The sequence below is a fragment of the Chlorobium sp. genome (genome assembly GCF_021740465.1).
In the GTDB taxonomy this organism is placed as follows: Bacteria; Bacteroidota; Chlorobiia; order Chlorobiales; family Chlorobiaceae; genus Chlorobium.
Genome location: NZ_JAIOZR010000008.1, coordinates 1 through 56,841, shown reverse-complemented (window position 1 = coordinate 56,841; position 56,841 = coordinate 1). Strand labels below are relative to the sequence as shown.

The following is a 56,841-nucleotide window of genomic DNA, read 5'->3' as shown; positions in this document are numbered from 1 at the left end:
CCGCTCTCGACCTCTCTCCGGAAATGCTCGTCATTGCCCGCAGGAAATATCCCGACATCACCTTCCATGAGGGTTATGCCGAAAAACTCCCGTTCGAAACGGCAAGCTTCGATGTAGTCAGCGCCGGTTTCGGCGTGAGAAATTTCGAAAATCTCGAACAGGGCATGCGAGAGTTCCACCGGGTGCTCAAACCCGGCGGTCATGCGTTCATCATCGAACCGATGATTCCCCGTAATAACCTTGTAAAGAAGCTCTACCTGATTTATTTCAAGAAAGTGCTTCCGAAAATTGCGGCACTGTTCAGTAAATCGACCTTTGCCTACGACTATCTCCCCCACTCTGTCGAACAGTTTCCGCAGACTGAAGCCTTCACGGCTGTCCTGAAAAAAAACGGGTTCCGAAGCGCGGAATATTTCCCAATGACTTTCGAAACCTCTATCCTCTACATAGCCTCCAAATAAGCCTCAGGCTGCCTTCCGGTCAGCATCACAGAGACCAGCGTTCACGAATGAACGGAATGCGCTTGAGCAGCGGTATCGAAAACAGATAAACCGCTATGCCGGCGCTGTCTGCGACGATATCGGCAAACGAGCAGCTTCGATAGGGAAAAAATGACTGGACGAGCTCGATGGCAATGCCGTACCCAAGAAGAAACACGATCTTGAATGCATTGAACGACGTTTTTGGAAAGGCGAAATCCACAAGCAGGGAAAGCAGATAAAATGCCAGAAAATGCAGCACCTTATCGGAAAACGCCGCAGTATTGACGGACGACGACGGCAGAACAGCGAGCCTGCTTATCAGTACGATACAGATAACAAGCAGCAGCCGCCCTTCGATAGTCAGAAACCTCTTGATGTTTTTCACAAAGGGGAAATATTTTCGGTTCGGTCGGATGACCGCAATTCGACTCTGTATTTCGAAAAATTCTTGCAGGCGTGAGCCTCTTTCAGGCGATCCGCATGGATTTTCCGGACGAGATCAACAACCAGCTCCGGTTCCGTCGCGTGAAAAATCATGTGCATCTCCTTTCTGCTGAAAAGCCCTCTCTCGAGCACCTCGGTTTCCAGCCAGACCAGCAGGTTTGTCCAGATTTCGCCGTAAAGGATTATGGGCGTATCGCAGATATGCTCGACCTGCACAAGCTGCCATGCGTAAAACAGTTCCAGAAGGGTGCCGATCCCTCCCGGGGCGACGACAACCGCATCGGATAGCTGCATGAAGGTATCGAGACGGCTGCTGAAAATCGGAAATTCCTGCTTGATGTCGAGGAAGGGGTTCGGATCCTGTTCCCTTGGCAGCTTGATGTTCAGACCTATAGAACGGGTTTCCGACTGTGCGGCTTTCGAGCCGGAATTGGCGGCCTGCATGAGGCCGGGTCCGCCGCCCGTGACGATGTCGAAACCGGCTGCGGCAAGGCCCCGGGCGATACGGAACACATCCTGATAGTCCCGGTCGCCCTCCCTGATTCTCGCCGATCCAAAAATAGCCACCCTGTAATGGGGATTCATAACGGCAATTGTCTAAAGCATTGAAGCAAATTCCTCCTCACTGACAACCCTCACGCCAAGTTTAAGCGCTTTTTCGAGCTTGCTGCCGGCATCCTTTCCCGTCACAACAAGAGTGGTGTTCCGGCTAACCGAATTGACAACCTTTCCTCCCCGCGCCATCACGAGTCCCGAGGCCTTGCTTCGGCCGTACCTCTCGAGCTCTCCGGTAAAGACAACCGTCATTCCCTCGAAATTCCGGTTTACCAGCTCTTGAGGTTCGGCAGCCCTGAACGGAAGACCGGCCTCCTGCAACTTCCTGACAAGAACCTGCGTCGAGGGCTTGAGGAAATAGTCGATAATGCTGCGGGCGACAACAGGGCCGATATCCGGTACCGAGGAAAGCTCCTCTTCATCGGCCTCCCGGAGCAATCCGAGCCGGGGATATGCCCTTGCAAGTTCCCGAGCGGTAGCCTGGCCGACATGGCGGATACCGAGTGCGTAAAGCAGCCGTTCATAACTGCGGCTGCGACTTTCATCGAGCGCACGCATGAGGTTCAGGGCCGATTTTGTGCCCATGCGTTCCAGCCCTTCGAGCTGCGATACCTGCAGAGTGTAGAGATCACCCGGATCCCTGACGAGCCCCCTGCCGACCAGCTGATCGACCAGTGCAACGCCGAGCGACTGGATATCCATGGCGTTGCGCGAAGCGAAATGCAGAACCCTTCCCCGTATCTGCGCTGGACACTCCTCTTCGTTCGGACAGTACCAGCTCACCTCGCCTTCCAGCTTCACCAGGAGCGTATCGCAGGAAGGGCAACGTTCCGGGACGACAATTGATTCGGTGAACAACGAACGCTCCTCCAGGGCGACCCGGATGATCTTTGGAATCACCTCTCCGGACTTTTCAATGACTACCTGGTCATGAACACGTACGCCAAGCCGATCGATTTCATCGAAATTGTGCAGGGTGGAGCGGGATACCGTTGACCCGGCAAGCTTGACCGGCTTCAGTTCCGCAACCGGCGTGATGGTGCCGAGCCTGCCTACCTGAAAGAGTACCCCGAGCAGCTCGGTTTTCGCCTGCTGGGCAGGGTATTTGTAGGCGATTGCCCAGCGGGGACTTTTTGATGTAGCCCCGAGCCTGTCCCACAGAGTTACATCGTCAAGTTTCAACACCACACCGTCGGTTTCGTAGGGTAGCGTATGGCGCTTTTTTTCCCAGTCGCCTATAAAGCGTTCGATATCTCTGAGTTCACTGCAGAACAGGTAATGGCCGCCGGTATAAAAGCCCAGCTTTTCAAGCAGCCTGAGCCGGTCGAGATGCCGGATATTTTCATTGGCAATGCCTTTGAGAAAATAGGCCACAAAGGTCATCCGGCGACGGGCTACCTCGGCGGAGTCCTGCAGCTTCAGGGTGCCGGCTGTGGCATTGCGGGGATTGGCAAACCGATCCTCATCGGGTCGCCCCTCGTTCAGGTTTTCGAAATCCTCTCGGCGCATGAACACCTCTCCGCGAACCTCGATCTCCCGGTCATCGCCTTGAAGCTGACGGGAAAAAGAGGCATCGAGGCGGAGCGGAATGGTTGGAATGGTTCTCAGATTGACGGTAATATCGTCTCCCCTGACGCCATCGCCCCTCGTCGCACCCTGAACCAGCAGGCCGTCACGGTAGATCAGGCTGACGGCAACACCGTCGAACTTCAGTTCGGCCACCATCTCCTGCTTCTGGATACCCTCCTCGTACAGCAGCTTTTTGACCCGATCGTAAAAATCGGCCACATCTCCGAGAGAGTAGGTGTTGGACAGACTGAGCATCGGCTCACGGTGGAGAACCGTCGGAAACTCTCTGGTTATCTGCCCTCCGACTCGCTGGGAGGGACTATTGGGTGTCAACAGATCAGGAAACTCGCGTTCCAGCTCAATGAGCCGCTCAAGCAGCTTGTCGAAGTCGTAATCGGATATTTCGGGCGTTGCCCGCACATAATACAGATAGTTATGGCGCTCAATCTCCGTACGAAGCCTCCCGATCTCGACGGCGGCCTTGTCTCTCTCCATTCCTTCTTTCATTTCGTCGATGAAAACGCCCAGCCGGCAAGGTTTTTCAGAAAACCGAGCGATCCCTGTATACCGAGCTTCTCCCATGTGGCGTATATGATTTTCGGGTATCGCAAGGCTACCTTCAGCATGACCGTTAACAGCTCTTCGAGTTTCAACTCGTCACGGAACATGGCCTCACGGTAGCGCTCTGGAAGCTGGTCGAGCACAATCATGACCTCGTTCATCATGTCGTTGACAAAATTCGGTTCGTCGGTCTTCGCATTGAAGCACATGTACTTCATGAGATTGGCCATCGAAGCCACATTCGGCTCGTAGGCGCTGACGGAGGCCAGATGTTCTTTTGAGAGGAGATCATCACACAGCGCCTGCTCAAGCCCGTCGGTAAGCCGCTGCAGGTTCCGCACCATCGAACCGAAGCCGCAGAAGGTCAGGGGAGAGGCAAGCGAGGCTGCATCGCCGAACAGTACGATACGGTCGTCGGCAATAACCCTGGTACGGCTGATGCCGTCATGAAAGTAGGCAGGAATGATGCCGTAGACCGGGCGGTGGATCACGAAATTCCTGCCTGGCTGCTTGTACTCGGGCAGTCTCCTGAAATAGGTCTCGAAAAGACCGAGCAGCGTTTTGTCATTTTCCGAATCGACCTCGTCGTAAAAAAACAGATAGGTTATATACCGTTCACCTTCAGCCGGAAACCCCTCCCAGATAAGCTGGCGCCCCGCACCGCCGAGGGTTTCCGCCGGACCGGTACTTGCCAGAATCTCTCCGGTATCGAAGTCGGCATTGTCAAAACCGCTGGCGATAGTGCCCACGGTGGGGCAGACATGCGTCTGGGGACGACCGTCGTTGAGCTGGCGGGCAATGGGCGAAAGAATGCCCATGACATCGACAAGCACTTTTGCCCGGTAGTAAAACCTTGCGCCTCCACGGTCTTCGACTTCGACGACAATATGATCGGAAAACCGGTAACAGGCAGAAAAACTCATGCCGTCAAGCACACTGTTCCCCTGCCCGGAAAGCACCCGTGCTTTGGCCATACCGAGTAACCGGTCGGCATCCACGGCACAGTCGAGCACGTGCTGCATGGAGAGCCGTGTCTGACTCCCGTCAGGTTTGTAGAACTCCACCCACCCTGATGTATAGCGGCGTACAATTACCGAATCGAGCTCGGCCGTGGTGTACACTCCCTTGCCGGCAAGCCGCAGCAGTTCATCACGTGAAATATTCCAGTCCCTCGTAGACTGGGCTGGAAAATGACGATCGAACACCAGCACCTTCCGATTATGCTGCTTAACCATGACCGCGGCATGCAGGAAGCTCAGGGTGCCCCCCGCGTAGATCAGATCAAACTCCCCGCTTACAGCCGCTCCCTCCGGAAGCTCCGAGCCGGGCATGACGACACGGGGAAACGTTCCCGAAGGAGCCTGCCAGTACCGGTCAAGCTCCATGATACGCTGCAGATGACGCTCCCCATCGGAGAAAGAGCTGAAAGCCTCGTAAACGAGCGGACAGGAGTAACGTATCTGTTGGAGGGCTGAGGAAGGCATAGAGAGAAGGGTATTTTGGTTACAGCCTCATTATACGGAAAGTGCCGCGTTCTTCAGCAAGCTATCGCTCTCGATCATGCCGTCAACGAGATGGATTCTCCGCCCGGCGCGGTTGGCAAGCTCATCGTCGTGCGTAACGACAATCACCGTCTGGTTCAGTTCCCGGTTGAGGCGATCGAAGAGTTCATAGACGTTGCGCGCGGATTTCGAATCGAGGTTACCGGTCGGCTCGTCGCCAAGCAATACCTTCGGCTCATTGGCAAGGGCCCGCGCAATGGCAACACGCTGCTGCTGACCGCCTGAAAGCTGACTGGGTTTATTGGTGTACTTGTTCTCCAGACCCACGGTATCAAGCAGCATCATGGCCCGCGCCCGGATCTCCTTTTTGGTGAACCGTCCGTTGATCATCATCGGCATGCTCACATTCTCCACGGCGTTGAACTCGGGCAGGAGAAAATGAAACTGATAGATGAACCCTATTTTCTCGTTCCGTATGCGGGTCATCGCGGTTTCTTCCTTTTCGGTGATCTCCTCTCCATCCAGCCAGACCTTTCCGAAACTGGGTTTGTCGAGCCCTCCCATGATGTAGAGCAGCGTGGACTTGCCGGATCCCGAAGGCCCCGTAATGGCAACGAATTCCCCTGCCGTGATTTGCATTGAAAGGTTCGGGATGATGGTCTGGCGCACATCGCGCGACAGTTCCAGCTCCCTGCGGATGCCCTCGAGCCTGAGAATTTCCGTAGACATCAGATTTACAGCTCTTTAAACGGTTACAAGCCCGGCCATCGTATCCGCAGATTACGGTCGAGAGTTATCGCAAGGATAACATAAGGAGAAACCGGACGAATGACAGTATAATAAAAAAGCCGCAAGCTTCCATTAACGATCAAATCTCCTGAAGGAGATTCAGCCTTCAGTTCCCTCGCCGAACCATTTCTCCCTGAACCACAAGGAGACATTCACAAGGCCGATAAGCGCCGGAACCTCCACGAGCGGCCCGATCACGGCAGCGAACGCCTCTCCGGAATCGATGCCGAACACCGCCACGGCAACCGCTATGGCAAGCTCGAAGTTGTTGCTTGCCGCCGTGAAGGAGAGCGTGGCTGTTTTCGAGTAATCCGCACCCACCTTGCGGCCCATGTAAAACGAGACGAGGAACATGATGACGAAGTAGCAGAGAAGCGGTATGGCGATGCGAACGACATCCATTGGAATTTTCACGATATACTCGCCTTTGAGCGAGAACATCACCACAATGGTAAAGAGCAGCGCAACCAGCGTAAGCGGACTGATCCGCGGCACAAAAACGGTTTCGTACCACTCCCTGCCTTTGAGGCGGAGCATGAAGAACCGGGTAAGAAAACCCGCTATGAAGGGTACGCCGAGATAGATGAAGACCGACGAGGCGATTTCGGCGATGGTGATATCGACCCTGAAGGACGAGAGGCCGAGCCAGCCGGGCAGCACCGTGAGGAAGACCCACGCGTAGACGGAGAAGAAAAGCACCTGAAAGACCGAGTTGAAGGCAACGAGACCTGCAGCGTACTCCGTATCGCCTTTTGCCAGCTCGTTCCAGACGATCACCATGGCGATGCAGCGCGCAAGGCCGATCATGATGAGGCCGGCCATATAATGCGGCATATCGGAAAGAAAAAGCACGGCAAGCACGAACATGAGCACCGGTCCGATCACCCAGTTCTGCAGGAGCGAAAGTCCGAGCACTCTCGTGTTGCGGAAAACGTCGCCCAGCTCCTCGTACTTCACCTTGGCCAGGGGAGGATACATCATGACGATAAGCCCTATGGCGATGGGAATATTGGTGGTACCCGACTGAAACGTGTTCCAGAACGCTGCCGTACCTGGAACGAGGTAGCCGGAAAGCACGCCGATACCCATGGCGAGGAATATCCAGAGCGTGAGATAGCGGTCGAGAAAGGAGAGTTGTCTGGTTGACATGCCCATGGTGCTACCCTCCCGTCTTCATTGTGTTGTAGAAACTTCTGAACCCTTCGCGGATTTCGTCGCGGACCCGGCGGAAGACAGCAAGCCGCTCTTCGCGGCTCCCTTCGGCTTCAGCAGGATCGTCGAACCCGATGTGCACCCGGTGCTTCACCTCTCCGGTAAAGAGCGGGCAGCTCTCCTTTGCCCCATCGCAGACCGTCACCACCCAGTCGAACGGCCTTGAAGTGAATTCATCGACGCTTTTCGGACGGTAGCCGCCGATGTCGATCCACTCTTCGCGCATCACCGCAACGGCAAGCGGATGCACCGCTTCGGCAGGTTTCGTACCTGCCGAAAAGACTTCGAGTTCAGGATCGAACGAGCGCAGAAACCCCTCGGCCATCTGGCTCCGACAGGAGTTTCCGGTACAGAGAATGAGCACGGACTGTTTCATGGTTGTTGTTAAATTATGGTCATAAGGTTGGAAAGACTACGTTGAAGACAAACCCCACCAGCATGATCCCGGCAGCCACCACACCGGCGAATACCGCGATGAGCCGGGGCTTGAGCACCTTGCGCAATATGATCATCTCGGGAGCGGAGAGCGCGATCACGCTCATCATGAAAGCCATGACCGTACCGAGCGCAGCGCCCTTGCCGAGCAGTGCCTGCACCACGGGCAGGATGCCGGCAGCGTTCGAGTACATCGGCACACCGAGCAGCACCGCTGCAGGTACCGACCACCATGCCTCTCTACCCATGATCGAAGCCATGAAGTTCTCCGGAACGTAGCCGTGAATGCCCGCGCCGAGACCGACGCCAAGCACGATGTAAAGCCACACCTTGCCCACAATCTCGCGCACGTGCGTCACTCCATTTTGCAGGCGACTTTTCCAGCTCATGGCTTCGCCCGTTTCATCGGCACCGCAGCTGCAGTTCTGCTGCATCTGTTGCACCCACTCTTCGAGCCAGCGCTCCATACCGAGCCGGCCGATAGTCATGCCGGCGACTATCGCCACGAGCAGCCCCATAGCCATGTAAAGCAGGGCGACTTTCCAGCCGAACATGCCGAAAAGCAGCGCAAGCGCCACCTCGTTGACCATGGGAGCCGAAATCAGGAAAGAGAAGGTGACGCCGAGCGGCACGCCGGCCTGCAGGAACCCGATGAAAAGCGGCACGGCCGAACATGAGCAGAACGGGGTCACGATACCGAGCGAGGCGGCCAGCACGTTGCCGACGCCGAGACGCCTTCCCGACAGGATGGCCCGCGTCCGCTCCGCAGAGACGAAGGTGTGTATGACTCCCATCACGAACACAACAGCGGTAAGCAGGAGGAGCACCTTCGGCACCTCGTAGATGAAGAAGTGCAGCGCCTCGCCGAAACGGGTCGCGCGGCTCATACCCGCCGACTCCAGCAGGAAATCCGCAACCGGTTCAAGATTTCCGTAGAGCAGCACCCAGGCAGCTGCCGCCGCGACAGTCATGGCGGCGGCCTTAAGGCTGGAGGAGGTCTGTTCGGGCTGATTCATTTTCATTCACTTGATGGAGTTACTCAGCAGCAGCTTCCGCCACCCGCACTTCCCCGGTCACCGCAGCAGCATCCTCCCGTTTTGCGCTTCAGCTCCCCTCTCATGGGAAACCCTTTCTCCGCCCAGCGGACAATGCCGTACTGCATGTTCGCAACCTTTTCATACCCGTGGTTCATGAGAAAATATGTCGCCATGAGGCTGCGCTCTCCAACATTGCAGGCTACAACCACCTCACGATCGACAGGGATATCCCCGAACCGCTCTTCAAACTCGCTGTAGGGAATCAGCATGACTTCGGGAACATCGAACGATGCTTCCGCAACTTCATCGGCTTCACGCACATCGACAAGCAATGCGCCTTTTTCGATCATTCCAAGGGCTGTCGTCGGACAGACTTCAACTGCGTTATTCATGGGTTATATTTTTTATCTCGTTAACATCTCTTTCAGTTCATCGCTCTCAGGCACCCGCCCCTTGCAGCACACCTCCTCATCGACCACAAGCGCCGGCGTAGAAAGCACGTTGTAGGCCATGATCTTCCGGATATCCTCAACCTTCTCCACCGATGCATCGATGCCTTCGCGGGCAATAACGGCTTTGACCGCATCGGCAAGCTGGTTGCACTTCGCACACCCCGTACCAAGAATTTTCACCTGCTTCATCTTTCTGTTATCTTATTGTTTATCGCAAATAAACGATCCTTAAAAACAAAAAAAAGCTTAACCTGTCCATACTGCGCTTCCTGACGAGGGTTCCCCTGCCGGCATCCATCAGCAGTCGCATCCTGCGGTAGAGTGCCCCTCGGAAAAAAAACCTTCAAACAACGCCTGCGCAATCTTCCAGTTCTCCCTGTTGATGCAGTACTTCACCTTGGGGGGATCGATCTCCCCCTGAATAAGACCCGCTTCGAGCAGCGCTTTCAGATGCTGGGAAATGGTTGACTGGGCCATCGGAATCACTTCCGTCAACTCACCGGTGAAACAGCAGGCTTCTCCGGCAAGCAGCCTGAGAATTTTTACCCGTACCGGATGGCTGAGCGCCTTGGCTATACCGGCAACAGCCTCCTCCTGATTGCTGTACGTGACTGGCGATAACGTTCTCTGCATCGATCCCCTTGTTAGTTCATCGTAAATATACCATAAATAAATCCGAATGGCAAGTTTTTTTACTGCTGTGCTGCATTTTCGATGAGAACAGGCGTTAAAATTCCTGATTTTCGGCGTTCTCCCCAGCCCCGACAGGTCGGAAACAATATATCGGCAGAGCTGGAATATCGGCATAAATATCGATTTGGCGCTTGTGACGACGGGTTGACACCCGGTGTGACCGTTATGTCGCCCCTATTGGGCTTTGAAGAGGGGGAAGGGGGGGGCTCATCTACCGACATGGCACCCCTACGGGGTTTGAAGAGAAGATGCTATGGCGCTGCCCAGCCCCGTAGGGGCGGCATGTCGGTAGAATCGGAACATCCTCCAGACATGGGGATGGTTGTTTTTTTCCCAGCCCCGTAGGGGCGGCATGTCGGTAGATCCGGAACATCCTCCAGACATGGGGGGATGGTTGTTTTTTCCCCAGCCCCGTAGGGGCGGCAGGTCGGTAGATCCGGAACATCCTCCAGACATGGGGATGGTTGTTTTTTCCCCAGCCCCGTAGGGGCGGCAGGTCGGTAAAATCGGAACATCCTCCAGACATGGGGAGGGTTGTTTTTTCCCCAGCCCCGGAGGGGCGGCATGTCGGTAGATCCGGAACATCCTCCAGACTTGGGGGGAGGGTTGTTTTTTCCCCAGCCCCGTAGGGGCGGCAGGTCGGTAAAATCGGAACATCCTCCAGACATGGGGATGGTTGTTTTTTTCCCCAGCCCCGTAGGGGCGGCATGTCGGTAGAATCGGAACATCCTCCCGTCATGGGGGGTTTTGTTTTTCCCTCCAGCCCCGTAGGGGCGGCATGTCGGTAGAATCGGAACATCCTCCCGTCATGGGGGGTTTTGTTTTTCCCTCCAGCCCCGTAGGGGCGGCAGGTCGGTAAAATCGGAACATCCTCCAGACATGGGGAGGGTTGTTTTTTCCCCAGCCCCGTAGGGGCGGCATGTCGGTAGATCCGGAACACCCTCCAGACATGGGGAGGGTTGTTTTTCCCTCCAGCCCCGTAGGGGCGGCATGTCGGTAGAATCGGAACAGCCTCCAGACATGGGGAGGATTGTTTTTTCCCCAGCCCCGTAGGGGCGGCATGTCGGTAGAATCGGAACAGCCTCCAGACATGGGGATGGTTGTTTTTTCCCCAGCCCCGTAGGGGCGGCATGTCGGTAGAATCGGAACAGCCTCCAGACATGGGGATGGTTGTTTTTTCCCCAGCCCCGTAGGGGCGGCATGTCGGTAGATCCGGAACATCCTCCAGACATGGGGTTTGCGCTTGTGACGCCGGGCTTGAATTGTGGGACGGAGATCGGCTGACGATATCGCCCCCCTGCGGAATTCCAAGAGCGACGTCATGCTGCGATCAGCCTGACGAAGGGGCAGCTTGCAGTTACGTTGTAAAATACTCCTTCATCGAGCGGAACACCTCCTTCCGGGCAAGCAGGCCGCTCACCATGCCGAGTACGGTAGCCGCTCCGGCAGCGAAAAAGAGAGGGCGTGCGGAAATGTTGTTGGTATAATAAATAGCGGGGATACCCTGTTCCTTGGCAAAACTGTCGAGCGAGGTGGTGCCGATCACCAGGTCGGGCCTGTACCGCATGACTGCGTCCATGTCCTCTTCAAGATATTTCCGGTACCGGATTTCGGTTCCAAGCATGGAGAGCACCTTGTGGTCCTCCTCCCCGAGAGGCATGCGGGCAATCGAGGTCGAGGCATAGGGCACGTCAAGTCCGGCTTCGAGCAACAGCCTGACTACAGGCAGTTCGTTGCCTTCGTAACCGGCAACGATGACGCTGCCCTGCAGATTGCCGAAACGCATCATGACGTCACGGGCTTTCAGGCGCTCCTCTTCCGCCACGGAGGCGACAAGCCCGCTGTCGAGCTCGAGCGCTTCGCCTACACGCTCTATCCACTGCGCCGTTCCGTTCGCCCCGATAGGATTGCCTTTAACGATTACTGCACCGTTTTCCTCAAAAAACCGGGCGGTACGCTCATAAAAAGGGTGCAGCACCGCACAGGCTGACGCTCTTCCGGCCTCCATATAGTCTTCAAGCGACGTACCCGGCAGGGCGATAACCGACTCGACACCGATTTTCTGCAGCACACTCCCGATAGTCATGGCATCGACAGGAAAGATTTCGCCGAGAATCACCAGAGATTTTTTCTTTTTTTCGCCGTCCGGCGCAGCGAAGCGTCTGAGCAGCGTCGCAACGGTAACATCTTTTGCCTCGGGGTGAGTACGCAGCTGAAAAGCCGGAAGACGTACCAGCAGAACATCGGCATTTCCTGCTTTACGGGGCAGCAGTTCTTCCGCTATCCCCGCTGTTTCGGCAACACAGGTACTGACAACAGGAATGAATTTGACTGCCGGGTCGAGGGCAATTTCGGCGATCGTCCTTCGAACGTCGTCGATCATGGTGCCGCCGGAAATCTGAACGTTCATCAATTCAGGCGTAACAATCGACTTGCGGGCAGCATAGAAGTGCGAAACGAACGTCAGCCCGTAGGCACAGCCCTGGTCGGCAACAAGACAAACCTGAACGCCGTCGATTCTCATCAGTACCCGCAAACCTCCGAATGCAGGACACATCGACTGGGGATGCAGTTTGTTACAACCCTTCTTCTCCATGCGATACTACCCTCCTCTTTGCTTGTTGTATATAGACTTTCCTCTCCCTGCCGAGGCCGATGGAATCCATCCATGCAGCAGCGGTTTCGGAACTTCTGAATCTGCCGGCAGCAAGCCGGTAATACTGACGCCCGCCGCCGGTAACCGGCCAGATAAAAACCAGGGTTCCGGGAACGCTTACCCGGCTAAGCTCCTGCAGGGCAGTCTGTTTCTGTTGAAAGGTTGCCAGAACGACTGCATACTCACCTTCTTCAAGAAGTACTCCCTCCTGCGCCGATGTTCCGTTATCGATCTTCACCTCCCCGCTCTCGGCTGAACCTGCCGTGTCGGAAACGGAAAGAGAGACGGAAGGGCGCTCCGCGGCAACCGGCAACTTCTCCGGATTATGCCGTAAAAAAACAAAAAGCAACGCGATTGCCGTCAGAACGATACCGGCTGCCACCATAACCGGAAGCAGCAGCTTCCGCTTGAGCGGCTCGGAATGGTGCGGTAAAGAGAGGGGAATCGCTCCCAGGTTGTGGTATTCACTGTTTATAAGCTCTTCAAGCTGCACGTCTGCCTCAAACCTCCAGCTCCCCTTTTCTGAATGCAGAGTGCCGAAACCGGAAAAAACAATCTCTCCCCGCTCTTTCATCCTGCTTTTAAAAAACACCGGTAAAGCGGCTGCAAGACGTGCGCACTCAGGACGGTCGAGATGCATGCGCGCAGAGATCAACTTCATGAAAACCGGAGCAGCCACGGAACCTTTTTCGAAAACCACCCGGTTTTCGGGAGGATGATACCGCAGCCCCTCTTTTCCTGAGCGCCGTTCAGCCGGAGAGTGCCTGATGGTGAACACGCCAAGACCGGAAACCGAAACCGAACGGTTTTCGAGCAGTTCTGCACACATGACGCCCGAAAGCGCCGGAAAATACCGCTCCGCCGACGCATCACGTTCTGCGCCGTCAGGCAGGGAAATATCTTTTCCGGTACGAAGTGTCATAATTGCATGGTCAGAGCGTTGCCCTTCGATAGCTTTCGGGTTTCAATATAATATATCCTCTGCAAATCATACCCGGCCATCGGCGTCCCGAATCGGGTGTACAATGAAGCCCGCCTGTTTTTCCCCGGTTTTTTGTTATCTATGGTGAAGATGCCTTTCCAACATTGTCCGCATCATCCTGATGAGCCAAGCCACACTTTCGGTCAGTGAACTGACACTTCAGATCAAAAACGAGCTTGAAAGCCTCTTCCCTCTGGTGAGGGTAAAAGGTGAGATCTCCAATTACAAGCGGCACAGCTCCGGTCACAGCTACATGACCCTCAAGGATGAACAGGCACAGATCGCAGCGGTGATCTGGAAGAACACCGGGAGCCGGATCGGTATCGAACTGCAGGACGGCATGGAGGTTCTGGCTGAAGGACGACTGGAGGTTTATCCCCCATCAGGACGGTATCAGCTCATCTGCACCGCCATCCATGCGGCTGGACAGGGGCTGCTGCAACAGGCCTTTGCCCTGCTGCTCCAGAAACTCGCAAAAGCCGGTTATTTCAACCCGGAAAGAAAAAAAAAGCTGCCGCGAGTACCTGAGTCCATCGGAATCATCACCTCTCCCACCGGCGCGGTAATCGAGGATATGGGCAAGGTGATCGAACGCCGTTTTCCCGCTGCACGCATTCTGCTCTACCCCGTCAAGGTGCAGGGCGCCGATGCCGCAAGGGATGTAGTGCGGGGAATCGAGTATTTCAACAATCCGGCAAATCCCCTGCACCATACGGATGTGCTGATTGTCGCCCGCGGAGGCGGGTCCATGGAGGATCTGCAGGCGTTCAACGAAGAGCGGGTTGCCGAGGCGATCTACCGTTCATCGATACCCGTCATCAGCGCCGTCGGCCATGAAACCGATCTCACCATAGCCGACATGGTTGCCGATCTCCGGGCTGGAACTCCCTCGATGGCCGCCGAACTGGCCGTCCCCGACAGAATGGATCTCCTGAAAACCATCGACAACCTTCAATTGCGCCGGAACACCCTCGTGCAGGCGAAACTGGACGGTGCCGAAATGGAAATCGACTCGCTGCGGCAGAGTTATGCGTTCAACCGCCCGCTTATACAGCTGCAGCAGCTATCGGAAAAGCTTGAAAGCATTCCTGAACTGCTTGCCCAATCCGTCAGAAGAAAATGGCTGCAGAAAGCCGTGGAGTTCGCCGGAGCAAATCAGCATCTGGCGTTGCTTGACTACCGCAAAACGCTTGAGCGGGGTTATGCGCTGGTAAAAAAAGAGGGGCGCTTCATTACCGGATCAGGGGAGCTCGAGTGCTCCGACCGGGCTGAAATCCTCTTTCACGACGGCAGTGTAACGGCTACGGTCAGCGGGAAACCGATTCCCTGAGCATCCGGCGCACCAGTTCGAGATCTTCCCGGGTATTGACGCCGGGATGATCGACGGTGGTCGTGACGCACCGGATCCTGAAGCCGTTTTCAAGCAGCCTGAGCTGTTCGAGCGATTCGGCCAGTTCAAGCATGGAGGGGGAAAGGGATGCGAAGCGCTGCAGAACATCGGCGCTGAACGCATAGAGCCCTATGTGGCGGTAGAACTGGGTTGCAGCATACACATCCCGCTGAAAGGGCACCGGACTCCTTGAAAAATAAAGCGCGTTGCCGTTCCTGTCGAGAACGGCCTTGACAACATTGGGGTCTTCAATCTGCCGGCAATCGTCCGAAAGCATCGGAAAAACCAGCGTGGAACAATCGGGTGGATTGGCGCCGAGAAAAGGCTCCAGGCAAAGATCGATATTGCAGGGGTCTATCAGCGGCTCATCTCCCTGAAGGTTCAGAAACACTTCGGCATCGATGCTCCTTGCAGCTTCGGCTATACGCTCGGTTCCGCAACGCGCATCCGGAGAGGTCATCATCACTTCGGCACCATATGCTTCCAGTGCTCCGGCAATCTCCCGGCTGTCGGTAGCAACAACAATCCTGTCGGCATATTTCGACTGAACGGCCTGCCGCCAGGTACGCACGATCAGCGGCTCGCCCTCAAGATCGGCAAGCATTTTATTCGGCAACCGGCTTGAATCAAGCCTTGCCGGAATCAGGATAACTGCTTTCATGGGCGTTGGGGGGTATCGAGAATAAGGGTTACCGGGCCATTGTTGACAAGAGCCACCTGCATGGCTTCGCCGTACCATCCTGTCCTGACCGGCCTGCCAAGCTGCAACCCGCTCAGGCGGACAACCGATTCATAGAGCGGCCGGGCGGCATCAAAGTCTGCGGAACCGGAAAACCCCGGACGGTTCCCCCTGCTCGCATCTCCGTAAAGGGTAAACTGCGATACCAGAAGCATCTCTCCCCCGGTATCGAGTACCGAGCGGTTCATTCTGCCTGCATCGTCGTCAAAAATCCTCAGATGCACCAGCTTCCTGCTCATCCATTCAGCATCGGCATCAGTGTCACCGGGAGCCACACCGAGCAGCACGAGAAGACCACTGCCAATTTCCGATCGTCGCTGGCTGCCGGCTGTGACCGAAGCCGAAAGCACCCGCTGTACAACCGCCCTCATTTTACGGAAACCTCCCGAAGAAGAATCCGGGAGACCTCTTCAAAAGAGATACCATCAACCCGGACGGTTTTGTTGCGGGAACTCATGCCGACAACAATGCTGAGCCGGGAGGGAGCCACATCGAACAGCTTCGCAAACAGCGCACAGCACTCACGGTTTGCGGCATCATCGACCGGAGCCGCCTTCAGGGTGACTTTCAGCCGCCCGTCATACTCTCCGCAAAGGCGGCTTTTCGACGAGCGGGGCTGCGCCTTTACCTGAAAAAGCACCCCGCCGTTTCTCTCCCGAAGTTCCACTTTCCTGAACCCTACCCGAGCACTTTTGGAACCTTGAAAAAGCGGTCCTGCCGGTCAGGAGCGTTCTGCAGGGCAAGCTCGGTGGAAATGGATCCTCCTTCGGTATCATCCCTGAGCACATTGGCCTGGTCGTGAATGCTGCTGAGCGGTTCGACGCCCTCCGTATCTATTTCGTTGAGTTTTTCCACGTAGTGCAGAATACTGTTGAGTTCCGTGGTCATCGTCGCCATTTCATCATCACTGAAGCGTAGTCTGGCAAGACCGGCTATATAGGCGACATCGTCTCTGGTAACAGACATTGATTTGGTATAGTTATATCATTATAAAATCAGAGCCTGCAGATCCCTGCCATCTGCTCGTCAAGCCTTATTTTCGGGCGTTTCTCCATGGGAATGAATTCGCGTTCATCTTCTCCGAGATAGATCTGACGCGGACGGGCAATCTTCTGCTCGCCGTCCTTGACATGCTCGATCCACTGGGCCAGCCATCCGGGAATTCTCCCGATTGCGAACAGCACCGGGAACATATCCATGGGAAATCCCATAGCCTGATAAATAAGGCCTGAGTAAAAATCAACGTTCGGATAGAGTTTCCTGCTGACAAAATAATCATCCTCGAGGGCGATTCGTTCAAGTTCGAGAGCGATATCGAGCATCGGATTGCGGCCGGTCTCCTCGAACACCTCGAAAGCGATATCCTTGATGATCTTCGCTCTCGGATCGTAATTTTTATAGACCCGGTGGCCGAAACCCATCAGACGACCTTCGCCACCTTTAACCGATTTGATGAATTCCGGAACCTTATCGACCGAACCGATTTTCATGAGCATCCGGATAACGGCTTCGTTGGCACCGCCATGCAGGGGCCCGTAAAGTGCCGCACACCCTGCGGCTATTGCCGAAAAAGGATCGACACCCGAACTGGCTACGGCTCTCAGGGAACTGGTCGAACAGTTCTGCTCGTGATCGGCATGCAGAATAAACAAAACATCGAGAGCTCTTTCAAGCACCGGATTCGGCTTGTATCGAAGTTCCGTCATCTTGAACATCATCGAGAGAAAGTTTCCTGCATAAGTGAGCTCATTATCAGGCATTACATAGGGAAAACCCATACTGTGCCGGAAACTCATGGCCGCAAGCGTCGGAATCTTGCCGATAAGCCGGCGGACCTGCAGTTTCCGGGAATCCTCGCTCTGGATATCCTTTGCATCCCGGTAGAAGGTTGAAAGCGCACCGACCGTGCCGACAAGTATCCCCATCGGATGGGCATCGTAGCGGAAGCCGTCCATGAACTTCACGATATTGTTGTGGGTCATGGTATGATGACGGATATTGAAGGTCCATACCGCCAGACGGTCTTTATCCGGCAGTTCACCCTTGATGAGAAGATATGCCGTTTCAAGAAAGGAGCTCTTCTCGGCAAGCTGCTCGATAGGATAGCCGCGATAGCGGAGAATTCCTTTGTCGCCGTCAATGTAGGTGATCCTGCTTTTACAGGATGCTGTGTTCAGATACCCCGGATCATAGCCAAGCAACCCGAAATCATCTTCGGAAACCTTTACGTTACGAAGTTCCATGGTATTGACCGCACCATGTTCGATCGGTACCTCATAAGATTTTCCTGTCCGGTTATCTACAATTGTCAGAGAATTCCGTGGATCTGTAACCGTCATAACTGTTATGAGTTAAGAATTGAAGAAAATCCCGGTGGAAACACACTGAGAGAACGGCTGCCGGTTACCCGAAAATGCCGTCAGACATATAGAGGTGAATTTACAAAACTCAGGGCTTATATATGCACTCCCCTGATGAACAATCATGACAGGAAACATGAGGTCGACAAACGACATAATGACGTAAAATACCACAGAAACACTTGCATCGGTCTGGGCGGGAGGGCTCTTTAAGCGGTTAATATAAAAAGATAAAAAAGGAAAAAACTTTTTGGATAAAACCCTTGCGTTATCTACTTTTACAACTCGCTGCAAGGAGCTGTAGCTCAGTTTGGTTAGAGCGCCTGCCTGTCACGCAGGAGGTCGCGGGTTCGAGCCCCGTCAGCTCCGCAAAAAAGCCCTGTATTCCAGGGCTTTTTTCATTTCCGCAAATTGACGATTCGCATAAAAACCGCTCAGACCGTTATCCGGGCACCAGCTCGACACGGCGATTTTTGGCTCTTCCGGCTTCGGTCGTATTCGGGGCTACAGGAGCAAGATAGGCAACTCCGTTTGCCGTCAGACGCCCGGCAGCAATACCGTACTCCTTCTGCAGCGCTCCTACCACAGCATCCGCCCGACGTTTCGAGAGCGCAATGTTGAACGCATAACCTCCGATATTGTCGGTATGGCCCACGACATGCAGTTTCAGAGCCGGCTGTTTTTTCATCAGTTTGGCTATCTCGCCGAGAGCGGGTTTCGAAGAGGGCTTGATCTCCGAGCGGTTGGTATCGAAATAGATGCCGTACAGCGACACCCTGCCGGTCGATACTATGGCCTGCGACATCTCGTCGGCAGTGACCGTTACCATCTTCTGCTGCATGGGCCGGGTTTCGATGATATCGAGCGCCGCGTAAGCACCGCGCCTGGCCTTGTAGACCCGGTCGTCCTTCCCCCACTCGACAACCGTCAGATACACATAGACATCCCCTTCGGGGCGTTTCTTTTTAGCGCTCGCAACACAGATGGCGCTTTTCTCGGCGGCATAAAAAACATAGTTGCTTCTGTTGGTCGTAAGATCAATGCTCCCGAAAGGAGCAAGATAGTTGGTCCATTTCGTAGCTGCAGGATCTTTTCTGGAATCGTAGAGAATGACGAAGCCTTTTGAACGCAGTTCATCAAGATAATTCCGGTACACTTCGAGCGAGCCGGTATCGCCTGCAGCCTCATACCATATCCTCGTAAGGCGGCCTTCAGGCTTCAGTGGCGGTTTGGCAAACTCCCTTCGTTTCGATTCCAGATTGTAACGGACAAAGGTCGAGGTCTGCAGCTCATATTCATCGAAACTCTTCGCCTGATAACCGATTATTTCCGATCCGGCAAACCGCTTCAGAAGCGGACTGTCCCTGGAACCCGGAATATCGGCCGCCGAAAGCGAATCGGTTGAACAGAAAAAGGCAATAAGGAAAAAAAGCTTCAGGATATTCATGTTCCTTCCGAAAAGTCGTCCATTCAGAATGTGTCTCATGATTCGTTTTTTTTGCGTTTATCCCTTACATAAATAGCTTTTGAAGGGCCTTCCCCGATCAGGCGTTCGTTGACTTCGAAGAGCGAAGTGGCCCTGATCAGCTCGCCAAGCTTGCTGTAACCGTAATTCCGGGGATCGAACTCGGGAAGCTGTTTGGCAATGGTTGCGCCAAGTGTTGCCAGATGAGCCCAGCCGCTTTCATCTGAAGAGGATTCGACGGCGTTTCTCAGCAGCCTGACCAGCTGGCTGTCCATTTTCAGCTCTGTGGCGGTCTTTTTGACGATAACCTCGTTTTCGTTGATCTTTGCCCGGAGAAGTTCGGTGTAGATGAATTTATCGCATGCCGAAACAAAAGGCGACGGCGTCTTTTTTTCGCCGAAACCGTAAACGGTAAGGCCGGACTCTCTGATACGCGACGCCAGCTTCGTGAAATCGCTGTCGCTGGAAACAATGCAGAACCCGTCGAATTTACCGGTGTAGAGCAGATCCATGGCATCGATGATCATGGCGCTGTCTGTTGCATTTTTGCCTTTTGTATAACCGAACTGCTGTATCGGCTGTATCGAGTGCTGGAGCAGCAGCGCCTTCCAGCTTTTCAGGGCTGTGGATGTCCAGTCTCCGTAAATCCGCCGGACGCTGGCCGTACCGTACTGGGCAATCTCTGAAAGAATGCCTTCGATGATCGACGGCTGGGTGTTATCGGCATCGATAAGCACCGCGAGACGTCCTGATTTTTCACATGCCATGAGTAATGTAGGGAACGTGTTATGATAAAACCTTGAAACCCTGCTCCTCGATAACCGCAATCATGGCCACCGGACTGATCATTGCAGGGTCATAGTCGACCGCAACGATACCGTCGGCAAATGACACCCTGACTGCTTCAACACCTTCGAGCTCCTGAATCGCCTCTTTTACGAGTATTTCACATCCGGAGCAGCGCATCCCGGAAACCCTGAACTCTTTTTTCATGATCGAAATCCGCAATTGTTTATATATGAACTGATTGGGTGTCAACTGCCGTTGTAGGAGGGATTGGCACATGACTCCAGCAGTAATTATATTTAATTTTCTTATGATTCATATGCTAAAACATTTCAGGAGAGCCGTAAAACCTCTTTTCGGACTGCTTCTGCTTGCTGGTGTGGCAATCGCTTCATCATGTTCCGGTCAGGCTTCGAAAGAAATAAACGATCTTCAGCAAGAGGCCTGGAAAAATTCCGGCGACGCCAATGCATGGTTCCGTCTCGGCAATGCCTACGCCCGAAGTGAACAGTACCCGAAAGCGGAAGAAGCGTACCGCGAGGCGCTCTCGATCGATCCCGGCCTTGAGGAGGTTCTCCAGGCGCTTGGAGCATCAAGCTTCAATCAGGGAAACTACAGTGATGCTCTTTCCTATTTCACGAAATATCATGCCCTTTCTCCGGACGACTCCCTGAGAAATTACGACCTCGGCAATGTCTTTCTGCAGCTGCATGATTACGACAAAGCCATTACCGCATATCAGCGGGCTATTGCCAACAGCGCCTCGTTCGACCTGGCTTACTACAATCTTGGAGTCTGCTATACCCGCACCGGAAACATGGCTGAAGCCAAAGAAATTTATGAGTGGCTTGTAAAGAAAAACAATTATCTTGCCGTCTCACTGAAAAACCATTTCAACAGGGCCGATTCCTCAGGGCATTAGGTTTTTCATACGAAGAGCCGATCTTCAGGCTTTACGTGAATCATGACGGGCAGGTTTGACCGGAAACCGTTGGTTTGCCCGGTTTTTCAGGAAAAGGTGCAAGAGCGTTGTACAGAGCGTATCATAATGGCAATAAATGCTTATGAGTGAACAGCAGAACATTATCATACCCGATCAAGAAACCCTGCCGATAGACAAGGCTGTAGCCACGCTCCGGAAGGCCATATACACCTGCACCGAGTCCATCGAAGGTCTCTCTGCAGGCCTTTATACGTTCAGTCAGCCGATTCCGGGAGCCGATCCCCTTCGATGGCTCGTCAGGCAGAACCTGTTTCCAAGGGTTTTCTGGATGAACCGGGAGAAAAATTTCACCCTTGCCGGCATCGGATCGGCAGACCGTATCGAGCTTGATGCGCCAGGCTCCAACCGTGACAGCTTCGAGCGTCTCGTCAGCACCCTTGCCGCAAAGGGCCCGTCGGTACGCTCGGCCCGTTATCTTGGAGGCTTCCGGTTCAACAACCGGGAAAAACAGGACGAAACCTGGGACGGGTTCCCCTCGTTTTGTTTCGTGCTTCCGCTGGTTCAGCTCACTGTGGAGGACAACGCTTTTCAGCTGACCTGCCATCTCAGGATTGAAAACAAAGAGAGCGTTTCCGAAAAACGCTCACAGCTGCTCGACGCACTCGACCTTCTGGATACAGGGGAAAACAGTGCAGAAGAACAGCTTCCGGAAATGACGGGAGTCACCTGCATCCCCGACAGGGAACTGTGGACCGATTGCTGCAGGCAGGCGCTGGCGCTGTTTGAATCGGGCACAATGGACAAGATCATGCTTGCGCGCAGAACCCTTCTCGAGTTCAGCTCGGGCTTTTCTCCGTTGCTTTATCTGCTCCACTATCCCTACCCGAAAAACCCGACCTACCGGTTCTATTTCGAACCCGAAAAAAACCGCGCGTTCATAAGCTTCACTCCGGAACGCCTCTATCGCAGGGATGGACAGGTGATTCTCACCGAAGCCCTTGCCGGAACATGCATGAAAGAGAGCCTCAACGGCAGCGATCTGCGTGCATCGGAAATGTTGCTCAACTCTGAAAAGGATATCAGGGAACACGGCTTCGTCAAGGATACCATCTACCGGGAACTGCAGCCGATTTCAAGTTCCATCGAGATGGAGGAGAAACTCCGGGTGCTGCAGCTGAACCGCCTGGCGCATCTATATACCCGCTGCACGGCAACCCTCAAGCCTGAATACTGCAGCGACAGCATGGTTCTCTCGCTGCTGCATCCGACACCTGCGGTCGGAGGGGTACCCAGGGAAGAGGCCATGCAGCATATCATGAATCTGGAGCCTTTCTGCCGGGGCTGGTACGCAGCACCGGCAGGATGGATCAGCCGGGATAGCGCCGAGTTCTGTGTCGGCATCCGCTCGGCGCTGGTCAATGCCGGGAACACAAACCTCTATTCGGGAGCCGGCCTGGTTAAAGGCTCCAACCCGGACCTTGAATGGGAAGAGGTTGAACAGAAGATAGGCGACATTATGGCTATAACCAGTCACAGCGCATGAACAACCGGGAAATCACCTCGCTATGGAGCCAGGTCATCATTGAAGAACTTGTCCGGCTCGGCGCCGGATTTTTCTGTATTTCTCCCGGTTCCCGCTCAACGCCCCTTACCGTTGCGGCAGCACGGCATCCCGAAGCTGCATGGAAAATATTTCCCGACGAACGCTCAGCAGGCTTCTTCGCACTCGGCCACGCCCGAGCAACCGGCAAGCCGGCCGTGCTTGTCTGCACCTCGGGAACTGCCCCGGCCAATTACTATCCGGCGGTAGTCGAGGCTTCCATGGACGGCCAGCCGATGCTGATTCTTTCAGCCGACAGGCCTTTCGAACTGCTTGAAACCGGTGCGAACCAGACCATTCAGCAATTCGGAATGTTCGGAACATACAGCAGATGGAACTTTCGGCTTCCTGAACCCTCATCCGACATTCCGCTCCGTTCGGTTATCACTTCGATCGACCATGCCCTTTCGGTTGCAACAGGCTCGATGCCTGGGCCGGTTCATCTGAACGTCCCGTTCAGAGAGCCTTTTGAACCGGTCATGCCCGAACTTCATGATCCCTGGCTCGCCCCGGTTGCAGAATGGATCGACGGCTCCGGCCCGCTCTCGCGTTCAGTGCAGCCTGAACGGGTTCCCGATCCCGGAATCATTCCCCTCCTCCGGAACATTCTTGCCGCTTCAAGGCAACCTTTTTTCATTGCAGGAAGACTCCAGAGCGATACCGATGCTCTCGCCATAGGAAATCTGGCCCGTTCGCTCAATATCCCTCTCTATGCGGACCTCTCCTCGGGGCTTCGTTTTGACGCTTCTCTGAACCCGCTTCAACTGGCTTTTCAGTCCTCCCTCTTTCCAGAAAAATTCAGGCCTGATACCGTTATTCATTTCGGTGGCCCCCTCATTGCGCGCCATCCCGCAGCTGCCATCCGGCAGTGGAATCCGGAAAACTTCATTGTCGTCAAAGCGCATTCGAACCGTTTCGGCCCCGACCACAACGTCACCCTCAGCATTGAAGCATCACCTGCACTGATTGCCCGCGCTCTGGAGGGATGCCGCAAACCGCTTCAGGCGCAGAGCATCCTTCTGCCTGAAACGTTTTTCCGGCAGGCGGAAAAGTGCATCGAAGATTGCTGTAATCCAGACAACCCGGTTTCGGAAATAGCCGCTTCGAGAATCGTATCGAAACTCATCACCCGGGAAGAGGGGTTGTTTCTCTCCAACAGCATGCCGGTACGGGATATGGACCTGTATGCATCGGCATCTCAACCCGCCTGCTTCATGACCGGCACGAACCGCGGGGCAAGCGGCATCGACGGCATTATCTCGACAGCAGCAGGTTTTGCCTCCGGACTCCGCAAGCCCGTAACGCTGCTGATCGGCGACATAGCCTTCCTGCACGATCTCAATGCGCTCTGCCTGCTGCAATCGCTTCGGGTGCCTCTCAGGATTGTCGTGCTGAACAACAACGGCGGGGGGATTTTCTCATTCCTTCCTGTCGTGTCTGAAAAAGATATTTTCGAAACGCATTTCGCCACACCGCAGAACTACAGCATCCGGGATGCTGCCGCAACGTTCGGAATCGCTTACTGCATGCCCGTAACCAACCGTGAATTCGAAACTGCCTGCAGGATAGCCGAAGAAAACGCCACCACCACCATCATCGAGGTAAAAGGAAGCCGCGAGGAAAACGTGCGACAGCACCGGGCGCTCCAGTCGGAAATCACCGCCCTTGCGGCAAGTGCCCTGAGCCTGTAATGCCCGACCCTTCGAACTTCCGCATTCTGACCAGAGGATCGCGGAACAATCCGGGCATTATCCTTCTGCACGGATTTCTCGGCTCTTCGGAAGATTGGCTTCCCGTTACGGAAAAACTCGTGCGCGACTATTACTGCATGCTTTTCGATCTTCCCGGACATGGCCGAACCCCGGCAGAGGTCACGCCATTCGAGGAACAGATGTGGCTGCTTGCCGACACAATCGGGCGGGTGCAGGACTCCCCGTCGTTTCTTGCCGGTTATTCGATGGGCGGCCGCATTGCGCTCTATCTTGCATTGCGCTTTCCCGGTCTGTTCAGGAAAACCGTAATCATTTCAGCATCGCCCGGCCTGAGAACGGCGGAAGAGCGGCTGCAGAGAAAGCAGCACGACGAAAACCTCGCCCTGAGTATGGAAGAAAACTTCGAAAAGTTTCTCGGCAGCTGGTATGACCTGCCACTCTTCTCCAGCCTGAAAAACCACCCCCTGTTCGAAACCACCCTGGAAGCAAGAAAAAGAAACCGTCCGGAACAGCTTGCGACGGCACTGCGCACACTCGGAACCGGAACCCAGCCATCCCTGTGGGGCGAACTGGCGGATTGCCGGCACCATCTCAGCTTCTTTGCCGGGGAAAAAGACGGCAAATATGTTGAGATTGGCCGTCAAATGGTTAATTTATGTCCTTGCTCGGATCTTGACATCTTTCCACAGTGCGGTCACGCCCTGCACATTGAAAACAGGGAGCTGTTTATCGACCGCCTGCTGTTTTCGTTAACCAGAGAGTAAAACCTTTATGAACGCTGTACAATGGATACCTGCGGGCGAATTTACCGATATCCTCTATCATAAAGCCGAAGGTATAGCAAAAATTACCATCAACCGCCCTGAAGTGCGCAACGCGTTCCGTCCCCAGACCGTCGAGGAGATGATTACGGCTCTGTCGGACGCACGCAACGATCAGGAGATCGGCGTCGTTATCCTTACAGGAGCAGGTGATATGGCCTTCTGTTCGGGGGGTGACCAGAAAATCCGCGGCTATGCCGGCTATGCCGACGCCAAGGGGGTCAACCGTCTGAATGTGCTTGATTTCCAGCGGGACATCCGAACCTGCCCGAAACCGGTCATTGCCATGGTTGCAGGGTACGCTATCGGAGGAGGACATGTCCTGCATATGCTTTGCGACCTTACCATTGCCGCCGAAAATGCCGTATTCGGTCAAACCGGACCAAAGGTAGGCTCGTTTGACGGCGGTTGGGGAGCAAGCTATATGGCACGGCTTGTAGGACAGAAAAAAGCCCGTGAAATCTGGTACCTCTGCCGTCAGTACAATGCAACGGATGCTCTTGCGATGGGCCTGGTCAACACGGTTGTTCCGCTTGAGCGCCTCGAAGAGGAAACCGTGGAGTGGTGCCGTGAAATTCTTGCCAACTCGCCGCTCGCCATCCGTTGCCTGAAATCGGCACTCAATGCGGACTGCGACGGTCAGGCCGGGCTGCAGGAACTTGCCGGCAACGCCACCCTGCTCTACTATATGAGCGAAGAGGCCCAGGAAGGTAAAAATGCCTTTGTCGAAAAGCGCAAACCGGATTTCTCGAAATTTCCGAAACGACCGTGAACGCAGCATACTCACATCTCTACAGGTACTCGATCCCGTTCAGCGAGCCGATAACCGTAAAAGGCTGTCGGCTGCACCATCGGGAAGGTATTGTACTCGCCCTGAAAAGCGGAGACGGAAAATCCACCGCCTATGGGGAGATTGCGCCGCTTCCCGGTCTGCACAACGAGCCTCTTCCGGCTGCCGAACAACAGCTTATGGCGGTGCTCACAAAAAATGATTTCACCGAATCGGGGCCGCTCTCCGGCGAACTTTATCCTTCGGTAAGAACCGGTCTCGAAATGGCGTTATTCAACCTCGAAGCGCAGAGTTCGCAACAGCTGCCACACCTTTCAGAACGTGCTCCGGCTCCAGCAATAGCACTGAACGCCCTGCTTTTCGGGGATACGGCGACCGTGGAAAAACGTGCGGAGGAGTATTACAGGCAGGGGTACCGCACCTTCAAGCTGAAAGTGAACGCTGCCGGCGCAGAAGAGGCGCTCAGAAGTATCCGGATGCTGAAAAGTACCTATAACGGTTCCATCGCCCTGCGGCTTGATGCAAACCAGTCCATGAGTCTCGATGAGGCGGTCGAATTCAGCCGGAATGTGCCCGAAGGAAGTATCGAATACATCGAAGAACCACTGAAAAACCCGGAGCAGATCGAGGAACTTCATGAGCGAACTTCCATACCCTCGGCACTCGACGAAACCCTCTGGCAGAATCCGGAGCTGGCCCGAAGCATACCATCCAAATGCCTGAAGGCATATGTTCTCAAGCCGAACCGTCTGGGAGGAATCAAAGCAACGCTTGCCCTGGCCGAACAGGCAAGAAACAAAAGCCTGCAGACCGTCTTCAGTTCGACCTTTGAAAGCGGCATCAGCCTGAGCTTCTATGCCTTGATGGCGGCATGCTGCGCAGCTCTGCCGTCAGCATGCGGACTCGATACCTTCCGCTTTCTCAAACACGATCTGCTCGACAAGCCTTTCGCTCCCGTCAATGCCCGGCTTGACACACAAAACCTCTACTGGAACGGCCAGAAGGTTGCGCTGCGGAGCATCAAGCTCACCTCGATATGGACCTTGTAAACCGTGCATCCCTGCTTTTCGACCGCTCACCCGCACTGATCTCCTCCGGAACCACCCGCTCCTTCAGAGAGTGCGCCGCCGTAACGTCGCATATGGCGGAAACGCTCCATAAAAAAGGTCTGCACCCCGGCACCACGGCGGCCATACTCTCGCCGAATACGCCTGAAGCGGCATTGACCGCTATGGCACTGCTGAGGACGGGCATCATCTGTGCCCCCCTGAACCACAGGTTTCCTTCCGAACAGCTCGGTAAAACCCTGCATGCCTTGCAGCCAGATCTGGTACTTGCCGCAGACCCATCATGCATTCCACCGCAAAGCGCGTTCAGAACGGAAAACCTGAGGGCGGTCGCAGCAGCCCCTTCCGGACATGCAATTCCGATACCCTTTGCACCACAGACCGGCATGGAGCGCCCCGTCACCATCATCCACACCTCTGCAAGCTCGGGAACACCGAAAGCCGCCCTGCACAGTTTCGGCAATCACTGGTACAGCGCGCTCGGAGCGGCCCGGAACATGCAACTCGAAAGCGGCGACTGCTGGCTGCTTTCGCTGCCGCTCTTCCATATCGGAGGTTATGCCGTGCTCTTCAGGGCACTGGCCTCAGGCTCGGCTGTTGCCGTTCCCGATCCGCAGGAATCCCTTGAACGAAGTATCGAACGCTATCCGGTAACGCACCTGTCGCTGGTGCCCACGCAGCTCTTCCGGCTTCTGGACAATCCTGCGGCTCTGCCGCGCCTGAGAAAGCTCAAGGCGGTACTGCTCGGAGGAAGCGCCGTTCCCGCTCCGCTGCTCGAAAAGAGCATCAGGGAGGAGATTCCGATCTACCTCAGTTACGGCTCAACTGAAATGTGCTCGCAGATCGCCACAACACCGGCTCCCGTGAGATTTGTCGAGGAAAACAGCGGAAAACCGCTCCCCTGGAGGGATATCTCGATCGCAGGGGACGGGGAGATTCTTGTTAAGGGAGCCTGCCTGTTTCAGGGATACCTCGTCGGCGGAAAACCGGTTCTGCGTCTCGATGACGGAGGCTGGTTTCATACAGGTGATACCGGCAGCCTCGACGACAGCGGCAACCTGAGGGTTTTCGGACGTAAAGACAACATGTTCATAGCAGGCGGTGAAAATCTGCACCCGGAAGAGATCGAAGAGGCATTGACCGCTATCGAGGGAATCGAAGAGGCTCTTGTGGTGCCGCTTCGTGACCGGGAATATGGCCAGAGACCGGTGGCGTTCATTAAAACCGCAACACCGGAAAGTCCTTCAGAAGACACCATTAACGAAAGCATGCTGAACAGGGCAGGAAGGCTGAAAACCCCTGTCCGCTATATCCGGGTCTCCGGGTGGACAACGCTGCCGGGATCGCAGAAAATCGACAGGAAATGGTACATCCGGCAGATTGACGAAGGAAACCTCTTGTAAATCAACGCCCCTTCGCCGCCTGACGCTTCAGCCTGAACACCGTGAACACTCCGCCCAGACCTGCTATCGGAGCATAGAAGATCGAAGCGAACAGAATTCCGGTTAACAAGTCGATCGGTGTCAGGGAAACCGGAGCAAGCGCAAGCGCCTCCATTTCGGTAAGCACCCTGAGCTGTTCGGCCAGTTCCGGCTTTCCGGCAGCCATATCCCTTGCCCAGTCTACCATAAGCTTCAGGCCTTCCATACCGGGGCGGTAACCGACAAGTCCTATGAGCAGATAACTGAGGGTTTCGGAAAACACCCCTCCGGCAATACCGCTGAAACTTCCCAGAACGAATGCTTCATTGTAGGAAAGCCTGACCTGGTTGGATATCACGGCATAATAGATGGCCGTCATGCCGGAAATAAAAACCCCGGAGAAAAAAAATGCGTTGAGCAGCGTCAGATAGGGTAGCGTTGCTGTAACAGCAATCAGCAGCGCCCCGAGAACTGTGGCCTTCAGTTTCCCTGATAACGGCAGCAAGGCATCGTCACTCTTTTCAGCACACATTTTCAGCCTTATGCAAGCATCTCGTTGAGAAAATCATCCATGGTATAGAAACCAGGCGAAGTGGTATGGCGTGCTGCAAGCCATTTGGCGGTCTGCACGGCACCGGAGGCAAAACCTTCGCGGTTTTTGGCATTGTGCGAAACAACAATTTCATCCGTTTCGGAATCGATACAGGCCATATGCTTGCCGAAAACAGTGCCGAGACGAAGCGCTGCAACCTGCAGTTCATCAGCGGCAATTTTCCGGTCGTCGGAAAGCTCCCGCACGATCGTTCGTTTCCTCGGGTTGACCGAGAGAATCATTTCCGCAGCCCGAAGCGCGGTTCCGCTTGGAAAATCAGCCTTGCCGGTATGGTGGTGTTCCGCAAACGCTATATCGAACTGATCGAACGGCGCGATCAGGCGCGCCGCCTCCCTGACCGTTCTGAGAAAAATGTTGACCCCGAGAGAAAAATTCGCCGAGTAAAGCAGAGACGAGCCGCTCTCGACAACCCGCCGCTTCACCGCCCCCATCTCATCGTCCCAGCCCGTTGTTCCGACAACAACCGGAACACGGGCGTGCAGCATGGCCGGAAGATTCTGGAGAAAGGCCTCCCTGACGGTAAAATCAATTATGGCATCACTGCCCTGAAAACTTTCCGAGGTAACGACGCTCCGATCGTCGAGAATCGAAGCGATTTCATGAATGCCCGAGCGGTTGATGACACCGGCAACCTGCTGCCCCATTCTTCCGCTTCCTACAAGAGTGAACTTCATCTGTTCGGTAATCTGCTTTTTTGTTTACACCTCTCCCATCAGATCAAGAATCCGGTCGAGATCGTCGTGCGAGAAGTACTGGATATGGATCTCCCCTTTCCCGGCCTTTTTTTCGATAATCCTTACTTTTGTGGCAAGCCTGCCTCTCAACCTCGATTCAAGCTGATTGATGTGCGGGGACGGGTTTGCCTGCTCTTCCGTCAGTTTCGGCTGCTCCTTGAACATCCGGTTGACCAGCATCTCAGTCTGACGGACCGAAAGCTGGTGACTGACAATCTGTTTCCACGCTTTGATCTGCTGCTGTTCTCCTGGCAGGTTGATCAGGGCACGCGCATGACCAGAGGAGATATCCCTTTTGCGGATGCTGTCCTGTATGGCCATGGGAAGCTTCAGAAGCCGGAGAAAGTTGCTTACGGTGGAACGGTTCTTGCCGACTTTGTGGGCTATCTCGTCCTGGGTAAGCCGGCATTTCGTTGTAAGGCTTTTCAGGGCAAGGGCAACCTCGATGGCGTTGAGATCTTCCCTCTGGATATTTTCGATAAGTGCAAGTTCCAGCTTGCTGGAATCCTCATGCGCCTTGATGATATAGGCTGGAATATACTTGAAACCTGCCTGGGTAACCGCCCTGAGTCGCCGCTCGCCGCTGATGAGCTGGTAGCCGTCGCCATCCCTGCAGACCGTGACCGGCTGGATAACTCCGTTTTCGATAATGGAGTTTTTCAACTCCTCGAGAGCAGTTTCGTCGAACTCCTTGCGGGGCTGAAAGGGGTTCGCCCTGATTTTTTCCACAGGAAGACTGCCGATGGAGCCTTCGCTGACTGGTTCCTGCTCCTCGTCTTTCGGAGAGGCCACAAACCCTTCATCGGGGATAAGGGCCTTGAGTCCTTTTCCTAACGCGTTCTTCGACATACCGGGACACCATCCTTACGGTCAGCTACGGCTTCCGTACCTTAAATTTTTTAATATTGCCATCTCTCTCAAATATCTCTCTGGCCAGATCGAGGTAGTCTTTCGAGCCGAGGCTCTGGGCGTCGTAAAGCAATGCGGGTTTGCCGTGGCTTGGAGCTTCCGAAAGGCGGACGTTCCTGCGGATGTAGGTTTTGTATACCTTGTCCTTGAAAAACTTCTTCACCTCTTCGGCAACCTGGGTGGCAAGACGCAGACGGGAATCGTACATGGTAACCAGAACGCCCTCTATTTCAAGCTTCGGGTTGAGATGTTTACGAACAATACTGATGGTGTTCAACAGCTTTCCAAGCCCTTCAAGCGCATAGTATTCGGCCTGCACCGGAATGAGCACGGAATCCGCAGCGGTAAGGGAATTCAGGGTTATGAGACCGAGTGATGGGGGACAATCGATGATAATGTAATCGTACCTTTCTCGAACATCCCTGAGCGCCTTCTGCATGACGTACTCCCGCTCACGCATGTTCACCAGTTCAACCTCCATGCCTACAAGGTTGACGTTGGATGGAAGTACATCGAGATATTCAAGGCTGGAGGGATGAATGGCGTCTTCGATGTTGCCGCCTTTCACCATAACCTGATAGAAGGTGTTGTCGATTTCGTCGCCGGTTTCAATGCCGAACCCGGATGTTGCGTTTGCCTGCGGATCGATATCGATCAACAGCGTCCTGAATTCGGAAATAGCAATCGAAGCCGCTATGTTGACGGCCGTGGTTGTTTTGCCAACCCCTCCTTTCTGGTTTGCAATCGCAATAACTCTGCCCATGTACCAAACAGGGAATTTTACAGCAGTTGAAGGGAACCTCTATTACTTGCCGTTAGCACTATCTTCAGACTCCTGACATGGCGGGGGTCGAAGGGAAACTCAGAGTAGAACCCACGGGATAGCCCGAGATAGCAATCGTACAGCGGAACAAATTTAGTGAGATCCCTGAAGTTCAGTCATGACTTGTTACATTATAATACTTACCCGCACTTTTACAAACTGTATTGACGGATTGATGCAGCGGCTTGAAAAACAGTTCTTTGAACGTCCTACGCTTGAACTTGCGGCAAAACTGCTCGGCAAAATCTTTGTTCGCAGAATAGCGGACGGCTCTTTTCTGAAAGGCCGGATCGTTGAAACCGAAGCCTATCTCGGATTTGGCGACGAAGCGTGTCATGCGTGGCGGGGCAGAACGGAAAGAAACAGCATGATGTTCGCCGAACCCGGCAGACTTTACGTGTATTTCACCTACGGCAGCCACTATATGCTCAACATCGTCAGCGAACCCGAACAAACCGCCGGAGCAGTCCTGATAAGGGCCATGGAACCACTTGCGGGCGAATCGTTCATGCGGGAGCGGCGCAACACCTCCCTGGCAGCCAACCTCATGAGCGGGCCGGGAAAACTCACCCAGGCTATGGACATCGATCGCAGCTGCAATGGCCGATCGCTTTTCGAAGGGGAATTCCACCTGGAAGACGCACCCGAACTACCGGAAGAAACCATCGGCTCCAGCACGAGAGTGGGCATCACCCGGAGCCGCGATCTGCCGTGGCGAAAATTCATCATCGGCAACCCGCACGTCTCCCGGGTGAAAGCATCCAGCAATACGAAATAATCTCACAGGTATTTACATAATATACCCGCATGCAACCGAACCCCTGACCACGCATTTGACCGTACCCGATGACAGATATCCGCCTCTTTCGACAAAATCCGACAGGATTATTGAAAAAAGAGGGGAACACACTGAAATATCCTTATAAAATATTTATAAATAGGAACGCTAAGATTAGTGCCTTCAGATGTTGGAAAGTTCGGAAAAAGTTTCTTTTTTTCGGCTGAACCCTAAACTCTATACAGCATGATCGGGACCCCAATACTTCCTGAAATCAGGGAACTGATCGAGCGCCGCAACTTCAGCGCGCTGCAGCGGATTTTCAACGACTGGATGCCTGCCGATCTGGCGGAACTCATTTCCGACCTGCCCGAAAACGAACAGGCCATCCTCTTCCGGCTTCTCCCAAAAGAGCTTGCCACTGAAACCTTCGAGTACCTCGATTTCGATTCACAGCAGAATTTGCTTACCGCGCTTACCAAGAAGGATGTAACCCACATCCTCAACAGCATGTCGGCGGATGACCGTACCGCGCTGCTCGAGGAGCTGCCCGGACCGGTTGCCCAGGAGCTGCTGAAGCTTCTGTCGTTCAAGGAGTTCAAGATTGCCAAAACCCTGCTCGCCTATGCTGAAGCAAGCGTTGGCCGTCTCATGTCGCCTGACTTTCTCAGCGTGAAGAAAGACTGGGACATCAACCAGGTGCTTGAATATATCCGCACCTACGGCCATGAGAGCGAAACCCTGAACGTCATCTACGTCGTGGACGACCACGGCAAGCTGAAGGGTGAACTGCTTGCAAGGGAGCTGCTGCTCTCCCCTCCCGAAAAAAGGGTGCGCGACATTATTTCTGAAGACAAAATCGTTACCCTGACGGCCACACAGGATCAGTCGGACGCACTCGAAGCATTCAAACGGTACGATAATGTGGCGCTGCCGGTCGTCGATTCCAACGGCTATCTCATAGGCGTGGTCACGGTGGACGATATGCTCGACGTCGCCGAAGAGGAGGAAACCGAAGATATCCAGAAATTCGGCGGTATCGAGGCCCTCGAAGAGCCCTATATGGATCTGCCGATCCATGAAGTCATAAAAAAACGTGCGGTCTGGCTTGTGGTGCTCTTTATCGGAGAGATGCTGACGGCTTCGGCCATGGCGTTTTTCGAGGATGAGCTCTCCAAGGCAATTGTGCTGGCCACCTATATTCCGCTCATCATTTCCAGCGGCGGCAATTCCGGATCGCAGACTGCGACGCTTATCATCCGATCGCTGGCACTTGGAGAAATCACCATCCGCGACTGGCTCGCCGTCATGCGCAGGGAGATCGTTTCCGGCCTTGCCCTCGGCAGCATTCTCGGCCTCATTGGATTTTTCAGGGTTATAACCTGGTCTCATATCCTCGGCATTTACGACCCGTCGTGGCTTGCAGTAGGCATAACGGTCGGTATAGCCCTTATCTGCATTGTGCTGCTGGGAACCCTTGCAGGCTCGATGCTGCCGCTCCTGCTCAAGCGTGCGGGACTCGATCCGGCCACATCCTCAGCGCCATTCGTTGCCACCATCGTCGACGTTACCGGTATTCTGATCTATTTCAGTGTCGCCTCGATGCTCCTGCGCGGCATTCTGCTCTGAACAGCGCGACTCCACCTAAAGAAAAACAGCTGCAATGTGAAAGAGGAACGTGAATCGCTTGCATTCGATGTGGTTTTCGCAGGGGGCGGACCGGCAAACCTTGCCTCCGCGATCCATCTGAAAAACCTGATCGTCCGCCATAACGCAGAGCATCCTGGCGAACAGCTCGAAATGGACATAGCGGTCGTCGATAAATCGCGCCATTGGGGAGCCCATCTGCTTTCCGGTGCGGTACTCGATACCAGGGCCCTTGAAGAGCTGATGCCGGACTACCGGGAACGGGGCTGTCCGCTTGAAGCGGTTGCCGCCGGCGAAGGGGTCTTCTTTCTGACGGAAAAGAAAAAATTCGCTTTCCCCTTTCTGCCCGAACCGTTCCGGAATATCGGCTATCCTCTGGTCTCGCTCAGCCGGCTTGGAGCATGGATGGCCGGTGAAGCCGAAAAAGCCGGAGTACAGCTCTTCGACAGCACTGCAGCCGTGGCACCCCTTGTGGAAGGGGGAAAGGTTTGCGGCCTGATTACCGGAGCCCTGGGGCTCGACCGGAAGGGAAACCCGAAACCAGACCATCTTCCCGGCCTGGAGCTAAGGGCCAGGATCACGGTGTTCGGTGAAGGCCCCGCAGGCACCCTTGCCGGAGAACTGCAGAAAACTTTTTCCCTGCAGCCGGAATCACATGAGCAGCATTATGAAACCGGAGTCAAGGAGGTATGGCGCATACCGGAAGGACGCATGGAGGCAGGAGAGGTATGGCATACGTTCGGGTACCCCCTTCAGGCAGAGCGGTATGGAGGAGGCTGGCTCTACGCATACTCGAACACCGGACTCTCGCTGGGTTTCGTCACGGCAATAGAACGGACGGCACCGGAGAGCGACCCTCACCGGAACCTGCAGCTCTTCAAGCAGCATCCCTTCATTGCATCAATCCTTGAAGGCGGTTCGCTCGTCGAGTACGGAGCGAAAGCCATTACCTCCGGAGGGCTGAACGCCATGGCGCGCATCTGCGGGCCGGGATTTCTGGTAACCGGCGAGTCCGCCGGCATGCTCAACATGCAGCGACTCAAGGGCATACACCTGGCCATGAAGTCCGGCATGCTGGCCGCAGAAACCATTTTCGAGGCGCTGCTCCGGAACGACTTTTCCGCAGCGATGCTGCAGGACTATGAAGATCGGTTCAGAAAATCATGGGCTTATGCGGAACTGCACGCCACCCGGAACTTCCGGAAGGCTTTTGAAAAAGGACTCTATCACGGCCTGCTGCAGGCGGGAATGCAGCTTTCCTTTCCCGGTCTTTCACTGGCATCCGGGTTTCTCAAAAAAAGAGACGACTCCGGAAAACGGCAGCCGGAGAAAAAAAAGCAGCCGGGTGGCACCCTCCATCCATTCAGGCCTGACGGAAAACTCACCTTCAGCAAAGAGGAGTGCCTCTATCGCTCGGGAACCGTGCATGAAGAGAACCAGCCCTGCCACCTTCGCATCGACTCCTGCGACATAACGGAAATCTGCCTTGTGCGGTGCCGAAAGGAGTATGGCAACCCCTGCACTGTGTTCTGTCCGGCCAAGGTATACGAATTCATCGAAACGCCGGAACCGGCACTGAAAATCAACGCCTCGAACTGCCTGCACTGCAAGAGCTGTGCTCTTGCAGATCCTTACGGAATCATTACCTGGACTCCGCCCGAAGGCGGTGGTGGACCTGGCTATAAACTCAGTTAGCGCATGAACAGCTTGCCTGCCATTGTAACCGGTATATCGGGCGGCGTCGATTCAGCCGTGGCCGCATGCCTGCTGCAAAAAGAGGGATACCGCGTCGCCGGCATCAACATAAGGATTCTCGACACGCATGACGAAAACCCTTCGCTCGAGCCATCGCCTCTTGTGATCAGCGACCATCCCGACTTTCAGATTCCGGTCTTCAGTCTGAACCTGAGCATGAAATTTTTTGACGAGGTCATCCGGTATTTCCGGAACGAGTACCTTTCCGGCCGTACACCGAACCCATGCATGGTCTGCAACAAAACCATCAAGTGGTACGGCCTGCTCGAAGGCGCCCGCATGCTTGGTGCGAAGATGATCGCAACAGGCCACTACGCTCGAACATCGTTCAGCGATGGACGGTACCGCATCATGAAGGGATGCGACCCTGAAAAAGACCAGAGTTATTTTCTCTGGATGCTTTCACAGACCGATCTGTCGAAAACCCTGCTGCCGCTTGGCACCCTGACGAAACCTGAAGTACGTGAACTCGCCCGAACCTTCGGTGTGAGGGCGGCCGAAAAAAAAGAGAGCCAGGAGATATGCTTCGTGCCGAACGACGATTACTGCAGTTATCTGAAAAACTCGATCCCCGGTCTTGAAAAACAGGTAGCCGGGGGAGAAATCGTGGATGTCGAGGGAAAAGTGCTCGGCCGGCACAGAGGGTATCCCTTTTACACCATCGGCCAGCGCCGCGGCCTCGGCATCTCTGCTCCGGAACCACTCTATGTCACCGGAGTGGATGCAGATCACAACCGGATCCTGGTAGGCAGGAAGGTCGATCTGGAGTGCCGCGTCCTTACGGCTTCGGGGCTCAACTGGGTCGGCATCGAACCACCCTCTTCGGCATTTGAAACCGCTGCACGGATTCGCTACCGCGACAGAGAGAGCCCCTGCAGGGTCGAACCGATCGGCGACAATGAAGCGACCGTGACGTTTGAAACCCCGAAATACGGACTCACCCCAGGCCAGGCCGTGGTGTTCTACCGCAGTGAAGAGGTGCTCGGAGGAGGATTCATCGGCCACACCCATCAACCCTGAACCTGTTTTATTCCATGCTGCAACGAAAACACCTTACGCTCACCTATCTCGACCATGCACCGCCTGAAACGGAAAACGCGCCGCTGATGATCATGCTGCACGGCTACGGCAGCAATGAAAAAGACCTTGTCCAGCTCGGACCGATTCTGGATGAAAGAGTCCGCTACATCAGCGCAAGGGCCCCGCACTCACTCGACTTCGGCATGTTCGGCTGGTTTCCCATTGAATTCACCGCAAACGGGATCATTGTCGATTACGATGCTGCTGAAGAGGCCCGGCGACAGCTTATCACCTTCATAGGCGAAATCATCGCAGAGTACCGGCCACAGGGGAATCGGGTCTTTCTCATGGGCTTCAGCCAGGGATCGGTCATGAGTTATCTGGCGGCATTCGAGCGGCCGGAACTGCTGCACGGGGTGATCGCCTGCTCCGGCCAGCTCCCCCGGCAGGACAGCGTTCCCGAAAACAGTAAACACGCTCTCCGACAGCTCCCCTTTCTTGTGGTTCACGGGGTTTTTGACGATGTACTCCCGATTGAAAAGGGGGCGGAATCAAACCGTTTTCTGAAAGGCATGGTAACCGACCTGACCTACCAGGAGTTTCCCATGGCTCATGAAATCAGCCCGGCAGCGCTGAAGCTTGTCTCGGAATGGTTGCAGGAGAGGCTTGCCCGACTTGAGGGATGAGCATAAACTCCCTCATTAAGGCTGTCCCCGGTGAAGGTTCTACCGGGAGAATCGTATATTCTTTTTTTTTAACGCCGCCATGCCGTAACGAATGAAAAACTCTCTTTTACAGCTCCTCGATCAGCGCATTCTGGTGCTCGACGGTGCCATGGGCACCATGATCCAGCGCCACAAGCTGCAGGAAGCCGATTACCGGGGCCAACGCTTCGCCGTGCACGACCACCCGCTTATCGGAAACAACGATATTCTCGTGCTTACCCAGCCCGATATCATTTATGCCATCCACTGCGATTTTCTGGAGGCCGGCTCGGATATCATTGAAACCAATACCTTCAATGCAAATCCGATTTCGCAGGCAGACTACAACGCCGTAGACCTGATAAGGGAACTGAACGTCGAAGCGACGCGACTCGCCAGAAAAGCCGCCGATGCCTACAGCGCGAAAAATCCCGACAAACCGCGTTTTGTCGCCGGCTCGATCGGCCCGACAAACAAAACTCTCTCTCTCTCGCCGGACGTGAACAATCCCGGTTACCGGGCGGTCACCTTCCGCGAGGTTGTCGATAACTACATCGTACAGCTCGAAGGGCTCATGGAGGGTGGCGTAGACCTGCTCCTGATAGAAACCGTCTTCGACACCCTGAACTGCAAGGCGGCGCTCTTTGCCGTCGAGGAGTATTTCAACACCATCGGCAGAAGAGTACCGGTAATGGTTTCGGGAACCGTCGTGGACGCCAGTGGGCGCACCCTTTCCGGCCAGACCACCGAGGCCTTCTGGATTTCCATCGCCCATATGCCCGATCTGCTCTCCGTAGGCCTCAACTGCGCCCTCGGCTCGAAGCAGATGCGCCCATTCATCGAGGCAATGTCGGGAATTGCCGAAAGCTATGTAAGCGTCTATCCCAATGCCGGGCTACCCAACGAGTTCGGAGAGTACGACGACTCCCCTGCCTACATGGCGGCCCAGATCGCCGGTTTCGCCCAGTCCGGTTTCGTCAATATCGTCGGAGGGTGCTGCGGCACAACGCCGCAGCATATCAGGGCAATAGCCGATGCGGTCAGCACCCTGAAACCTCGCCGAAAACCCGAGCCGAAACATGAACTGAAGCTTTCGGGCCTCGAACCGCTGCTGGTCAACGCGACGACCGGATTCATCAACGTCGGTGAACGTACAAACGTAACCGGATCTCGCAAATTCGCCCGTCTCATCAAGGAGGGAAACTACGACGAAGCGCTCTCCATTGCCCGCCAGCAGGTCGAAAGCGGCGCTCAGGTTATCGACGTGAACGTCGATGAAGGCATGCTCGACAGTGAAAAGGTGATGAAGGAGTTTCTCAACCTGATCGCCTCCGAACCTGAAATATCCCGTGTGCCGGTCATGATCGACAGCTCGAAATGGTCGGTCATCGAAGAGGGACTGCAGTGCGTACAGGGCAAAAGCATCGTCAACTCCATCAGCCTCAAGGAGGGCGAAGAGCTTTTCAGGGAAAGGGCTCTGAAAATCCTGCAATACGGTGCGGCTGCAGTTGTGATGGCGTTTGACGAGCAGGGTCAGGCAGACAGCCTGGAGCGGCGCATCGAGATCTGCAGGCGTGCCTACGACATACTCACCCGCGAAGTCGGATTCCCTCCGGAAGACATTATTTTCGACCCGAACGTGCTGACCGTTGCCACCGGCATCGAGGAGCACAACAACTACGCCCTCGACTTTATCGAATCGGTTCGCTGGATCAAGGAGAACCTGCCCTATGCGAAAGTGTCGGGCGGAATCAGCAACGTCTCTTTCTCTTTCCGCGGCAACGAACCGGTGCGCGAAGCAATGCATGCTGCATTCCTCTACCATGCCATCCGGGCAGGACTCGATATGGGCATCGTCAATGCCGCTCAACTGGCCATTTACGAGGATATCGAGCCCGATCTGCTCGTGCGGGTCGAGGATGTACTCTTCAACCGCCGTGCCGATGCGACGGAACGCCTGGTAAGCCATGCCGAAACCATCCGGGAAGGCGGAGAAAAAATCGAAGCAAAAGCTGCCGAATGGAGAAACCTGCCTGTTGAGGAACGACTTCGCCACGCACTCATCAAAGGCATTGTGGAGTATATCGACCTGGATACCGAAGAGGCCCGCAAGCTCTATGCAAGCCCGCTGCAGGTGATCGAGGGGCCGCTCATGGACGGCATGAACACCATCGGAGACCTCTTTGCCGAAGGCAAGATGTTCCTTCCCCAGGTGGTCAAGAGTGCCCGCGTCATGAAACGCTCGGTCGCCTGGCTCATCCCCTATATCGAGGAGGAGAAGGCTCAGCAGAAAAACAGCAGACCCGCCGCCAGAGTACTGCTCGCCACGGTGAAAGGCGACGTGCACGACATCGGCAAAAATATCGTCTCGGTGGTGCTCTCCTGCAATAACTACGAGGTTATCGATATCGGAGTCATGATGCCCTGCGAAAAGATTCTCGAAGCCGTCGAACGGGAAAAAGCGGACATCCTCGGCCTCTCCGGCCTCATCACCCCCTCGCTCGACGAGATGGTGCATGTCGCCCGCGAAATGGAACGGCGCGGCATGAAAATACCGCTGCTCATCGGAGGAGCCACCACTTCGAAAATGCATACCGCCGTAAAAATAGCATCGGTCTATTCAGGCCCTGTCGTACAGGTGCTTGATGCCTCCCGCAGCGTTCCGGTTGTCAGCAGCCTGCTCAATCCGGCACTCAGCGACGACTACCTTTCGAGGCTGAAAGAAGATCAGGCGGCCATGCGCGAAAGCCATGCTTCCCGTTCAAGAGATAAAAAATATCTCCCTGTCGAAGATGCTCGTAAAAACCGCCTCCTCCTGCAGTGGGACAAAACAGTCCTCAACGCCCCGCTGAAACCCGGCATAACCCTCTTCGAAGAGGTAACGGTCAACGCCCTTCGTCCCTACATCGACTGGACACCATTCTTCCTCACCTGGGAACTTCATGGCCGCTACCCCGAGATTTTCGGAAATGCGGAGTTCGGCGACGAAGCCAAAAAACTGTTCGACGATGCAAACGAGCTGCTTGAGCAGATCGACCGGGAGAAACTGCTCGGAATTAAAGGTGTTGTCGGCATTTTTCCGGCCAACAGCAGCGGAGACGATATCACGATCTATACCGACGACGGCCGTTCATCGGTACTCATGAGGGTGCACACCCTTCGCCAGCAGCAGGAAAAGTCGAAAGGAGAACCCAATCTTGCCCTTGCTGACTTCATCGCACCCGCAGAGAGCGGCATAAAAGATTATATCGGCGCTTTTGCCGTCACCGCAGGCCTCGGCATAGAGAAAATCCTCAAGAGGTTCAGCGCGGAACACGACGACTACCACCGTATCCTGACGCAGGCACTGGCCGACCGCCTTGCTGAAGCCTTCGCTGAAATGCTGCACGAAAAGGTGCGCAGGGAGCTCTGGGGGTATGCACCGGGAGAACTTCTCGGAAACGAGGACCTGCTCCGGGAAAAATACCGGGGCATCCGTCCCGCTCCCGGCTACCCGGCCTGCCCCGACCACACGGAAAAAGCCGAACTGTTCACCCTCCTGAACGCCGAAGCCGTTACAGGCATCACGCTCACGGAAACCTATGCCATGAACCCTGCCGCATCGGTAAGCGGCTTCTACTTCGCCCATCCGGCATCACGGTATTTCGTGCTCGGCAAAATCGGCCGCGACCAGGTAGAGGACTACGCCGCCCGTAAGGGGATGAGTGTAGAGGAAACCGAAAAATGGCTCGCCCCGGCGCTCAACTACGACCCGGAGTAGGAAAAACACGGACGATCACGGACAGGCACTGAGTGAGACAACTGCCTGTCCACATCGTCCACCATGTCCACGTTGTCCACTCAGCCCACTCCGCTCCGCCAACAATTTTTCCTGCCCGCTGAAACCCCAAAGCCTCTCCTGCTGTTCTTCTCTGAACAGAGGCTCATCAACTTCAACCGAGGAGAACCATTATGATTGCTGAAGGAACCAAAGCACCGGATTTCACCCTCCCCGATTCAGATGGGAACAGGATCTCCCTCTCGGATTACGGCGGCAAGCGGGTACTGCTTGTCTTCTACCCCGGCGACGATACGCCGGTCTGTACCACCCAGCTTTGCAGCTACCGCGACAACTATACCGAGTTCACCAAACGGGATATCGTCATTCTCGGCATCAGTACCGATTCGGTGGATTCGCACAAGCAGTTCGGAGAGAAAAACGAACTTCCGTTCACCCTGCTCAGCGATCATGATAAACAGGTAAGCCGGCTCTACGACGCCATGGACTTCCTCGGCATGTCGAAACGTGCATACGTCCTCATCGACGAAAACGGTACGGTACGGCTTTCGTTCAGCGACCTCTTGCCGCTGTTCTACCAGTCGACCCGCGACCTGCTTGCAAAAATCGATGAAATGAAACCGAACCACCCCTGAAAGAACCAGCCTCCCGTTCCGGTTCGCCTCAAACCCGTCCATACTCCGAAGTCCTGCATGCAGGTCCGGTATCCCGATTCCGATACCGGAACTGCATGCAGGACTTCGGTTTCAATGTTTTTTTCTGTCTTTTCGGTATCAACAATCGTTAACCCATTATTTTTCATAAAGTTATTTGTACCTTACCGGGGTAGACGCGGTTTTCCTGTCCGTAACCAAATACCTGGTACCATGAAAAAACTGCTGTTGTCAGGCATTCTCCTTTTCGGTCTTGTTTTTCCAATATCAACACCGCTTTCTGCAGAGCCCTTTCATCGCAAAGTCGATTCCCTGCTGATATCAACGACTGATCACAAAAAGTTCAAAGTCCTTAAACAGGATTTCAAAAGCGGACCCGAAGTAACGAAAGCGTGCCTGACCTGCCATACCGAAGCATCCAAACAGCTGCATCGCACCAGGCACTGGACATGGGATGTGCCCATGAAAAAAGGTGAGCGGCTGGGCAAAAAAAATGTCGTGAACAATTTCTGCATATCGGTGGAAGGCAACGAACCGCGATGCACCTCCTGCCATATCGGCTACGACTGGAAAGACAAAAACTTCAACTTCAGGAGTGAAGAGAACGTTGACTGCCTTGCCTGCCATGATATGACGGGAACCTATAAAAAACTTCCGGCGGGAGCGGGCCATCCTGCCTATCAGGCTACGGTATTCGAGAAAAAAACCTTTCCGAAAGTCGATCTCGCCTTTGTTGCGCAGCGTGTCGGGCACCCTGACCGCCACAATTGCGGCATCTGCCATTTCGAAGGTGGTGGAGCCGATGCGGTCAAGCATGGTGATCTTGACAACTCCCTGCTCAAACCCGATCGCGAACTTGACGTCCATATGGCAATCGGTAAAAAAGAGCTGAACATGACCTGTGCAGACTGCCATAAAACGGAAGGTCATCAGGTGCCCGGAAGCCGGTATACGCCGGAAGCTCATGACACGCATGGATTTGATTATCCGCTGACGGATAACAATCCCGCCACCTGCAGCTCATGCCATGGGCTGAAGCCCCATAAAAAGCTTAAAAAGCTCAACGACCATGTCGCCAGAGTCGCCTGTCAGACCTGCCATATACCTTTTATAGCGAAAGAACGCCCGACAAAAATGTGGTGGGACTGGTCAAAGGCCGGAAAATTCGATAAAAACGGTAAAGAGATCACCAAAAAAGACTCTTCAGGATGCATTCTGTACGTATCCAAGAAAGGAGAGTTCAGATGGGCGAAAAACGTTGCTCCCGAGTACAGCTGGTTCAACGGCGAGATGAACTACACGACGTTTAAAACGACAATCAACGACAAGAAGGTCGTTTCGGTCAATCACCCCGACGGCGCTGCAAACGACCCCCTTTCAAGGATCTGGCCGTTCAAGGTGCATCGCGGAAAACAACCTTATGATCCGGTGCTGAAACGCTTCGTAAAACCCATTGTTTACGGCCCGAAGGGTTCCGGAGCTTACTGGGCAGACTTCAACTGGGACAAGTCCATCAGAAAGGGAATGAAAAATGCGGGTCTCGAGTACAGCGGCAAATATGCTTTTGTGGAAACCGAAATGTACTGGCCGATTTCTCATATGGTATCTCCAAAAGAAAAATCCCTCAGTTGCAAAGAGTGCCATTCACGAAGCGGAAGACTGCAGAATCTCAGCGGGTTCTATCTGATGGGAAGGGACACGAACCCCTTTGTGGAATACTTCGGTCTGCTGGCCATATCGGGGTCACTGATAGGAGTCATCATCCACTCAATCATCCGGTATTTTACCGTTAAAAAACTGAAGAAAGCAGGTGGCCTATGAAAAAGATCTATCTGTATGCGCGATTTCAGCGTTTCTGGCACTGGACGCAGTTTCTCATTATCTCCGTACTGCTGCTGACCGGGCTTGAAGTGCACGGATTGTATAACCTCATGGGTTACGAAAATGCGTTCAGGATCCATAACCTTTCCGGATGGGGGCTTCTGGGACTGATTTTCATCGCGTTTTTCTGGTATATCACCACCGGTGATTTCCGCCAGTATCTTACCGAAGGCAACCTTGTTGAAAAAATATGGATGCAGGTACGTTACTACATGATCGGTATTTTCAAGCACGAACCGCATCCGTTCAAGAAAAACGAGATATCGCGCCTTAATCCGCTTCAGCGTATCACCTACCTTATGCTGACCCTTGTGGGATTACCGTCGCAGATTATTTTCGGATTTATCTACTTTTATTTCAACGAACTGGTTGCTCTCGGCATGAACCCGGCATGGATGGAACCGATCGCGCTTATTCATACCCTGCTTGCCTATCTGCTGATCGCATTCGTGATCATGCATGTCTATATGACAACAACCGGGCATACCCTGACCTCGAACATCAGGGCCATGATCACCGGATGGGAGGAGGTCGATGAATGAAGGGAACAATAAATAGCGGTGCACTGAAATATTGCGGAAAGGTTTTCATTTCTTAACTTTGCAGAATTGTCCAATTGCGGTTTCGACAACTGTAAACGCGGTCCTGCAACGAAAAAGCTGATTCTTCTCTCAATGCTGCTTGCACTTCAGTCGCTTGCAGCCTACAGTTCCCCGACATTGCGCTGGGGAGCAGATCCCAGCGGCGGAGCTCCCTATGTGTATGCCGATCCCGCCAATCCGCAGACATACACCGGTTTCGACTACGAGTTCGCAGAAGCGCTTGCCCGCCAAATGCGAATGAGAGCGGAATTCGTCCCTACAGACTGGGAAAGCATAGTGGCGTCGCTCAACCGCAAGGAGTTCGACGTCATCATCAACGGCTTCGAACCTACCGAAGACCGGGCCAGGGAAATGCTGTTCAGCAAGCCCTACTACCTCTTCAGACTGCAACTGACCGTCCGGAAGGACAACAATCTGATCTCATCTCTGGAGGATTGCAAAACCAACGGTAAAAGTGTCGGAACGCTGGTAAACTGCGCGGCTTCACGACTGCTTGAAAGCGGAGGATACATCGTCAAAGGCTACCAGGATCCGGTCGGTGCCTATCAGGACCTTGAGCTGGGACGGGTCGATGCGGTGCTGATGGATGTTGCCGCCGAGATGTTCTATGCCCGCCGGAACTCCAGCCTCAAGCCTGCAGGAAAACCCTTCCATACAGGCGCGTATGTTGTCGGGATCCGAAAAAGCGACTCACTGCTTGCCGCGAAGGTCAACGCCGCCATCGATTCTCTTGCCGACAACGGCACCACCGAACGGATTTTCCGGAAATGGCAGCTCTGGGATGACGAACAGCTGAAACTGCGCACGAAAGGAACAGAACCCTATGCTATGACATCGCAGGACTTCAACTGGACTGAAGGACTGATCAAGCTGCTTAAAGCTGCAGGGGTCACCGTGCTCCTCGCGTTCGGGGCGATGATCATTGCAGTTATACTTGGCATACCGCTTGCACTCGGTCAGTCGAAGGGCGGCAGAATAACAGGAACGCTCTGTACCGTATACATAGAATTTTTCAGAGGCACGCCAGTGCTGGTACAACTACTCTTCCTGTATTTCGGACTCCCGGTGATCGGCATTACCCTGCCCGGCTGGCTGACCGCAATCGTCGGTCTCGGGCTCAACTACGCAGCATACGAATCACAGGTCTACCGCTCGGCTTTCCAGGCCGTACCGGAACGGCAGTGGCAGGTAGCATACTCTCTCGGAATGCGACCGTTCCAGGCGTTCCGGAGAATTATCTTCCCCCAGGCGTTTCGTATCGCCCTGCCACCCATGACCAACGATTTCGTCGCGCTGTTCAAGGATACCTCGACGGCATTTGCCATCGCCGTATGGGAACTGGCAACAGCCTACAGGGAACTTGCCAACGCAACGCAGAGCTATCTCGGCATCGGTCTGATCGTCTGCCTCTACTATCTTGCAATGAGTCTTCCGCTTGCACATTATGCACACAGACTTGAACGGAAGCTGCAAAGAAAATCAACCGGCATCCTCACTTCAGGAACAGAGCAATGATCACCATTTCAGAACTCGGTAAAACCGTCGGGACCACGCAGCTGCTCAGCAACGTCAGTATGGAGTTTCCCACTGGAAAAATCCTCGGCGTGATCGGTCCCTCGGGAAACGGCAAAACCACCCTGCTGCTCTGCCTCAGCGGGCTGTTGCCCTTTGACCGGGGCAGCATCACCATAGGCGTCACGTCGATAACTGCCGAAGAAAGCTCGCTGCGTTCAGAAAAAATCTGGCAATTCCGACGGCAGTCCGGCATTGTTTTTCAGCACCTCCACCTTTTTCCGCACCTGACCGTACTGCGCAACATCACCGAAGCACCGATACATGTCAACGGAAAACCAAAAGCCGTAGCGGAAACAGAAGCGCTCGCCCTGCTCGAAAAACTCGGCATCGGACAGCACAGGAACAAGTACCCGGAAGAGCTCTCGGGAGGAGAACAGCAACGGGTCGCCATTCTCCGCGCCATCGCAATGAACCCTGAAGTGCTGCTGCTCGACGAACCCACGAGCGCCCTCGATCCGATCAGAAGCGGTGATGTACGAAACCTGCTGCAGGACTTCACCGCGACGGGCCACACCGTAGTCATCGTTTCACATTCAGTGCGATTTCTCAGGGGCTTTGCCGACTATCTCGCATTCATGGGGAAATCGGAACTCATTGAAATGAACAGGACACAGCAACTGCTGGAAAACCCGCAGGATGAACGGACACGCGAATTTCTGCACCTTTCTGAAATGAACTGACTTCTTCTTGAAACAGCCGTGCCGCTCCCCTGATCACTGTCTTATATTCACAAACAGACTCAGGAGCCACTGCCGGGCCTCGGCATGGATTCCAGGCTCCGAGCTCTCCCTGGGACCCGCCACGTTCAGAACGGCGATGGCATGTTCCTGCAGCCACCTGATGACGCTCTCAATATCCTGCTCCTGCAGACCGGACAGACGGACAATCAAAAGCGGCCGTCCGATCTTTTCCGCGTATCGTACTGTATAGCGCGTCCCGCCCTGCAGGCGATCCCGCAGAATCACCAGCGTACCGTCCGAATCCCGCACATTCCTCGAGGTTCTTGTCCGGTATGCTCTGGAGGATGTTTCCCTGAGCTGATAGCTGAATGGAATGGAACCGTCTTCGGCAAGGCGACCCTTCGGACACCAGCCGCCGTGCGGCAGCCCTGCGGCAATTGCTGCGTCGAGAGCTGCCCGGTCGACACCTGTCTGGCCTCCGGATATTATGGTGATCGGCAAGGTGCTACAGGATAGAGAAGGTTTTCCCGAGGTTTTCGATATACCGGTCAACCATCCCGGTAAACTCCATCTGCACAAGCGGAGAGAGCACAAATTGCAGAAAGGAGGGGAAATCCACCGTCAGTCTGCCTCTTGTATTGAGCCTCACCGTCGTTCCTTCCTCTTTCGGGGCAACAATCCACTCCCCTTCCACCCCGGCATTACCGACTCCTTCAATCGGCGTCCAGAAAACCCGCCCGGCACTGGCATCGTCCAGGTACTGACAGGCATATATCGTCTGCTGAAGCGTATAACCGCCTATACCGATCTTCTCCATTTCCCAGCGGTAAGCGTTACCTCCGAGATCCACAAGCCTGTCAACCCCGGGAAAATGTGCTGCCGAACGCGGCACATCGGCAAGAAGGCTGAAGACGACCATGGTGCTGCAGGAAGTTTCAAGATCGCGCTGCAGGTTTATGTCAACAGTAAAAGCCATCGGCGCTAAAATCCGCAACTTTCGACCTTGTAACCGGGAACCGGCATATCGAGAGCCTTGAGAAGGCGTCCGTCTCGGCTGTAGACATCTTCACGGAAAAAGATCTCTTCGCCTTCGGCAACGGCTGTCAGATAGAGCAGAAAAACCGGAATCCTTCGCGGCAGGTTGACTGTACCGGTTTTTCCGGTACCGATAGCCGCCTCGATGTTCCTGCGGCTCCATTGAAGGGTATCCTGCAGCACGAGTTCGGCAAGATCGAGGGGATTCTCGACCCTGATACAGCCGGAACTGAACGTTCGCGTGCTTTTTTCAAAAAGGTCTTTGGTCGGGGTATCGTGCAGATAGATAACGTGCTTGTTGGGCATCATGAATTTGATACGTCCCAGCGCTCCGTGATCTCCGGCAGACTGCTGCAGACGATAGGGAAAATTTGAAGCCGAATACTGCGACCAGTTGATAGACGAAGGATTTACAACCCGTCCTTTCGAATCGATTACCCTGAGCTGCTTCCGGTCGAGATAGCTTCGGCTTTTGCGAATAGCCGGCAGGGCGTCCTTGGCAAGAATGGTTGGAGGAATCACCCACTCCGGGTTAAGCACTATATACTGCATATCGGCCTTGAATACCGGAGTTTCCCGATACGGTTTGCCCACGATAACCCTGGTACTCCAGCGGTAACTGCCGTTTTCAACATAGTGAAGGGTGAACCCGGCGATGTTCACCAGAACGTAGGTAGGCTCGAGGTCACTGATGAACCAGCGATGACGCTCAAGGTTCAGACGGATCTGATCGACCCTCTCCTCCGCAGAAATATTGAGTTCCCTGACGGTTGCCTTTCCGGCAACGCCATCGGACTCGAGTCCGTTGCGCTTCTGGTAGCGCCTGACGGCATCAGCCATGACGGAAGTGTAAACGCTGGACGTGTCGGCAACCCGCCTGGGAAAGTCTCCTGACTCCTGAAGCCGTTTTCGAAGCAGGGGTATACGATGATCTCTCGTTCCCGGCCTGAATGTCTCCCCCTCGGGTATCTTCGCCCAGCCGCCGGCACGGGCGATGGCGCGATACCGGGCAAGACCGTTTTTCAGATCATGATATTTCCGGTGCTGCGGACGCAGTTCACCAAGCACCGTTTTGATCCGCCCGGCCGCGATTGCCTCCTGCAGCCTGAACTCCAGAGCAGACCGACGGACAGGATCGGAAAGATTCCAGTTCGGATCAAGACTTACCGGATCGACTTTTCCGAAACGCAGATGATAGGCCAGTGTCAGAAACGCGTCACTCAGCAGAAGATCATATTTCGCCTGCTGTTCCGGAGTGGCGGGCGGTTGGGAGGAAAATCCCCTGATCTCCCTGATATGATAATCCTCAGGAATGAGACCGTCGTTTTCGGCTTCGAGGGCGGCCTCGATCAGTTCGGCAATCATTGACGGTTTTGTCCATACCGGCTGATAACCCCGAGCGGCATAAAAACGGGCAAGCTCTTTGTTGAGCATTTTCCGTTCGCGACTCCCCGGCCTCGTAGCGGCATCTTCAAAATGACATCGCAGCTGTTCTGCAATCGCACTGCCGGGCGTACCCTCTGCTGAAGCGGTTTTCCGTGCTCCTGCCTGATTATTAAGGGGAGTCGGCCCGGCCTGAACGGCCTGAACCGGAACAAGCAGAAGAAGAAGAAAAACGAAAAACCCCATGGGTTACCGTATGATTATGATGCCGAAATGCCGAAACTGACCCGAAGAGCGGCAATATCCGGATTGACAAGGCTTGAACGGGATGTATACGCTCCATCCCTGTGGTAGATGAAAAGACAGCTTCCATCCTTGATGAGATCGATGACATGCTGGAAACTGTCGAACGAAACCGCAGGACATCCCTGGCTTCGGCCAAGGCGGCCGTGCTGGCGGATAAAATCGTAGGAAACGTAGTCGGCTCCGTGGATGACGATGCTTCTCGATTCCGCCATGTCGTTTATTCCAGGCTCCATACCCTGAAGCCTGAGGGAATAGCCGTGCTTGCCGTCATAGGTCGTTCCCGTCGTATAGAATCCCAGACTGCTTTTATGCGAACCGGGCGAGTTTGAAAAGCTGTAGGCGAAGTTATCTCCACTGCCGCTTCCGTGGGCGACCAGACCTGAATAAAGCAGCCTGCCGCGGTTTATATCGATCACGAAAAGCCGTTCGTCTACCGATGGCTTGTTGAAATCGATCACGGTCAGAATGCCGTCGCGGTTAACCTTGCCCTGCTCTTTAAGGGAGTAGTAACCGGCAAGAGCCATATTGAGGACCTTTTGATCGATCTTGTTTCTGAGTTCAGGAAAGCGGGAAAGAGTGGGAACCTGTTTGCGAAAGGAATTCTGCTGGAAAGAGAATGCATGGCCTGGTGCAGGAAGCACCGCAAGCATAAAAAAAAGCATAAGGATCGGACGGATCATAAGCAACCTCACTGTTGTTTGATGCCGTACCCTGCCGGGTGAACGGCTCTTTGACAATTTAACGATAACATAGCACGAAACCGGAACCGGTATCAGTATGCTGGACGCATGGGTCAGCCCTTCTGAAGCCGGAAAATTGAAAGCGGGTGCCTGCCGAAACAAGCCAGGCAATGCCGGAATCCGGTACGCATCAATCACATATACAAATCATAAAACAAGGTGAAAGATAGGCTTTTTTTCTTTACGCTCCAACCCTGGGTGCCATGGAATGCGTTCATGTTACGCTTTCGGCACGCTCTCCGGCAAACCGGAAAAGCACGGGAGCAAGGGCGATTCGCTGAAAAAGACGGGTACGGAAAAGATAGGGAGCCCAGTTCAGAAGAAAGGTGGCCAACCCCTCCCAGATGGAAACCCATGCGACGATGGTAAGGCCTTCAGCAAAAAATCTGTTCAGAAAAGAGATGTTTCCGGACGAGGCCAAAAGGTGGTTCACCCTTAGCGAAACACCGAGAATGAGAATTCCGGTTACCAGGAGAAAAGTCGATGTTCTCACCATTTTTTTCATGGCGATATATTCCAGCTCCTTCCGATACATGAAAAAGGCGTGCATACCGTCACGCACCATCGCCATAAGCTCTTCGGAAAGCTCATGCTCTATCGAAAATCTTACGACGAATTCTCTTGCGCCTATTTCACGGACACATCCGGTAATATAGGCCACAAGGTCCCCGTCGAGATCCTTCCGGTGATAGGGTGCGCTTTTATCGAAGTTCTCGTAGAGATCTTCGATACGCCGTGCGGCAACATCGATGATGAGGCTGCCTCCGGAACTCTTTTCATAACGGTCAAGTATCTGTTTTTTCATCAGCACCTCCACGGCAAAGAGGAATAAACGCTACCGCCTGTTCAGCGAGCCGAAGCACCAAGAAAACGCCACCGTGAGCTTACATTGACAACAATATCCTCCTCGGAAGGAGCGATTTCGGTCGGGGCTGCTTCAGGTGCTGCCGCTTTCATGGCCATCATATCCATTGCCGGAGAGGGTCTGTATATCGGCTGGCCGACGCTCAGCTCGATCAGCCCTCCGAGACGTCCGCCTGCAGCTTTAGCCATGATTTCAGCATCCCCTCGCGCGTTTGCAACTGCAACCGAAAGAGCCTGACGGCGCAGGGCGTCGTACCTGCTCGACCTGAAGGTGATCTGCTGTACTTCATCGGCACCCGCCTGAACCGCCGCATCGACAGCTTTGCCGGCGAGCGAAAGGTTGCGGACCTTGACCATGATGAGATGCCGTGCCGAGTAGCCGTTCAGGACATTCTTTCCCTGCGACTGGTTCCATTCCCACTGGGGAGAGACGGTAAAACTTGCGGTTGGGGCATCTTCGGCAGGTATCCCCGCCTGGCGGAGAGCCTGCTGCACCGCACGGTACTTTTCAGCGGTACGTGCGGCAGCCTGGTCGGCGTTCTTCGCTACGGATTTCACAAGTGCTCCGAACTCCGCCATGTCGGGCTTCACTGAAACCTTGCCGGATGCCCCGACGACAATCTGGTTCTCATCGGCACGAACATCGGTCGAGAACGCCGGGAAAAGTACAAAACAATAAAGCGCAAAAAAAAGCAGGTTGAAGGGTTTCATATGGTCAGCATCTGTTTTGATTACCCGATAACTCCTGTGACGATCTTCCCCAGGGAAACCTGCACTTCACCGTTGCGAGGAATGTTACCACTCGCTCGAGTACAGGCCGATAAGCTCCTTGTAGGCTATCGCCGCGGCACATGCGGTTACAGGAACGCTTACCAGAAGTCCTACGCCGAGAGCGAGCACTCCGACGAGGTTCACGGCAAACAGGGCAAAGGCGAAACCGAAAAAGGCGAACCAGTTTTTTGAGATGATTTTACGACTCGTCTCCATGGCATCCCAGAACTCCATGCGATAATCCACAATGAGAAATGTGGTAAACATGTACCCCACGGCAAGGTAGATACCGGGAATTATCAGCAGCACGAAACCGATACTGACCAGAATGCCGCTTGCCAGACCGGCAAGAAAAAGAGGCAGAAAATAGTTGAACCCCTTGAAAAAATCGCCGAACTGAAACGCCTGCCCGCTTGCAAGCCGGAAAGCGGCAATGCCGTATCCGGCATAAAAAGGCGCCGCAAGCGCTGAAAAAACAAGAGAACCGGCGAAATCGAATTTTGAACTGAGTGCGGAAACAACGAAAATAATCAGCGTGAAGCCGACGAACTCTCCGATATGCTCCTTGAACATTTCCCAACCTTTCCTGATATAATCCTGCACGTTGATCGTAAGGGTTGCGTTGAGGTGTCTGTCAAAAAGCTGCGGATCGACTTTTTGTCCGTAATCAAAAGCAGCCATGGTATTCTCCGTATAATAGTTAAAGTTGAAAATGCGATTCCCGAAACATACAGGGAGTCCCATTGCAAAGGGAAACCTTCTCCCCCGGAAATCAGTTGTTGCTGCAAAGCAGCAAAAAACATGTTTTCGTTCCCACGCAAGTTACACAAGGCATCGACATACCGCAACCGTAAACGGTAACCTTTATGCAAAATAAACGTTACGTCACACCCTCACCCCCCGGCTACCCCTATCGGACAATTCGACACCGGGGTTTTTCGGGTGAAACTCTCTTTGGCGGCACCGACTATGGCTGCACCCGAAATCCTGAATGCGACGGTTCTTCATTCGTGAGAAACCGCTGGGTCTTGAATTTGCAGAGAAATGCCGCCATCGTATGGTTCCAGCGCTCGGCAACGACGCAGCCGTCCTGCCATGAACCGTTCTCCCGATGCCACCGGCTTCCGGGCGGATCGCCCTGGTTCTGATGAATATTATGCACCCCTCTGCCTGTTCTGAAGGGTTCACCGAACACATAGACCCTCCGGACATGTTTCAGGAGAGGCTCGAGATCACGGAATGCCGCATTGCCGGTTCCGAATCTCCATGGAGCGCAATAATCGGCTCCATGGTCAGGCATAACCTCTTCGGCAACCTGTCCGGAGGCGGGAATACATGTTCCGGTGGGCTTCAGCTCCTCCGAACGGTAGTAGTCAAGTGCTCCGGAACGGTTATTTGAGCGAAGTGCATGCCATCCATCCCTGAAACCGACAACGCCCTTAAGCTCGGTTCTGCCGAGCTCCACAACCCTCCACTGGATCCCGTCGGATGTTTTTTTACTGTCAAGGTCAACCGGGCAACGGTAAATGAACGGACCGGCCTTGACGTTGAGATTGCAATGGTAATACTCGCCGTCACGGTGAGCACGATCGCATGCATAAGTGTGCAGTGTTCCTGCAAGTACGCCATAACCGTCGTTAAGAGGCATGAATTGTTTTGTTTATTGCATAATAACTGATACACAAAAATAGCGCTCCATCTCCACGATGACAAAATGGCAGGAACCGGGAGTCAGAAGTCAGGAAAGGGATATAGCATACTTTCAGATTGAGAAGAAAAATCATGAATACAACCGCCTCTTTCTTTGCCGGAAGCGAGCCGGAAGTCGCCGGACATGCCGCGGCAATCATCATCAGCGAAGCCTGGCGGGCAGTCGCCTCTCGGGGAAGGTTCACCTTCGTACTTTCGGGGGGGCGTTCGCCCCGAATGCTCTACCGGAAACTTGCCGCCGGTGTGGAAGCGCAACTGATGCGCCTTCACGACATACCGGTTCCCGCCTGTCCGGAACCGGTATATGCGGAAAGAGTGCAGGAAGACCTGATCCGCATGCCATGGCACAAAACCCTTGTTTTCTGGGGAGATGAGCGATGCGTTCCACCAGACCATCCGGACAGCAACTACCTAATGGCGAAGGAAACCCTGCTTGATGCATCGGGCATTGCACCAGACCATATATTCAGGATGCCATGCAATGGAGCGAATCCGGAAGAAACTGCGAAAGCGTATGAGGAAACCATCCGTACCGTTTCAGGCTGCAGGGACACAGGAACATTCCGGAAAACACCCGTTTTCGACCTCATGGTACTCGGTCTCGGCGAAGACGGTCATACCGCCTCGCTGTTCCCTGACGATCCCGAAACCCTGAACGAACCGCAACGTCTCGTCGTAGCGGTGAAAGCTCCGCAGGCGAACCCCAGGGTGCCCCGGCTGACCTTGACCCTGCCCCTCATCAACCACTCTGAAACCATACTGTTCTTTACCGCAGGAGAAAAACGGGCTGTGCTTGCAGAAGCGATCAGAGCCGGCAAGGCTCCTTCTTCCCTCCCGGCAGGAATGGTCAAACCTCGCAGCGGCAGGCTATTCTGGTTTATATCGCTCCCTTGAGCCCGCCTGCTTCGGGCGGTCCCCATGAACCTGCCGGATAAACGTCCGGCATTCTGCCTGCCATGCAATTCCTTATGGCATCGATAATCGCCCAGGAGTATTCCACGCTGTCCTGACGGATGAAGTTCATCTGATTGCCGTCGAGCGCATCGAGCAGCAAACGATGATAAGGAGTCATGCCGGGCTGGGAAAACGAATCCCGGTAATCGAACCGCATGTAGACCGGATCGGTAATGACCGACTCCCCGGGACGTTTCACACCGAAACGGATGGCAATGGTCTCTTCCGGCTGAATCCGCAGAATCACCTGATTGGCTGTATAGCTGCAGCTTTCGGCAGGACCGAAAAAATTCTGCGGAGGACAGGCAAAGGTTATGACAATCTCGGTAACGGTTTCGGCAAGGCTCTTTCCCGCCCTTATCAGAAAAGGAACACCTTTCCAGCGCCAGTTGTCGACTAAAAACCGCACTGCGGCGAACGTCTCGGTTCGGGAACCGGGATCGACCTGCTTTTCTCTCCGGTATCCTTCATATTGCCCGAGAACCACCGACCGGTCCACCGTTTCGGGAGTAACGAGGCGGATCGAGCGGAGCACTTTGGCCTTTTCATCGCGCACGGCATCAGCGGACAGATCCACCGGAGGCTCCATGGCGACGGAAGCAAGCAGTTGCAGACCATGGTTCTGGATAATATCCCTGAGCAATCCGGCCTTTTCATAAAAAGCTCCCCGGTCGCGTATACCGAAATTCTCCGCGATGGTAATTTCCACGCCGGCAATGTGGTGACGGTTCCAGAGCGGCTCGAATATGCCGTTGGAAAACCTGAACACCAGAATGTTCTGTACGGTCTCCTTCCCGAGATAGTGGTCTATACGGAAAATCTGGTCTTCATTGAAAACGGAACCGATCACGGTATTGAGCTCCCCGGCGGTTTTCAGGTCGCTACCGTAGGGCTTCTCGACGATGATTTTCCTCCATCCGGTGCAGCTCATCCCTTTGCCGCCAAGTCCCGCTTCCCTGAGATTACGGACGATGAGCGGAGCGAGTGCCGGAGGTGTCGAAAGATAAAACAGCAGGTGGCTGCAGACACCGGGTTCCCCGGCAACATCCATGATCTCCTTCTGGAGCCTGTAGTAGCCCTCTATGCGCTCGAGGTCCACCTTCACGTGAAAGAGTCTGCCGGAAAACGCCGCAAAATGAACCTCGTCGTCTATGGTTCCAGGCGAAAAGGAACGTATTTTTTCGCCTACCTGTAACCGGTACTCTTTGTGGGAAAGGTCGTTGCGGCTGACTCCGATGATGCGGTATGCGCCGGGCAGATGCCCCCAGCGGGCAAGCTGATAGAGGGAAGGATAGAGTTTGCGCACCGCCAGATCGCTGTTGGCGCCGAACAGCACAATGGTAAAATTTACCGCATCTTCAAGCATGCTCTGCTCCCGGTTACCGTTCGGACGTAAAACCGTGTCCGCCGAATTCGTGGCGAAGGGCGGCAACAACTTTGTCGGAAAAATTACTTTCGCTGCGTGACCGGTAGCGCCTGAAAAGCGACGCTGCAATAACCGGTATCGACACCTGCCGGTCAAGCGCCGTTTCAACCGTCCAACGGCCCTCTCCCGAATCAGCTATGTTCCCGGCCAGATAGCCGAGTTTTGCGTCTTTTTCGAAAGCCCTGGCGGCAAGTTCCATAAGCCATCCCCGGATTACCGAACCGTTTGACCATACACGGGCAACTTCGGCATGGTCGAGATCGAAACCACTCGATTCAAGCAGATCGAAGCCCTCTCCCATGGCCTGCATCATTCCGTACTCGATGCCGTTATGCACCATTTTCACGTAATGCCCGGATCCGGACCGGCCCATATACCCGTAACCGCCCGGAACACAGAGCGCTTCAAGCAACGGCTCAACGGTGAGGTATGCGTCACGATCGCCACCCACCATGATGCATGCGCCGTGCCGGGCGCCATCGAGCCCCCCGCTGGTTCCGGCATCAAGAAAACGGATCCCACGCTCAAGCAGACGATCGGCTCTCTGTACCGAATCGGCATAGTGCGAGTTTCCTCCATCAACAACAATATCTCCCCGCTCCAGAAAGGGCAGAAGCAAAGCCAGCACCTCATCAACGGGATTTCCTGCCGGAACCATCAACCAGACTACACGCGGATGCTGCACGCTACGAACAAGCTGTTCCAGGGAATATGCCGGTTCAGCCCCTTTCCGGGCAAGCGTCTCGACAGCGGCCCGCGAAAGATCATAAACCGCAACTTTTCTGTCCAGTTCGAGCAGATGCTCGACCATGTTGAACCCCATCTTTCCGAGGCCGATAAAAGCCGTATTCACTGCGATTCTTCCTGAAAATTGTCGGAAGTGGCCCCTGAATAAAAACTATAGTGGACCCGGATTTTCAAACAAAGGTTTAAGGTGGTAACTTGCCCAAAAAAGGGACAAGATATGAGCGAAAAGCACCGCAAAAGTTTTACGGCACAATTCAAGGCCAAAGTGGCGCTTGAGGCGATCAGAGGAG

Annotated in this window: 56 protein-coding genes and 1 tRNA gene (1 of these 57 only partly in view); 22 read left to right on the top strand and 35 right to left on the bottom strand. The window is 54.4% G+C overall.

The genetic code is table 11. From position 1 onward, the window contains the following. Positions 1-461: the 3' portion of a bifunctional demethylmenaquinone methyltransferase/2-methoxy-6-polyprenyl-1,4-benzoquinol methylase UbiE gene (gene ubiE / locus K9G39_RS05450; RefSeq protein ID WP_292003921.1), read on the top strand. The gene continues 265 nt to the left of window position 1, outside the view; only the last 461 of its 726 coding nucleotides appear in the window; its start codon lies off the left edge, out of view; its stop codon occupies positions 459-461. Positions 462-486: 25 nt separating this feature from the next. On the opposite strand, the gene K9G39_RS05445 is transcribed toward ubiE, so the two are convergent. The 13 genes from K9G39_RS05445 to K9G39_RS05385 all read right to left on the bottom strand — a co-directional run bounded on the left by K9G39_RS05445 (position 487) and on the right by K9G39_RS05385 (position 13,309). Continuing rightward, positions 487-867 carry a VanZ family protein gene (locus K9G39_RS05445; RefSeq protein WP_292003920.1) on the bottom strand — a complete coding sequence of 127 codons (381 nt, stop codon included), beginning with the start codon at positions 865-867 and terminating at the stop codon, positions 487-489. Next, on the bottom strand, positions 864-1,511 hold the full coding sequence (locus K9G39_RS05440) for an LOG family protein (protein WP_292003919.1): 648 nt from the start codon (positions 1,509-1,511) through the stop codon (positions 864-866). Before K9G39_RS05440 ends, K9G39_RS05445 begins: the two co-directional genes overlap by 4 nt. Before the next feature lie 12 nt (positions 1,512-1,523). Then, positions 1,524-3,545: an NAD-dependent DNA ligase LigA gene (gene ligA, locus K9G39_RS05435; RefSeq protein WP_292003918.1), complete on the bottom strand. Its 2,022-nt coding sequence runs from the start codon at positions 3,543-3,545 to the stop codon at positions 1,524-1,526. 8 nt (positions 3,546-3,553) lie between these two features. Further along, positions 3,554-5,095 (bottom strand): hypothetical protein, encoded by a 1,542-nt coding sequence (locus K9G39_RS05430; RefSeq protein WP_292003917.1) that lies wholly within the window; start codon positions 5,093-5,095, stop codon positions 3,554-3,556. Between the two features lie 30 nt (positions 5,096-5,125). Beyond that, entirely contained in the window at positions 5,126-5,842 is a 717-nt protein-coding gene (locus K9G39_RS05425) for an ABC transporter ATP-binding protein (protein ID WP_292003916.1), read from the bottom strand. Positions 5,843-6,001: 159 nt separating this feature from the next. Beyond that, positions 6,002-7,057 (bottom strand): ACR3 family arsenite efflux transporter, encoded by a 1,056-nt coding sequence (arsB, locus tag K9G39_RS05420; protein ID WP_292003915.1) that lies wholly within the window; start codon positions 7,055-7,057, stop codon positions 6,002-6,004. A 4-nt stretch (positions 7,058-7,061) separates the two neighbouring features. Next, positions 7,062-7,490, bottom strand: coding sequence for an arsenate reductase ArsC (locus tag K9G39_RS05415; protein WP_292003914.1), 429 nt, complete (start codon positions 7,488-7,490; stop codon positions 7,062-7,064). A 19-nt stretch (positions 7,491-7,509) separates the two neighbouring features. Beyond that, positions 7,510-8,565, bottom strand: coding sequence for a permease (locus tag K9G39_RS05410; RefSeq protein ID WP_292003913.1), 1,056 nt, complete (start codon positions 8,563-8,565; stop codon positions 7,510-7,512). Positions 8,566-8,588: 23 nt separating this feature from the next. Continuing rightward, entirely contained in the window at positions 8,589-8,978 is a 390-nt protein-coding gene (locus tag K9G39_RS05405) for a rhodanese-like domain-containing protein (RefSeq protein ID WP_292003912.1), read from the bottom strand. A 12-nt stretch (positions 8,979-8,990) separates the two neighbouring features. Next, a complete protein-coding gene (locus K9G39_RS05400; RefSeq protein WP_292003911.1) occupies positions 8,991-9,227 on the bottom strand; it encodes a thioredoxin family protein in 237 nt (78 codons plus the stop codon). Positions 9,228-9,335: 108 nt separating this feature from the next. Next, positions 9,336-9,671, bottom strand: coding sequence for a metalloregulator ArsR/SmtB family transcription factor (locus K9G39_RS05395; protein ID WP_292003910.1), 336 nt, complete (start codon positions 9,669-9,671; stop codon positions 9,336-9,338). Between the two features lie 1,417 nt (positions 9,672-11,088). Then, a complete protein-coding gene (gene bchY / locus K9G39_RS05390; protein ID WP_292003909.1) occupies positions 11,089-12,327 on the bottom strand; it encodes a chlorophyllide a reductase subunit Y in 1,239 nt (412 codons plus the stop codon). Further along, positions 12,308-13,309, bottom strand: coding sequence for a hypothetical protein (locus K9G39_RS05385; RefSeq protein WP_292003908.1), 1,002 nt, complete (start codon positions 13,307-13,309; stop codon positions 12,308-12,310). Before K9G39_RS05385 ends, bchY begins: the two co-directional genes overlap by 20 nt. A gap of 181 nt (positions 13,310-13,490) precedes the next feature. On the opposite strand from K9G39_RS05385, the gene xseA reads away from it, so the two are divergent. Continuing rightward, the gene (gene xseA / locus K9G39_RS05380; RefSeq protein ID WP_292003907.1) at positions 13,491-14,699 is read left to right on the top strand and encodes an exodeoxyribonuclease VII large subunit; all 1,209 of its coding nucleotides are present in this window, start codon (positions 13,491-13,493) and stop codon (positions 14,697-14,699) included. On the opposite strand, the gene kdsB is transcribed toward xseA, so the two are convergent. Genes kdsB through K9G39_RS05355 form a run of 5 tightly spaced genes read right to left on the bottom strand, consistent with a single transcriptional unit; the run spans position 14,677 to position 17,837 of the window. Then, positions 14,677-15,420: a 3-deoxy-manno-octulosonate cytidylyltransferase gene (kdsB, locus tag K9G39_RS05375; protein ID WP_292003906.1), complete on the bottom strand. Its 744-nt coding sequence runs from the start codon at positions 15,418-15,420 to the stop codon at positions 14,677-14,679. The two genes, xseA and kdsB, sit on opposite strands and share 23 nt — an antisense overlap. Further along, entirely contained in the window at positions 15,417-15,869 is a 453-nt protein-coding gene (dtd, locus tag K9G39_RS05370) for a D-aminoacyl-tRNA deacylase (RefSeq protein ID WP_292003905.1), read from the bottom strand. Before dtd ends, kdsB begins: the two co-directional genes overlap by 4 nt. Next, on the bottom strand, positions 15,866-16,138 hold the full coding sequence (locus K9G39_RS05365) for a DUF167 domain-containing protein (protein ID WP_292003904.1): 273 nt from the start codon (positions 16,136-16,138) through the stop codon (positions 15,866-15,868). Before K9G39_RS05365 ends, dtd begins: the two co-directional genes overlap by 4 nt. A 38-nt stretch (positions 16,139-16,176) precedes the next feature. Next, complete coding sequence (gene gatC, locus K9G39_RS05360) at positions 16,177-16,464, bottom strand: Asp-tRNA(Asn)/Glu-tRNA(Gln) amidotransferase subunit GatC (protein ID WP_292003903.1); 288 nt, start codon at positions 16,462-16,464, stop codon at positions 16,177-16,179. A 29-nt stretch (positions 16,465-16,493) separates the two neighbouring features. Continuing rightward, a complete protein-coding gene (locus K9G39_RS05355; RefSeq protein WP_292003902.1) occupies positions 16,494-17,837 on the bottom strand; it encodes a citrate synthase in 1,344 nt (447 codons plus the stop codon). Between the two features lie 315 nt (positions 17,838-18,152). On the opposite strand from K9G39_RS05355, the gene K9G39_RS05350 reads away from it, so the two are divergent. Further along, positions 18,153-18,227 (top strand) — tRNA-Asp (locus K9G39_RS05350). 73 nt (positions 18,228-18,300) lie between these two features. Here K9G39_RS05350 and K9G39_RS05345 read toward each other — a convergent pair. Genes K9G39_RS05345 through K9G39_RS05335 form a run of 3 tightly spaced genes read right to left on the bottom strand, consistent with a single transcriptional unit; the run spans position 18,301 to position 20,316 of the window. Beyond that, entirely contained in the window at positions 18,301-19,344 is a 1,044-nt protein-coding gene (locus tag K9G39_RS05345; protein ID WP_292003901.1) for an OmpA family protein, read from the bottom strand. Further along, a complete protein-coding gene (locus K9G39_RS05340) occupies positions 19,341-20,090 on the bottom strand; it encodes an NYN domain-containing protein (RefSeq protein WP_292003900.1) in 750 nt (249 codons plus the stop codon). The genes K9G39_RS05345 and K9G39_RS05340 overlap by 4 nt, the downstream gene beginning before the upstream one ends. A gap of 19 nt (positions 20,091-20,109) precedes the next feature. Next, positions 20,110-20,316: a heavy-metal-associated domain-containing protein gene (locus tag K9G39_RS05335; RefSeq protein WP_292003899.1), complete on the bottom strand. Its 207-nt coding sequence runs from the start codon at positions 20,314-20,316 to the stop codon at positions 20,110-20,112. A 112-nt stretch (positions 20,317-20,428) separates the two neighbouring features. Here K9G39_RS05335 and K9G39_RS05330 point away from each other — a divergent pair, with 112 nt between their 5' ends. The 7 genes from K9G39_RS05330 (at position 20,429) to menE (ending at position 28,445) form a co-directional block, all read left to right on the top strand. Then, positions 20,429-21,031 carry a tetratricopeptide repeat protein gene (locus K9G39_RS05330; RefSeq protein WP_363319363.1) on the top strand — a complete coding sequence of 201 codons (603 nt, stop codon included), beginning with the start codon at positions 20,429-20,431 and terminating at the stop codon, positions 21,029-21,031. 142 nt (positions 21,032-21,173) lie between these two features. Continuing rightward, positions 21,174-22,595: an isochorismate synthase gene (locus K9G39_RS05325; protein ID WP_292003897.1), complete on the top strand. Its 1,422-nt coding sequence runs from the start codon at positions 21,174-21,176 to the stop codon at positions 22,593-22,595. Next, positions 22,592-24,343, top strand: a complete 1,752-nt coding sequence (gene menD / locus K9G39_RS05320) for a 2-succinyl-5-enolpyruvyl-6-hydroxy-3-cyclohexene-1-carboxylic-acid synthase (RefSeq protein WP_292003896.1) — start codon at positions 22,592-22,594, stop codon at positions 24,341-24,343. The genes K9G39_RS05325 and menD overlap by 4 nt, the downstream gene beginning before the upstream one ends. Continuing rightward, positions 24,343-25,128: a 2-succinyl-6-hydroxy-2,4-cyclohexadiene-1-carboxylate synthase gene (gene menH, locus K9G39_RS05315; protein WP_292003895.1), complete on the top strand. Its 786-nt coding sequence runs from the start codon at positions 24,343-24,345 to the stop codon at positions 25,126-25,128. Before menD ends, menH begins: the two co-directional genes overlap by 1 nt. 7 nt (positions 25,129-25,135) lie before the next feature. Beyond that, positions 25,136-25,957 (top strand): 1,4-dihydroxy-2-naphthoyl-CoA synthase, encoded by an 822-nt coding sequence (menB, locus tag K9G39_RS05310; protein ID WP_292003894.1) that lies wholly within the window; start codon positions 25,136-25,138, stop codon positions 25,955-25,957. Beyond that, positions 25,954-27,024, top strand: coding sequence for an o-succinylbenzoate synthase (gene menC / locus K9G39_RS05305; RefSeq protein WP_292003893.1), 1,071 nt, complete (start codon positions 25,954-25,956; stop codon positions 27,022-27,024). Before menB ends, menC begins: the two co-directional genes overlap by 4 nt. Further along, on the top strand, positions 27,012-28,445 hold the full coding sequence (menE, locus tag K9G39_RS05300) for an o-succinylbenzoate--CoA ligase (RefSeq protein ID WP_292003892.1): 1,434 nt from the start codon (positions 27,012-27,014) through the stop codon (positions 28,443-28,445). The genes menC and menE overlap by 13 nt, the downstream gene beginning before the upstream one ends. A gap of 1 nt (position 28,446) precedes the next feature. Here menE and K9G39_RS05295 read toward each other — a convergent pair whose 3' ends face one another. From K9G39_RS05295 to K9G39_RS05280, 4 genes are read right to left on the bottom strand one after another with little or no spacing between them, the layout of a single operon-like run. Next, positions 28,447-28,995, bottom strand: coding sequence for a hypothetical protein (locus tag K9G39_RS05295; RefSeq protein ID WP_292003891.1), 549 nt, complete (start codon positions 28,993-28,995; stop codon positions 28,447-28,449). 8 nt (positions 28,996-29,003) lie between these two features. After that, a complete protein-coding gene (gene dapB, locus K9G39_RS05290; RefSeq protein WP_292003890.1) occupies positions 29,004-29,750 on the bottom strand; it encodes a 4-hydroxy-tetrahydrodipicolinate reductase in 747 nt (248 codons plus the stop codon). Positions 29,751-29,774: 24 nt separating this feature from the next. Next, the gene (locus K9G39_RS05285) at positions 29,775-30,659 is read right to left on the bottom strand and encodes a ParB/RepB/Spo0J family partition protein (protein WP_292003889.1); all 885 of its coding nucleotides are present in this window, start codon (positions 30,657-30,659) and stop codon (positions 29,775-29,777) included. A gap of 25 nt (positions 30,660-30,684) precedes the next feature. Beyond that, positions 30,685-31,482 carry an AAA family ATPase gene (locus tag K9G39_RS05280; RefSeq protein ID WP_292003888.1) on the bottom strand — a complete coding sequence of 266 codons (798 nt, stop codon included), beginning with the start codon at positions 31,480-31,482 and terminating at the stop codon, positions 30,685-30,687. Positions 31,483-31,717: 235 nt separating this feature from the next. On the opposite strand from K9G39_RS05280, the gene K9G39_RS05275 reads away from it, so the two are divergent. The 11 genes from K9G39_RS05275 (at position 31,718) to K9G39_RS05225 (ending at position 46,615) form a co-directional block, all read left to right on the top strand. Beyond that, positions 31,718-32,320 (top strand): DNA-3-methyladenine glycosylase, encoded by a 603-nt coding sequence (locus tag K9G39_RS05275; RefSeq protein ID WP_292003887.1) that lies wholly within the window; start codon positions 31,718-31,720, stop codon positions 32,318-32,320. Between the two features lie 246 nt (positions 32,321-32,566). After that, positions 32,567-33,949: a magnesium transporter gene (gene mgtE / locus K9G39_RS05270; protein WP_292003886.1), complete on the top strand. Its 1,383-nt coding sequence runs from the start codon at positions 32,567-32,569 to the stop codon at positions 33,947-33,949. Between the two features lie 36 nt (positions 33,950-33,985). Beyond that, positions 33,986-35,662, top strand: a complete 1,677-nt coding sequence (locus tag K9G39_RS05265) for an electron-transfer flavoprotein:ubiquinone oxidoreductase (RefSeq protein ID WP_292003885.1) — start codon at positions 33,986-33,988, stop codon at positions 35,660-35,662. Between the two features lie 3 nt (positions 35,663-35,665). Then, positions 35,666-36,742: a tRNA 2-thiouridine(34) synthase MnmA gene (mnmA, locus tag K9G39_RS05260; RefSeq protein WP_292003884.1), complete on the top strand. Its 1,077-nt coding sequence runs from the start codon at positions 35,666-35,668 to the stop codon at positions 36,740-36,742. Positions 36,743-36,756: 14 nt separating this feature from the next. Then, complete coding sequence (locus K9G39_RS05255) at positions 36,757-37,428, top strand: phospholipase (protein ID WP_292003883.1); 672 nt, start codon at positions 36,757-36,759, stop codon at positions 37,426-37,428. 91 nt (positions 37,429-37,519) lie between these two features. Beyond that, positions 37,520-41,206 (top strand): methionine synthase, encoded by a 3,687-nt coding sequence (gene metH / locus K9G39_RS05250; RefSeq protein WP_292003882.1) that lies wholly within the window; start codon positions 37,520-37,522, stop codon positions 41,204-41,206. A 191-nt stretch (positions 41,207-41,397) separates the two neighbouring features. Continuing rightward, the gene (locus K9G39_RS05245) at positions 41,398-41,859 is read left to right on the top strand and encodes a peroxiredoxin (protein WP_292003881.1); all 462 of its coding nucleotides are present in this window, start codon (positions 41,398-41,400) and stop codon (positions 41,857-41,859) included. A 231-nt stretch (positions 41,860-42,090) separates the two neighbouring features. Then, positions 42,091-43,698 carry a tetrathionate reductase family octaheme c-type cytochrome gene (locus tag K9G39_RS05240; protein ID WP_292003880.1) on the top strand — a complete coding sequence of 536 codons (1,608 nt, stop codon included), beginning with the start codon at positions 42,091-42,093 and terminating at the stop codon, positions 43,696-43,698. Beyond that, positions 43,695-44,300: a cytochrome b/b6 domain-containing protein gene (locus tag K9G39_RS05235; protein WP_292003879.1), complete on the top strand. Its 606-nt coding sequence runs from the start codon at positions 43,695-43,697 to the stop codon at positions 44,298-44,300. Before K9G39_RS05240 ends, K9G39_RS05235 begins: the two co-directional genes overlap by 4 nt. 132 nt (positions 44,301-44,432) lie before the next feature. After that, entirely contained in the window at positions 44,433-45,875 is a 1,443-nt protein-coding gene (locus tag K9G39_RS05230) for an ABC transporter substrate-binding protein/permease (RefSeq protein ID WP_292003878.1), read from the top strand. Continuing rightward, a complete protein-coding gene (locus K9G39_RS05225) occupies positions 45,872-46,615 on the top strand; it encodes an ATP-binding cassette domain-containing protein (RefSeq protein WP_292002865.1) in 744 nt (247 codons plus the stop codon). The genes K9G39_RS05230 and K9G39_RS05225 overlap by 4 nt, the downstream gene beginning before the upstream one ends. Positions 46,616-46,648: 33 nt before the next feature. Here K9G39_RS05225 and K9G39_RS05220 read toward each other — a convergent pair whose 3' ends face one another. The 8 genes from K9G39_RS05220 to K9G39_RS05185 all read right to left on the bottom strand — a co-directional run bounded on the left by K9G39_RS05220 (position 46,649) and on the right by K9G39_RS05185 (position 53,362). Next, positions 46,649-47,116 (bottom strand): putative molybdenum carrier protein, encoded by a 468-nt coding sequence (locus K9G39_RS05220; protein WP_292002866.1) that lies wholly within the window; start codon positions 47,114-47,116, stop codon positions 46,649-46,651. Positions 47,117-47,120: 4 nt separating this feature from the next. Beyond that, entirely contained in the window at positions 47,121-47,591 is a 471-nt protein-coding gene (locus K9G39_RS05215; RefSeq protein ID WP_292002867.1) for an SRPBCC family protein, read from the bottom strand. Positions 47,592-47,596: 5 nt separating this feature from the next. Next, positions 47,597-49,279 carry a L,D-transpeptidase family protein gene (locus tag K9G39_RS05210; RefSeq protein ID WP_292003877.1) on the bottom strand — a complete coding sequence of 561 codons (1,683 nt, stop codon included), beginning with the start codon at positions 49,277-49,279 and terminating at the stop codon, positions 47,597-47,599. A 14-nt stretch (positions 49,280-49,293) separates the two neighbouring features. Then, the gene (locus K9G39_RS05205) at positions 49,294-50,019 is read right to left on the bottom strand and encodes a murein L,D-transpeptidase catalytic domain family protein (RefSeq protein ID WP_292002869.1); all 726 of its coding nucleotides are present in this window, start codon (positions 50,017-50,019) and stop codon (positions 49,294-49,296) included. 274 nt (positions 50,020-50,293) lie between these two features. Next, entirely contained in the window at positions 50,294-50,884 is a 591-nt protein-coding gene (locus K9G39_RS05200; protein WP_292003876.1) for a hypothetical protein, read from the bottom strand. 41 nt (positions 50,885-50,925) lie between these two features. Then, positions 50,926-51,654 carry an SIMPL domain-containing protein gene (locus tag K9G39_RS05195; RefSeq protein WP_292003875.1) on the bottom strand — a complete coding sequence of 243 codons (729 nt, stop codon included), beginning with the start codon at positions 51,652-51,654 and terminating at the stop codon, positions 50,926-50,928. A gap of 84 nt (positions 51,655-51,738) precedes the next feature. Continuing rightward, the gene (locus K9G39_RS05190) at positions 51,739-52,395 is read right to left on the bottom strand and encodes a hypothetical protein (RefSeq protein ID WP_292003874.1); all 657 of its coding nucleotides are present in this window, start codon (positions 52,393-52,395) and stop codon (positions 51,739-51,741) included. 286 nt (positions 52,396-52,681) lie between these two features. Next, positions 52,682-53,362, bottom strand: coding sequence for a DUF2278 family protein (locus tag K9G39_RS05185; protein ID WP_292003873.1), 681 nt, complete (start codon positions 53,360-53,362; stop codon positions 52,682-52,684). A 134-nt stretch (positions 53,363-53,496) separates the two neighbouring features. Here K9G39_RS05185 and pgl point away from each other — a divergent pair, with 134 nt between their 5' ends. After that, positions 53,497-54,318, top strand: a complete 822-nt coding sequence (gene pgl, locus K9G39_RS05180) for a 6-phosphogluconolactonase (protein WP_292003872.1) — start codon at positions 53,497-53,499, stop codon at positions 54,316-54,318. Here pgl and zwf read toward each other — a convergent pair. Continuing rightward, the gene (zwf, locus tag K9G39_RS05175) at positions 54,302-55,744 is read right to left on the bottom strand and encodes a glucose-6-phosphate dehydrogenase (RefSeq protein ID WP_292003871.1); all 1,443 of its coding nucleotides are present in this window, start codon (positions 55,742-55,744) and stop codon (positions 54,302-54,304) included. The two genes, pgl and zwf, sit on opposite strands and share 17 nt — an antisense overlap. 13 nt (positions 55,745-55,757) lie before the next feature. Then, complete coding sequence (gene gnd, locus K9G39_RS05170; RefSeq protein WP_292003870.1) at positions 55,758-56,657, bottom strand: phosphogluconate dehydrogenase (NAD(+)-dependent, decarboxylating); 900 nt, start codon at positions 56,655-56,657, stop codon at positions 55,758-55,760. Between the last annotated feature and the right edge of the window lie 184 nt (positions 56,658-56,841).

Excerpts from the sequence above, each read along its gene's own strand:
- metH (WP_292003882.1), top strand. The coding sequence starts at position 37,520 with ATGAAAAACTCTCTTTTACAGCTCCTCGATCAGCGCATTCTGGTGCTC.
- xseA (WP_292003907.1), top strand. The coding sequence starts at position 13,491 with ATGAGCCAAGCCACACTTTCGGTCAGTGAACTGACACTTCAGATCAAA.
- bchY (WP_292003909.1), bottom strand. The coding sequence starts at position 12,327 with ATGGAGAAGAAGGGTTGTAACAAACTGCATCCCCAGTCGATGTGTCCT.
- K9G39_RS05355 (WP_292003902.1), bottom strand. The coding sequence starts at position 17,837 with ATGACGGTTACAGATCCACGGAATTCTCTGACAATTGTAGATAACCGG.
- K9G39_RS05325 (WP_292003897.1), top strand. The coding sequence starts at position 21,174 with ATGAGTGAACAGCAGAACATTATCATACCCGATCAAGAAACCCTGCCG.
- K9G39_RS05385 (WP_292003908.1), bottom strand. The coding sequence starts at position 13,309 with ATGACACTTCGTACCGGAAAAGATATTTCCCTGCCTGACGGCGCAGAA.
- gatC (WP_292003903.1), bottom strand. The coding sequence starts at position 16,464 with ATGTCTGTTACCAGAGACGATGTCGCCTATATAGCCGGTCTTGCCAGA.
- K9G39_RS05230 (WP_292003878.1), top strand. The coding sequence starts at position 44,433 with ATGCTGCTTGCACTTCAGTCGCTTGCAGCCTACAGTTCCCCGACATTG.
- K9G39_RS05340 (WP_292003900.1), bottom strand. The coding sequence starts at position 20,090 with ATGGCATGTGAAAAATCAGGACGTCTCGCGGTGCTTATCGATGCCGAT.
- menD (WP_292003896.1), top strand. The coding sequence starts at position 22,592 with ATGAACAACCGGGAAATCACCTCGCTATGGAGCCAGGTCATCATTGAA.
- pgl (WP_292003872.1), top strand. The coding sequence starts at position 53,497 with ATGAATACAACCGCCTCTTTCTTTGCCGGAAGCGAGCCGGAAGTCGCC.
- K9G39_RS05200 (WP_292003876.1), bottom strand. The coding sequence starts at position 50,884 with ATGAAAAAACAGATACTTGACCGTTATGAAAAGAGTTCCGGAGGCAGC.
- menE (WP_292003892.1), top strand. The coding sequence starts at position 27,012 with ATGGACCTTGTAAACCGTGCATCCCTGCTTTTCGACCGCTCACCCGCA.
- K9G39_RS05235 (WP_292003879.1), top strand. The coding sequence starts at position 43,695 with ATGAAAAAGATCTATCTGTATGCGCGATTTCAGCGTTTCTGGCACTGG.
- zwf (WP_292003871.1), bottom strand. The coding sequence starts at position 55,744 with ATGCTTGAAGATGCGGTAAATTTTACCATTGTGCTGTTCGGCGCCAAC.
- menB (WP_292003894.1), top strand. The coding sequence starts at position 25,136 with ATGAACGCTGTACAATGGATACCTGCGGGCGAATTTACCGATATCCTC.
- K9G39_RS05255 (WP_292003883.1), top strand. The coding sequence starts at position 36,757 with ATGCTGCAACGAAAACACCTTACGCTCACCTATCTCGACCATGCACCG.
- K9G39_RS05185 (WP_292003873.1), bottom strand. The coding sequence starts at position 53,362 with ATGCCTCTTAACGACGGTTATGGCGTACTTGCAGGAACACTGCACACT.
- menH (WP_292003895.1), top strand. The coding sequence starts at position 24,343 with ATGCCCGACCCTTCGAACTTCCGCATTCTGACCAGAGGATCGCGGAAC.
- mnmA (WP_292003884.1), top strand. The coding sequence starts at position 35,666 with ATGAACAGCTTGCCTGCCATTGTAACCGGTATATCGGGCGGCGTCGAT.
- K9G39_RS05425 (WP_292003916.1), bottom strand. The coding sequence starts at position 5,842 with ATGTCTACGGAAATTCTCAGGCTCGAGGGCATCCGCAGGGAGCTGGAA.
- K9G39_RS05225 (WP_292002865.1), top strand. The coding sequence starts at position 45,872 with ATGATCACCATTTCAGAACTCGGTAAAACCGTCGGGACCACGCAGCTG.
- K9G39_RS05195 (WP_292003875.1), bottom strand. The coding sequence starts at position 51,654 with ATGAAACCCTTCAACCTGCTTTTTTTTGCGCTTTATTGTTTTGTACTT.
- mgtE (WP_292003886.1), top strand. The coding sequence starts at position 32,567 with ATGATCGGGACCCCAATACTTCCTGAAATCAGGGAACTGATCGAGCGC.
- K9G39_RS05295 (WP_292003891.1), bottom strand. The coding sequence starts at position 28,995 with ATGTGTGCTGAAAAGAGTGACGATGCCTTGCTGCCGTTATCAGGGAAA.
- kdsB (WP_292003906.1), bottom strand. The coding sequence starts at position 15,420 with ATGAAAGCAGTTATCCTGATTCCGGCAAGGCTTGATTCAAGCCGGTTG.
- K9G39_RS05335 (WP_292003899.1), bottom strand. The coding sequence starts at position 20,316 with ATGAAAAAAGAGTTCAGGGTTTCCGGGATGCGCTGCTCCGGATGTGAA.
- K9G39_RS05330 (WP_363319363.1), top strand. The coding sequence starts at position 20,429 with ATGCTAAAACATTTCAGGAGAGCCGTAAAACCTCTTTTCGGACTGCTT.
- dtd (WP_292003905.1), bottom strand. The coding sequence starts at position 15,869 with ATGAGGGCGGTTGTACAGCGGGTGCTTTCGGCTTCGGTCACAGCCGGC.
- K9G39_RS05210 (WP_292003877.1), bottom strand. The coding sequence starts at position 49,279 with ATGGGGTTTTTCGTTTTTCTTCTTCTTCTGCTTGTTCCGGTTCAGGCC.
- K9G39_RS05410 (WP_292003913.1), bottom strand. The coding sequence starts at position 8,565 with ATGAATCAGCCCGAACAGACCTCCTCCAGCCTTAAGGCCGCCGCCATG.
- K9G39_RS05275 (WP_292003887.1), top strand. The coding sequence starts at position 31,718 with ATGCAGCGGCTTGAAAAACAGTTCTTTGAACGTCCTACGCTTGAACTT.
- K9G39_RS05415 (WP_292003914.1), bottom strand. The coding sequence starts at position 7,490 with ATGAAACAGTCCGTGCTCATTCTCTGTACCGGAAACTCCTGTCGGAGC.
- K9G39_RS05215 (WP_292002867.1), bottom strand. The coding sequence starts at position 47,591 with ATGGCTTTTACTGTTGACATAAACCTGCAGCGCGATCTTGAAACTTCC.
- K9G39_RS05240 (WP_292003880.1), top strand. The coding sequence starts at position 42,091 with ATGAAAAAACTGCTGTTGTCAGGCATTCTCCTTTTCGGTCTTGTTTTT.
- K9G39_RS05440 (WP_292003919.1), bottom strand. The coding sequence starts at position 1,511 with ATGAATCCCCATTACAGGGTGGCTATTTTTGGATCGGCGAGAATCAGG.
- dapB (WP_292003890.1), bottom strand. The coding sequence starts at position 29,750 with ATGAAGTTCACTCTTGTAGGAAGCGGAAGAATGGGGCAGCAGGTTGCC.
- K9G39_RS05400 (WP_292003911.1), bottom strand. The coding sequence starts at position 9,227 with ATGAAGCAGGTGAAAATTCTTGGTACGGGGTGTGCGAAGTGCAACCAG.
- K9G39_RS05190 (WP_292003874.1), bottom strand. The coding sequence starts at position 52,395 with ATGGCTGCTTTTGATTACGGACAAAAAGTCGATCCGCAGCTTTTTGAC.
- K9G39_RS05280 (WP_292003888.1), bottom strand. The coding sequence starts at position 31,482 with ATGGGCAGAGTTATTGCGATTGCAAACCAGAAAGGAGGGGTTGGCAAA.
- K9G39_RS05285 (WP_292003889.1), bottom strand. The coding sequence starts at position 30,659 with ATGTCGAAGAACGCGTTAGGAAAAGGACTCAAGGCCCTTATCCCCGAT.
- ligA (WP_292003918.1), bottom strand. The coding sequence starts at position 3,545 with ATGGAGAGAGACAAGGCCGCCGTCGAGATCGGGAGGCTTCGTACGGAG.
- K9G39_RS05245 (WP_292003881.1), top strand. The coding sequence starts at position 41,398 with ATGATTGCTGAAGGAACCAAAGCACCGGATTTCACCCTCCCCGATTCA.
- K9G39_RS05430 (WP_292003917.1), bottom strand. The coding sequence starts at position 5,095 with ATGCCTTCCTCAGCCCTCCAACAGATACGTTACTCCTGTCCGCTCGTT.
- K9G39_RS05395 (WP_292003910.1), bottom strand. The coding sequence starts at position 9,671 with ATGCAGAGAACGTTATCGCCAGTCACGTACAGCAATCAGGAGGAGGCT.
- K9G39_RS05405 (WP_292003912.1), bottom strand. The coding sequence starts at position 8,978 with ATGAATAACGCAGTTGAAGTCTGTCCGACGACAGCCCTTGGAATGATC.
- K9G39_RS05205 (WP_292002869.1), bottom strand. The coding sequence starts at position 50,019 with ATGATCCGTCCGATCCTTATGCTTTTTTTTATGCTTGCGGTGCTTCCT.
- arsB (WP_292003915.1), bottom strand. The coding sequence starts at position 7,057 with ATGGGCATGTCAACCAGACAACTCTCCTTTCTCGACCGCTATCTCACG.
- K9G39_RS05345 (WP_292003901.1), bottom strand. The coding sequence starts at position 19,344 with ATGAGACACATTCTGAATGGACGACTTTTCGGAAGGAACATGAATATC.